The 54,674-nt window shown below is 60.6% G+C and carries 58 protein-coding genes and 1 tRNA gene (2 of these 59 only partly in view); 34 read left to right on the forward strand and 25 right to left on the reverse strand.

The genetic code is table 11. The features are described 5' to 3' along the window. A protein-coding gene (locus tag WDB88_RS00865; RefSeq protein WP_339108338.1) for an FAD-binding oxidoreductase crosses the window boundary here: on the reverse strand, nucleotides 1–417 show its beginning. 660 nt of this gene lie to the left of the window's left edge; only the first 417 of its 1,077 coding nucleotides appear in the window; its start codon is at nucleotides 415–417; its stop codon lies beyond the left edge, outside the window. Between the two features lie 79 nt (nucleotides 418–496). Here WDB88_RS00865 and mnmD point away from each other — a divergent pair, with 79 nt between their 5' ends. Together mnmD and WDB88_RS00875 are read left to right on the forward strand one after the other, a co-directional pair. Beyond that, nucleotides 497–1,201 carry a tRNA (5-methylaminomethyl-2-thiouridine)(34)-methyltransferase MnmD gene (mnmD, locus tag WDB88_RS00870; RefSeq protein ID WP_339108339.1) on the forward strand — a complete coding sequence of 235 codons (705 nt, stop codon included), beginning with the start codon at nucleotides 497–499 and terminating at the stop codon, nucleotides 1,199–1,201. Next, nucleotides 1,182–2,087, forward strand: coding sequence for a DMT family transporter (locus WDB88_RS00875; protein ID WP_339108340.1), 906 nt, complete (start codon nucleotides 1,182–1,184; stop codon nucleotides 2,085–2,087). Before mnmD ends, WDB88_RS00875 begins: the two co-directional genes overlap by 20 nt. Here WDB88_RS00875 and WDB88_RS00880 read toward each other — a convergent pair whose 3' ends face one another. Next, nucleotides 2,088–4,052: a lytic transglycosylase domain-containing protein gene (locus WDB88_RS00880; RefSeq protein WP_339108341.1), complete on the reverse strand. Its 1,965-nt coding sequence runs from the start codon at nucleotides 4,050–4,052 to the stop codon at nucleotides 2,088–2,090. A gap of 147 nt (nucleotides 4,053–4,199) precedes the next feature. On the opposite strand from WDB88_RS00880, the gene dapA reads away from it, so the two are divergent. Beyond that, on the forward strand, nucleotides 4,200–5,072 hold the full coding sequence (dapA, locus tag WDB88_RS00885) for a 4-hydroxy-tetrahydrodipicolinate synthase (protein WP_339108342.1): 873 nt from the start codon (nucleotides 4,200–4,202) through the stop codon (nucleotides 5,070–5,072). A gap of 205 nt (nucleotides 5,073–5,277) precedes the next feature. Here dapA and WDB88_RS00890 read toward each other — a convergent pair whose 3' ends face one another. The 7 genes from WDB88_RS00890 to WDB88_RS00920 form a co-directional block, all read right to left on the reverse strand. After that, a complete protein-coding gene (locus tag WDB88_RS00890) occupies nucleotides 5,278–6,708 on the reverse strand; it encodes a sulfotransferase (RefSeq protein WP_339108343.1) in 1,431 nt (476 codons plus the stop codon). A 76-nt stretch (nucleotides 6,709–6,784) separates the two neighbouring features. After that, a complete protein-coding gene (locus WDB88_RS00895) occupies nucleotides 6,785–7,288 on the reverse strand; it encodes a Na+/H+ antiporter subunit G (RefSeq protein ID WP_339108344.1) in 504 nt (167 codons plus the stop codon). Nucleotides 7,289–7,296: 8 nt separating this feature from the next. Beyond that, entirely contained in the window at nucleotides 7,297–7,566 is a 270-nt protein-coding gene (locus WDB88_RS00900; protein ID WP_339108345.1) for a K+/H+ antiporter subunit F, read from the reverse strand. Further along, entirely contained in the window at nucleotides 7,563–8,054 is a 492-nt protein-coding gene (locus WDB88_RS00905) for a Na+/H+ antiporter subunit E (protein WP_339108346.1), read from the reverse strand. The genes WDB88_RS00900 and WDB88_RS00905 overlap by 4 nt, the downstream gene beginning before the upstream one ends. Before the next feature lie 13 nt (nucleotides 8,055–8,067). Then, nucleotides 8,068–9,711, reverse strand: coding sequence for a monovalent cation/H+ antiporter subunit D (locus WDB88_RS00910; protein ID WP_339108347.1), 1,644 nt, complete (start codon nucleotides 9,709–9,711; stop codon nucleotides 8,068–8,070). Nucleotides 9,712–9,716: 5 nt separating this feature from the next. Next, nucleotides 9,717–10,052: a Na+/H+ antiporter subunit C gene (locus WDB88_RS00915; protein WP_339108348.1), complete on the reverse strand. Its 336-nt coding sequence runs from the start codon at nucleotides 10,050–10,052 to the stop codon at nucleotides 9,717–9,719. Continuing rightward, entirely contained in the window at nucleotides 10,052–13,066 is a 3,015-nt protein-coding gene (locus tag WDB88_RS00920) for a monovalent cation/H+ antiporter subunit A (RefSeq protein ID WP_339108349.1), read from the reverse strand. Before WDB88_RS00920 ends, WDB88_RS00915 begins: the two co-directional genes overlap by 1 nt. A gap of 415 nt (nucleotides 13,067–13,481) precedes the next feature. On the opposite strand from WDB88_RS00920, the gene WDB88_RS00925 reads away from it, so the two are divergent. Genes WDB88_RS00925 through WDB88_RS00940 form a run of 4 tightly spaced genes read left to right on the forward strand, consistent with a single transcriptional unit; the run spans nucleotide 13,482 to nucleotide 18,387 of the window. Next, nucleotides 13,482–15,125 (forward strand): glucan biosynthesis protein G, encoded by a 1,644-nt coding sequence (locus tag WDB88_RS00925; protein WP_339108350.1) that lies wholly within the window; start codon nucleotides 13,482–13,484, stop codon nucleotides 15,123–15,125. Further along, entirely contained in the window at nucleotides 15,122–15,316 is a 195-nt protein-coding gene (locus WDB88_RS00930) for a hypothetical protein (RefSeq protein WP_339108351.1), read from the forward strand. The genes WDB88_RS00925 and WDB88_RS00930 overlap by 4 nt, the downstream gene beginning before the upstream one ends. Nucleotides 15,317–15,341: 25 nt before the next feature. Beyond that, the gene (mdoH, locus tag WDB88_RS00935; protein ID WP_339108352.1) at nucleotides 15,342–17,123 is read left to right on the forward strand and encodes a glucans biosynthesis glucosyltransferase MdoH; all 1,782 of its coding nucleotides are present in this window, start codon (nucleotides 15,342–15,344) and stop codon (nucleotides 17,121–17,123) included. After that, nucleotides 17,116–18,387 (forward strand): OpgC domain-containing protein, encoded by a 1,272-nt coding sequence (locus WDB88_RS00940; RefSeq protein ID WP_339108353.1) that lies wholly within the window; start codon nucleotides 17,116–17,118, stop codon nucleotides 18,385–18,387. The genes mdoH and WDB88_RS00940 overlap by 8 nt, the downstream gene beginning before the upstream one ends. A 116-nt stretch (nucleotides 18,388–18,503) precedes the next feature. Here WDB88_RS00940 and WDB88_RS00945 read toward each other — a convergent pair whose 3' ends face one another. Beyond that, nucleotides 18,504–19,388: a LysR family transcriptional regulator gene (locus WDB88_RS00945; protein WP_339108354.1), complete on the reverse strand. Its 885-nt coding sequence runs from the start codon at nucleotides 19,386–19,388 to the stop codon at nucleotides 18,504–18,506. A 115-nt stretch (nucleotides 19,389–19,503) separates the two neighbouring features. Here WDB88_RS00945 and WDB88_RS00950 point away from each other — a divergent pair, with 115 nt between their 5' ends. The 10 genes from WDB88_RS00950 (at nucleotide 19,504) to trmD (ending at nucleotide 25,949) form a co-directional block, all read left to right on the forward strand. Next, nucleotides 19,504–20,073: an NAD(P)H-dependent oxidoreductase gene (locus tag WDB88_RS00950; RefSeq protein ID WP_339108355.1), complete on the forward strand. Its 570-nt coding sequence runs from the start codon at nucleotides 19,504–19,506 to the stop codon at nucleotides 20,071–20,073. Nucleotides 20,074–20,145: 72 nt separating this feature from the next. Then, nucleotides 20,146–20,481, forward strand: a complete 336-nt coding sequence (locus WDB88_RS00955; RefSeq protein ID WP_339108356.1) for an antibiotic biosynthesis monooxygenase — start codon at nucleotides 20,146–20,148, stop codon at nucleotides 20,479–20,481. A gap of 177 nt (nucleotides 20,482–20,658) precedes the next feature. Further along, the gene (ffh, locus tag WDB88_RS00960; protein ID WP_339108357.1) at nucleotides 20,659–22,164 is read left to right on the forward strand and encodes a signal recognition particle protein; all 1,506 of its coding nucleotides are present in this window, start codon (nucleotides 20,659–20,661) and stop codon (nucleotides 22,162–22,164) included. Beyond that, nucleotides 22,164–22,676 carry a GNAT family N-acetyltransferase gene (locus WDB88_RS00965; RefSeq protein WP_339108358.1) on the forward strand — a complete coding sequence of 171 codons (513 nt, stop codon included), beginning with the start codon at nucleotides 22,164–22,166 and terminating at the stop codon, nucleotides 22,674–22,676. The genes ffh and WDB88_RS00965 overlap by 1 nt, the downstream gene beginning before the upstream one ends. After that, entirely contained in the window at nucleotides 22,673–23,209 is a 537-nt protein-coding gene (locus WDB88_RS00970; RefSeq protein ID WP_339108359.1) for a GNAT family N-acetyltransferase, read from the forward strand. Before WDB88_RS00965 ends, WDB88_RS00970 begins: the two co-directional genes overlap by 4 nt. Next, nucleotides 23,206–23,502 (forward strand): chorismate mutase, encoded by a 297-nt coding sequence (locus tag WDB88_RS00975; RefSeq protein ID WP_339108360.1) that lies wholly within the window; start codon nucleotides 23,206–23,208, stop codon nucleotides 23,500–23,502. The genes WDB88_RS00970 and WDB88_RS00975 overlap by 4 nt, the downstream gene beginning before the upstream one ends. Before the next feature lie 48 nt (nucleotides 23,503–23,550). Next, on the forward strand, nucleotides 23,551–23,913 hold the full coding sequence (gene rpsP / locus WDB88_RS00980; protein ID WP_339108361.1) for a 30S ribosomal protein S16: 363 nt from the start codon (nucleotides 23,551–23,553) through the stop codon (nucleotides 23,911–23,913). Nucleotides 23,914–23,915: 2 nt separating this feature from the next. Then, nucleotides 23,916–24,557, forward strand: a complete 642-nt coding sequence (gene bluB / locus WDB88_RS00985) for a 5,6-dimethylbenzimidazole synthase (RefSeq protein ID WP_339108362.1) — start codon at nucleotides 23,916–23,918, stop codon at nucleotides 24,555–24,557. 3 nt (nucleotides 24,558–24,560) lie between these two features. Next, nucleotides 24,561–25,061: a ribosome maturation factor RimM gene (rimM, locus tag WDB88_RS00990; RefSeq protein WP_339108363.1), complete on the forward strand. Its 501-nt coding sequence runs from the start codon at nucleotides 24,561–24,563 to the stop codon at nucleotides 25,059–25,061. A 60-nt stretch (nucleotides 25,062–25,121) separates the two neighbouring features. Next, on the forward strand, nucleotides 25,122–25,949 hold the full coding sequence (trmD, locus tag WDB88_RS00995; protein WP_339109446.1) for a tRNA (guanosine(37)-N1)-methyltransferase TrmD: 828 nt from the start codon (nucleotides 25,122–25,124) through the stop codon (nucleotides 25,947–25,949). Here trmD and WDB88_RS01000 read toward each other — a convergent pair. Beyond that, entirely contained in the window at nucleotides 25,897–26,988 is a 1,092-nt protein-coding gene (locus WDB88_RS01000) for an acyltransferase (RefSeq protein WP_339108364.1), read from the reverse strand. The genes trmD and WDB88_RS01000 overlap by 53 nt on opposite strands. 353 nt (nucleotides 26,989–27,341) lie before the next feature. On the opposite strand from WDB88_RS01000, the gene rplS reads away from it, so the two are divergent. The 4 genes from rplS (at nucleotide 27,342) to WDB88_RS01020 (ending at nucleotide 29,974) form a co-directional block, all read left to right on the forward strand. After that, nucleotides 27,342–27,719: a 50S ribosomal protein L19 gene (gene rplS, locus WDB88_RS01005; protein ID WP_339108365.1), complete on the forward strand. Its 378-nt coding sequence runs from the start codon at nucleotides 27,342–27,344 to the stop codon at nucleotides 27,717–27,719. An 11-nt stretch (nucleotides 27,720–27,730) separates the two neighbouring features. Then, nucleotides 27,731–27,952 (forward strand): 50S ribosomal protein L31, encoded by a 222-nt coding sequence (gene rpmE / locus WDB88_RS01010; protein WP_339108366.1) that lies wholly within the window; start codon nucleotides 27,731–27,733, stop codon nucleotides 27,950–27,952. Between the two features lie 215 nt (nucleotides 27,953–28,167). Continuing rightward, a complete protein-coding gene (locus WDB88_RS01015; RefSeq protein WP_339108367.1) occupies nucleotides 28,168–29,034 on the forward strand; it encodes a Hint domain-containing protein in 867 nt (288 codons plus the stop codon). A gap of 130 nt (nucleotides 29,035–29,164) precedes the next feature. Continuing rightward, a complete protein-coding gene (locus WDB88_RS01020; protein WP_339108368.1) occupies nucleotides 29,165–29,974 on the forward strand; it encodes a division plane positioning ATPase MipZ in 810 nt (269 codons plus the stop codon). A gap of 29 nt (nucleotides 29,975–30,003) precedes the next feature. Here the strand turns inward: WDB88_RS01020 and WDB88_RS01025 are convergent, their stop codons facing one another. Next, entirely contained in the window at nucleotides 30,004–30,177 is a 174-nt protein-coding gene (locus WDB88_RS01025; protein WP_339108369.1) for a hypothetical protein, read from the reverse strand. A 397-nt stretch (nucleotides 30,178–30,574) separates the two neighbouring features. Here WDB88_RS01025 and WDB88_RS01030 point away from each other — a divergent pair, with 397 nt between their 5' ends. Next, complete coding sequence (locus WDB88_RS01030; RefSeq protein WP_339108370.1) at nucleotides 30,575–32,107, forward strand: acetyl-CoA hydrolase/transferase family protein; 1,533 nt, start codon at nucleotides 30,575–30,577, stop codon at nucleotides 32,105–32,107. A gap of 63 nt (nucleotides 32,108–32,170) precedes the next feature. Next, the gene (locus tag WDB88_RS01035; RefSeq protein ID WP_339108371.1) at nucleotides 32,171–32,779 is read left to right on the forward strand and encodes an exopolysaccharide biosynthesis protein; all 609 of its coding nucleotides are present in this window, start codon (nucleotides 32,171–32,173) and stop codon (nucleotides 32,777–32,779) included. A 34-nt stretch (nucleotides 32,780–32,813) separates the two neighbouring features. On the opposite strand, the gene WDB88_RS01040 is transcribed toward WDB88_RS01035, so the two are convergent. The 3 genes from WDB88_RS01040 to WDB88_RS01050 are packed head-to-tail and all read right to left on the reverse strand — an operon-like array spanning nucleotide 32,814 to nucleotide 35,653. Then, nucleotides 32,814–34,094 (reverse strand): TRAP transporter large permease, encoded by a 1,281-nt coding sequence (locus WDB88_RS01040; protein ID WP_339108372.1) that lies wholly within the window; start codon nucleotides 34,092–34,094, stop codon nucleotides 32,814–32,816. Then, nucleotides 34,094–34,636: a TRAP transporter small permease gene (locus tag WDB88_RS01045; protein WP_339108373.1), complete on the reverse strand. Its 543-nt coding sequence runs from the start codon at nucleotides 34,634–34,636 to the stop codon at nucleotides 34,094–34,096. The genes WDB88_RS01040 and WDB88_RS01045 overlap by 1 nt, the downstream gene beginning before the upstream one ends. 3 nt (nucleotides 34,637–34,639) lie before the next feature. Continuing rightward, nucleotides 34,640–35,653, reverse strand: a complete 1,014-nt coding sequence (locus tag WDB88_RS01050) for a TRAP transporter substrate-binding protein (protein ID WP_339108374.1) — start codon at nucleotides 35,651–35,653, stop codon at nucleotides 34,640–34,642. A 217-nt stretch (nucleotides 35,654–35,870) separates the two neighbouring features. On the opposite strand from WDB88_RS01050, the gene WDB88_RS01055 reads away from it, so the two are divergent. The 3 genes from WDB88_RS01055 (at nucleotide 35,871) to WDB88_RS01065 (ending at nucleotide 37,376) form a co-directional block, all read left to right on the forward strand. After that, a tRNA-Ser gene (locus tag WDB88_RS01055) sits at nucleotides 35,871–35,960 on the forward strand. Between the two features lie 203 nt (nucleotides 35,961–36,163). After that, nucleotides 36,164–36,379: a hypothetical protein gene (locus WDB88_RS01060; protein WP_339109447.1), complete on the forward strand. Its 216-nt coding sequence runs from the start codon at nucleotides 36,164–36,166 to the stop codon at nucleotides 36,377–36,379. Further along, the gene (locus tag WDB88_RS01065) at nucleotides 36,294–37,376 is read left to right on the forward strand and encodes a tyrosine-type recombinase/integrase (RefSeq protein WP_339108375.1); all 1,083 of its coding nucleotides are present in this window, start codon (nucleotides 36,294–36,296) and stop codon (nucleotides 37,374–37,376) included. Before WDB88_RS01060 ends, WDB88_RS01065 begins: the two co-directional genes overlap by 86 nt. 176 nt (nucleotides 37,377–37,552) lie before the next feature. Here the strand turns inward: WDB88_RS01065 and WDB88_RS01070 are convergent, their stop codons facing one another. The 3 genes from WDB88_RS01070 to WDB88_RS01080 all read right to left on the reverse strand — a co-directional run bounded on the left by WDB88_RS01070 (nucleotide 37,553) and on the right by WDB88_RS01080 (nucleotide 41,186). Beyond that, on the reverse strand, nucleotides 37,553–38,089 hold the full coding sequence (locus tag WDB88_RS01070; RefSeq protein ID WP_339108376.1) for an SMI1/KNR4 family protein: 537 nt from the start codon (nucleotides 38,087–38,089) through the stop codon (nucleotides 37,553–37,555). 543 nt (nucleotides 38,090–38,632) lie between these two features. Then, the gene (locus tag WDB88_RS01075) at nucleotides 38,633–39,316 is read right to left on the reverse strand and encodes a GAD-like domain-containing protein (protein ID WP_339108377.1); all 684 of its coding nucleotides are present in this window, start codon (nucleotides 39,314–39,316) and stop codon (nucleotides 38,633–38,635) included. Between the two features lies 1 nt (nucleotide 39,317). Then, nucleotides 39,318–41,186 carry a polymorphic toxin type 15 domain-containing protein gene (locus tag WDB88_RS01080; protein ID WP_339108378.1) on the reverse strand — a complete coding sequence of 623 codons (1,869 nt, stop codon included), beginning with the start codon at nucleotides 41,184–41,186 and terminating at the stop codon, nucleotides 39,318–39,320. 182 nt (nucleotides 41,187–41,368) lie between these two features. On the opposite strand from WDB88_RS01080, the gene WDB88_RS01085 reads away from it, so the two are divergent. Continuing rightward, entirely contained in the window at nucleotides 41,369–42,409 is a 1,041-nt protein-coding gene (locus WDB88_RS01085; protein ID WP_339108379.1) for a DUF4123 domain-containing protein, read from the forward strand. Nucleotides 42,410–43,156: 747 nt separating this feature from the next. Here the strand turns inward: WDB88_RS01085 and WDB88_RS01090 are convergent. From WDB88_RS01090 to murI, 6 genes are all read right to left on the reverse strand, one after another. Further along, the gene (locus WDB88_RS01090; protein ID WP_339108380.1) at nucleotides 43,157–43,324 is read right to left on the reverse strand and encodes a DUF2190 family protein; all 168 of its coding nucleotides are present in this window, start codon (nucleotides 43,322–43,324) and stop codon (nucleotides 43,157–43,159) included. 76 nt (nucleotides 43,325–43,400) lie between these two features. Then, on the reverse strand, nucleotides 43,401–43,904 hold the full coding sequence (locus WDB88_RS01095; RefSeq protein ID WP_339108381.1) for a holin family protein: 504 nt from the start codon (nucleotides 43,902–43,904) through the stop codon (nucleotides 43,401–43,403). Beyond that, nucleotides 43,895–44,506: a holin-associated N-acetylmuramidase gene (locus tag WDB88_RS01100; RefSeq protein ID WP_339108382.1), complete on the reverse strand. Its 612-nt coding sequence runs from the start codon at nucleotides 44,504–44,506 to the stop codon at nucleotides 43,895–43,897. Before WDB88_RS01100 ends, WDB88_RS01095 begins: the two co-directional genes overlap by 10 nt. Before the next feature lie 86 nt (nucleotides 44,507–44,592). After that, nucleotides 44,593–45,036: a cytochrome c maturation protein CcmE gene (gene ccmE, locus WDB88_RS01105; protein WP_339108383.1), complete on the reverse strand. Its 444-nt coding sequence runs from the start codon at nucleotides 45,034–45,036 to the stop codon at nucleotides 44,593–44,595. A gap of 56 nt (nucleotides 45,037–45,092) precedes the next feature. Continuing rightward, nucleotides 45,093–46,121 carry an N-acetyl-gamma-glutamyl-phosphate reductase gene (argC, locus tag WDB88_RS01110; protein WP_339108384.1) on the reverse strand — a complete coding sequence of 343 codons (1,029 nt, stop codon included), beginning with the start codon at nucleotides 46,119–46,121 and terminating at the stop codon, nucleotides 45,093–45,095. 170 nt (nucleotides 46,122–46,291) lie between these two features. Further along, nucleotides 46,292–47,104, reverse strand: a complete 813-nt coding sequence (murI, locus tag WDB88_RS01115; RefSeq protein WP_339108385.1) for a glutamate racemase — start codon at nucleotides 47,102–47,104, stop codon at nucleotides 46,292–46,294. 234 nt (nucleotides 47,105–47,338) lie between these two features. Between murI and WDB88_RS01120 the strand changes: the two genes are divergently transcribed. The 6 genes from WDB88_RS01120 to grxD all read left to right on the forward strand — a co-directional run bounded on the left by WDB88_RS01120 (nucleotide 47,339) and on the right by grxD (nucleotide 53,715). After that, the gene (locus WDB88_RS01120; protein ID WP_339109448.1) at nucleotides 47,339–48,241 is read left to right on the forward strand and encodes a LysR family transcriptional regulator; all 903 of its coding nucleotides are present in this window, start codon (nucleotides 47,339–47,341) and stop codon (nucleotides 48,239–48,241) included. A gap of 430 nt (nucleotides 48,242–48,671) precedes the next feature. After that, nucleotides 48,672–49,298: a hypothetical protein gene (locus tag WDB88_RS01125; protein ID WP_339108386.1), complete on the forward strand. Its 627-nt coding sequence runs from the start codon at nucleotides 48,672–48,674 to the stop codon at nucleotides 49,296–49,298. Nucleotides 49,299–49,461: 163 nt separating this feature from the next. Beyond that, nucleotides 49,462–51,627, forward strand: a complete 2,166-nt coding sequence (gene purL / locus WDB88_RS01130; protein WP_339108387.1) for a phosphoribosylformylglycinamidine synthase subunit PurL — start codon at nucleotides 49,462–49,464, stop codon at nucleotides 51,625–51,627. A gap of 191 nt (nucleotides 51,628–51,818) precedes the next feature. Further along, nucleotides 51,819–52,835: an FUSC family protein gene (locus tag WDB88_RS01135; RefSeq protein WP_339108388.1), complete on the forward strand. Its 1,017-nt coding sequence runs from the start codon at nucleotides 51,819–51,821 to the stop codon at nucleotides 52,833–52,835. 71 nt (nucleotides 52,836–52,906) lie between these two features. After that, nucleotides 52,907–53,149 (forward strand): BolA/IbaG family iron-sulfur metabolism protein, encoded by a 243-nt coding sequence (locus tag WDB88_RS01140; protein WP_339108389.1) that lies wholly within the window; start codon nucleotides 52,907–52,909, stop codon nucleotides 53,147–53,149. Between the two features lie 206 nt (nucleotides 53,150–53,355). Beyond that, nucleotides 53,356–53,715 carry a Grx4 family monothiol glutaredoxin gene (grxD, locus tag WDB88_RS01145; RefSeq protein ID WP_339108390.1) on the forward strand — a complete coding sequence of 120 codons (360 nt, stop codon included), beginning with the start codon at nucleotides 53,356–53,358 and terminating at the stop codon, nucleotides 53,713–53,715. Nucleotides 53,716–53,810: 95 nt separating this feature from the next. Here grxD and WDB88_RS01150 read toward each other — a convergent pair whose 3' ends face one another. Beyond that, the gene (locus WDB88_RS01150) at nucleotides 53,811–54,179 is read right to left on the reverse strand and encodes a hypothetical protein (protein ID WP_339108391.1); all 369 of its coding nucleotides are present in this window, start codon (nucleotides 54,177–54,179) and stop codon (nucleotides 53,811–53,813) included. A gap of 160 nt (nucleotides 54,180–54,339) precedes the next feature. Here WDB88_RS01150 and WDB88_RS01155 point away from each other — a divergent pair, with 160 nt between their 5' ends. Next, on the forward strand, nucleotides 54,340–54,674 hold the 5' portion of the coding sequence (locus WDB88_RS01155; protein ID WP_339108392.1) for a hypothetical protein. Its footprint extends 37 nt past the window's final position; the window shows 335 of its 372 coding nt (coding positions 1–335); its start codon is at nucleotides 54,340–54,342; the stop codon falls past the right edge of the window.

The raw sequence follows: 54,674 nt of genomic DNA on the forward strand, positions 1-54,674 counted from the left end.
CGCGGGGACCACCTCCCAAACGGCTTGGCCCTGCCAAAGGGTTTTCGCGTTCTCGCCGCGCGTTTGGGCGCGGGCGATCTGTGCCGCATCCTGCAGCGGCTGCACCCGACCGATCCGGCCATAGCCTGCATCCCCGCCGCCGATCCGCGCCACATCGGCCCAGAAATCTGCGGCCATCAGCAGGCTTTCCAGCTGGAACTGCTTTTTGGGGTTCCAGTTCTCGGGCACATGGGGGGCCAAAGCCCCGACCGTACCGCCCGAGGCCCCTGCCCCGATCCCCTTGATGTCGATGACCCGCACAGAGGCACCGCGTCGCGCCATCTCGAAGGCACAGGCGAGGCCGAAGACGCCCGCGCCGCGCACGGTGACCTGATCGCCCAGAGCCCCGACCCGATTGATCCTAAGCCCGCTTGTCATTGCCTTCGCCTTTCTGCATTGTCGCCCTCGGGCGCCACGCGCCCTGTTCCGCAAGGTGTTACCCAAGGCCCTACCCCGCATGACCCGCACTGACCAGAGTGAAGCTGCCCTAACCTGGCGCGATGAGGCAATTCCCGTGTCCTCGCGCTTCGACGACCCCTATTTCTCGCTCGGGAACGGGCTGGAGGAAACCCGCCATGTGTTTCTGCGCGGCAATGATCTGCCCGCGCGGGCGCGGGACGGCTTTGTGATTGCCGAGCTGGGCTTCGGCACGGGGCTGAACCTGCTGGCCACCGCACTGGCCTGTCCGGATGTTGCCCTGCACTATACCAGCTTCGAAGCCTTTCCGATGTCGGCTCAGGAAATGGCCCGCGCGCTGGAGGGCTTTCCCGAAGCGCGTGCCATTGCCGACCCGCTGATCGCGGCATGGGGGCAGGGTCTGGACCGTTTCACGCTCGGGCGTATCGAGGTGCAGGTGATCATGGAAGATGCGCGTCTGGCCCTGCCACAATGGAAAGGTCGGGCCGATGCGTGGTATCTTGACGGCTTCTCCCCCGCCAAGAACCCCGAGCTTTGGGGGCCGGAGCTGATGGCCGAGGTGGGCCGCCACACGGCGCCGCAGGGCAGCTTTGCCACCTATACCGCCGCAGGCTTCGTGCGCCGCGCGCTACAGGATGCGGGCTTCGAGGTCGAGCGTGTTTCGGGCTTCGGACATAAACGTCATATGAGTCGCGGGCGGTTTGCCCCCAGCAGGACCCACCATAATGGCCCTTCAGACGAATAATAAACTCGGGGCGATCCTGATCATCATCGTCACCATCGTGTTTGCCGCACAGGACGCGATTTCGCGCCATCTGGCAGAAACCTATAACACCTATATGGTCGTCATGATCCGGTTCTGGTTCTTTGCGGCCTTTTCCTTCTGGCTGGTCGGGCGGCAGAAAGGCGGGCTGGCACGGGCCGTGCGCGCCCATCACCCGTGGATGCAGGCGACCCGCGCCATTCTCCTGGTGCTCGAGATCTATGTGATGATCGCCGCTTTCGTACTGCTGGGTCTGATCGAGACACATGCCGTCTTCATCTGCTATCCGCTGCTTGTGGCCGCGCTGTCCGGCCCTGTTCTGGGCGAGAAGGTCGGCTGGCGACGCTGGGTCGCGATCGGGATCGGCTTCATCGGGGTGCTGATCATCCTCAAGCCCTCGGGCGGGGTGTTCTCGCCTCTTGCGGCCATTCCCTTCCTCTGCGCCGTCATGTTTGCCGTCTACGGGCTGCTGACACGCAAGGTCGCGGATAAGGACAGCTCCAACACCTCGATTTTCTGGACGGGAATTGGCGGCGCGATCGTGTCGACCGTGGTCGGCGTCTGGTTCTGGGAACCGATGAGCGGGACAGACTGGATCTGGATGTCGATCCTCTGCGTCACCGCCGTGGTCGGCCACGGGCTGATGATCCGCGCCTATGAAATCGCGGAGGCCTCTGCCATCCAGCCCTTCAGCTATCTGCAGCTTGTCTGGGGGGCGATGATCGGCATGACGGTCTTTGGCGATGTGCTGCGTACCAATGTCGCCATCGGAGCCTGTTTCGTGGTGCTGGCGGGGCTGTTCACCCTTTGGCGTCAGGCGCAGAACAACATCGACCCCGTGCCGCCCGGACCGGCGGTCAAGCCCTGATCAGGGCCCGTTCCCGCGCAGTTCCTCGCTGAAGGGCACAGCCGGCTCGCCAAGCCTTGCGCGATAGATCGGCAGGCTTTCGGCGACGCGCATGACATAATTTCGCGTCTCGTCAAAGGGGATCATCTCGACCCAGTCCACCACATCGGCCCCGGGGGCACGCGGGTCGCCCATATCCTTGATCCACTGGCGCGACCGCCCCGGCCCCGCATTATACCCCGCCGCCACCAGAAGCGGCGAATTGCCGAATTCGTCGCGCAACTGCTTGAGATATTCCGAACCGAGCCGGATGTTATAGGTGGGATCGGTGGTCAGTGCCGCAGGCGTATACTCGACGCCCAGTCTGGCGGCCATCATCTTGGCCGTGCCCGGCATCAACTGCATCAGCCCGCGCGCCCCGACATAGGAGATGACCGTATGGTCGAACTCGCTTTCGCGTCGGGCAATCGAGAGCGCCAGTTCCTCCGGCACCGCCAGATCATGGGTTTTAAGCTCGGGGAAGGGGAAATAGCCCGCCACGAGAATCTCGCCATTCAGCGCCGCCCGCTTGGAAAGCTGCAAGGCCAGATGCGGATCGCGCCATTCCAGCGCCAGATCGACCAGCCCCGCGATGCGGCTGTCGGGCAGGCTTTCCTCGTAATGCAGCACGAAACGTTCGGCGAGCGCCGCATCGCCTGCCGCATGCAACAACAGCGCCGCCTGAAACACCGAACTGTCCGTATAGCCGCCTGCCCGCCAGTCGGGCAGCGCCTCGGGCTGGATCAGCGAGGCGTCAAGCGCCTTGCCCACCTTTTCCGCCGAAAGCAGCCCGTAATAGGCGGTCTGGTAGCGCGCGCCCGCCTGATAGGCCTGATCTGCCGCCTCCTTGCGGCCCATCGCCTCAAGCGCCCGCCCACGCCAGTAATCGGCCCGCGATTGCGAGATCGGGCTGCCGACATTGACCGAAAGCGCCTCGAAATGACGCAGCGCGGTAGGCGCATCCCCAAGCTTGAGCGCCGCATAGCCCGCCAGCCATTCCAGCTCGGCATAATCGGACCCGCCGGGCGGCAGGTGATGGTTGGCCGCCTCGCGATAGGCGCGCCGGTAATCGCCGCGCCGCATGTCCCAACGCGCCATGCGGCGGCGCACATCCGCCCAAAGCGCGGGATCGCCCAGCTTCTTGGCCGAGCCCGACCAGTCGAGGATCAGATCCGCCGCGCCGTCCTCGTAGCTTTCGCGCCAGCGCCAGACCGCACGGTCACGGGCCAGACCGTAGGAACCGCGCATATATTCCGGCACCGCCTCGACCAGCGCATCGACACCGGCCTTGCGCCCCTGCAAGGCGATCCGCGCCGCCGCCACCGCGCGGGTGCCCGGCGTGACCAGATCCAGCATCCTTCTGGCCTGCGCCAGATCGCCACGATCCAGCATGGACTGCATACGCCCGCCATTGGCGGGGCTGATCAGAACACCGTAGCGGTCCTGAAAGGCCTGCTGCTCCTCGGGGCTGAGATCCAGATGCCGCCATGCCCGATCCGCCTCGGTCGCGGCGGCATGGGATTGCCCCTTGGCCTGATAGGCGGCGATCAGGGCCAGGGCCCCTTCGCCGGTCAGGGGTTTATCCTTGGCGAAATAGGCGATCACCTGTTCGGGGCTGGCCGCGTCCAGCTTGTCCTCCCCCTTGCGGCGCAGCAGGGGCAGTCCCGGCCAGTTATGCCGCCGTGCCGAGAAATCGGCGTAATCGCGAAAGCTGCCCTCGCCAGCGCGCAGACGCTCCCATTCGATGATATCGAATGCAACAGCGCCAGCGGAACGGGCGGCCTCTTCGGCCCCCGGCCAGTCCTGCTGATCGGCCAGTGCCAAGGCCTGCGCCAGAGCCTGCTCGGGGCTTGGCCTGACCACTTGCGTGGCCTCTTCGGCCCGCAAACCGGCGCCACAGCCCAGAACCACGACAGTCAGCCCGGCGAAAAGGGTCTTTCGATGCATGAGATCCTCTTTGATTGGCCCCTGTGTGCCATAGTGACGCCGGAGTGCAATTCACAAGTTGGCAAGAGCGCCAAGCTCGCATAATGTCCGCCCGATTTTAACCCGACGAATCCATGTCGGATACCCAACACTGCAAAGGAGCGTGTCATGTTCAAAGGGTCCTACCCCGCCCTCATCACGCCGTTCAAGGACGGCGAGCTGGATCTGGACGCGCTCAAGAAGATCGTCGACTGGCATGCCGATCAGGGCAGCCACGGTCTGGTCCCTGTGGGCACCACCGGCGAATCCCCCACGCTGAGCCATAGCGAGCATAACACCGTTGTGGCCGAAGTGGTCAAAGCCGCCGCCGGACGGATGAAAATCATCGCCGGTGCAGGCTCGAACTACACCCGCGAGGGGATCGAGCTGATCCAGCACGCGCAGGCCGCCGGTGCCGATGGCGCGCTTGTGGTGACGCCCTATTACAACAAGCCCACGCAGGCCGGTATGATCGCGCATTTCACCGCGATGCATGATGCCTCGGATCTGCCGATCATCATCTATAACATTCCGGGCCGTTCGGTTGTGGATATGACGCCCGAAACGATGGGCGAACTGGCCAAACTGCCGCGCATCGTCGGTGTGAAAGACGCCACCGGCGATCTGGCCCGCGTGGCCAAACAGCGTATGAGCTGCGGCAAGGACTTCATCCAGCTTTCGGGCGAGGATGCCACCGCATTGGGCTTCAACGCGATGGGCGGCGTCGGCTGTATCTCGGTCACGGCCAATGTTGCGCCGAAGCTCTGCGCCGAATTCCAGAACGCCACACTGGCAGGCGACTGGGCCCGCGCGCTGGACATCTCGGACAAGCTGATGCCGCTGCATGTGGCCATCTTCCTCGAACCCGGCGTCTGCGGTGCGAAATATGCGATGTCGCGCCTTGGCCTGTGCTCGGACGAGGTGCGCCTGCCGCTGGTCGGGCTAAGCGATAGCGTGAAGGCGCGCATTGATGCCGCGCTGGAATTTGCAGGGCTGATCTAGGCCCAGAGCCCCTGCGGGCCTCCCCTGAGCGGCCCGACCTTTCACGGGGCAAGCCGCCCAAGGACGGCCCCCTCAAAGATAGCCAGATCGGGGGGCCTGTCAGGGGATGACGCAATGCCCGCGCGCCTGTGCCGCGGCCACGCCGGAAATGCAAAAGACGAAAGGCGCCCGCTCGGGCGCCTTTTTGGTTGCCTATGACGCAGGATCAGGACGCTTTCTCCCACTGCCGAGGACGATCGGCATCGCGTTCTTCCCATGCGGCGATCCAGTCACGCCCCAAAGCCTCGATCAAAGGCTGAAGCTGTGCCTCGTAGCGCCGCCAATAGCCGACCCCCTCACGGTTGATCTTGCGCCGGACCCGCACATCCGAGGCCGTGCGGACCGCCCCCTGCGCCGCTTTCGGCTCCAGACAGGCCGGCTGCATGGCCAAGCCCAGATGATCCAGCAAGCGCGGAATTTCCTGCGCAGGCTGCTCGACCAGCGCCCGCAGGGACTGCATCCGGAACGCCGGCCCCAGCTTTTGCGCATAATCACGCATCGACCGGTCGGTGGCCCTGACCATATGCGCGATCCATTCCAGCTTTTCGCTAAACCCGTGCCCGTCCGCAAAATCCGTCATGAACAGCGACAGCCCCACATCCAGCGGGTGCCGGTTCACACAAATGAAGCGCGCCTCCGGCAGCATCGCGCGCAGCACGGCAGCATGGCTGAGATCCAGCGGCATTTTCGAGAGAATATAGGGCGTCGTCTGGCCCCGCGCGGCAATCCGGCGGCGATAGATCTGGCCCAGCTTGTGGATCAGTGGCCGACCGGGCTGGCTGAACCAGCGCCAATAATCCAGCGGTGCCGTGCCCGCGCCGATTTCGGCATGCATCAGCTCGATCATCGACAGGCGGAAATCACAGGCCTCGCCAAGGGTCGACACCTTGTCATGACGGATCAGGATCTGTTCGGTCAGGGTGGTGCCCGACCGCGGCAAACCACCGATAAACACCATCCGCGGCTCCCCCGCCATACCGACCCGTTCCGGCAGGCTGCGCAAATCGGGACACTGCGCGAGCTGATCGTGCAGGCGTCGCTCGATCAGGTGCGGATCATAGCCGCGCGCCTTCAGGTCATTGCCACGCTGGAAATGGGCGAAGGCCGCCGCGTACTCTCCGGCGGCATCCTCGATCGCGCCCAAGGCGAATTCGGACATCACCTTCTGGCCAAGGCTTGTGGCCTCATCCCGACTGGCCTGCGCCAGCCTACGCCATTCCGGCCCCGTCGCGGAAAACCGCCGCAAGCGGTTGCGCCCCGAAAGAAGTTGCACGTCATCCGGACGGAACGACAGCGCACGATCATAGGCGGCGACCGCCCCCTCGACATCGCCAAAGGCGGTCAGGATCGCGGCATGCATCCCCCATAGCACCGAAACCTCGGGCCACAGAGTCACCGCTTCTTCCGAAAGTTTACGGGCTTCGCCGTCCTGACCAAGCGCCCAAGAACTGCGGATCGCCTGCATCATCAGGTGTGAACTCGGTCCATTCTGTGACCAGAGTGTCTCTATTCGCTTCAATGCGGCACGATGATCGCCATCAAGAACCGCAAGTGCAAGGGAGACATCCTCATCATGATCGAGATCGGTTATGTCCATTTCAGTATCCAACGAGTGGCACACCCCCTCAGGGTTGTACCTCCCATAGACCATACCGATCTTTATTTAATATGAATCACGACCGCTGATCGGCATCGGCGGCTTCCACCGTGCCATGACCGTCAACCTCGCCTTCGTAATCATCCTCGTCTGCCGCTTTGCGGCGGGCTTTTTCCTCGCGGGCTTTCTGGATCTCCACCGCCTCTTCCAACTGATGTGCCGCCGTATCGGAAAGGGGCGTGTAAACGGCCCAGTCACCATCGGCGGGCGGCGGCAGGGTCTCGCGCGGGATATTGCGCAGAAGGATCGTCTTGGACAGGAAATGCGCGGTGATCGGCGCCGTCATGAACAGGAACAGCGTGATCATCAGCTCGTGCAGCGACAGATCCCCCTTCTTGACCGCGAACCAGATCATCGAGGCGATCAGACAGGCCCCAACCCCCAGCGTCGTGGTCTTGGTCGGCGCATGCAGGCGGGTCATGGAATCGGGCAGCTTGACCAACCCGAACGACCCCACCAGCCCGAAGAAGCCACCGATCACCAGAAGCGCCGAAATGAGAATTTCCCAGAACAGTTCCATCTCTTACCTCACTCGATCAGATCGCCACGCAGAAGGAATTTGGCATAGGCCACCGTCGAGACGAAGCCCACCATCGCATAAAGGATCGAGGCCTCGAAAAAGATCGCCGTGCCTTCCCAGATACCGAAACACACGAACAGCCCGATGGCATTCACCGCCATCGTGTCCAGCGCCAGAATCCGGTCGGTGACGCCCGGCGATTTCACCACCCTGTAGAGGTTGAACAGAAGCGCCAGCGCATAGCAGCCGATGGCAAACATCAAAGCATAGGTGATCATTCGAAGATCTCCTTCAGACGGGCCTCATAGCGGGATTTCATGCCGTCGCGCGCGCCCTCGGGGTCGGTCTCGTGCAGGCAGTGGACCAGAAGCGAATGCCCGTCCGCCGAGAGTTCTGCCGCCACCGTTCCGGGCGTCATGGTGATCGTGCCGGCAAAGACGGTGATCGCCTCGGGGGTATGCAGATCGAGCGGAATGGAAATCCATACGGGCTGCAATTTCGCATTCGGCGTGAACAGCACGATCTTCGCCACCACGACATTCGACACCAGAATATCCCACAGCACGATCAGCGCATATTCGACCATCTTGGGAATATTGCGCACCATCGGCCGGTCCGGCCAGTAGGGGGCGGTGATCCACGGGATCACGATCCCGAGGATCAGCCCGAAGACCAGCGAGTTGAGCGTATAGGCATTGGCCAGCAGCAGCCACACCACCGTCAGAAGCACGGTCAGATGCGGATGCGGAAGGATGCGTCTAATCATATCCTGCCCTCCCTCAATGCCCGTCGATCACGGTGTGATCTTCTTCATGGGCGCTGTCTTGCACGTCATGGTCCTCTCCGTGCGGATGGGCTCCGGCTTCGGCGGCGGCCTGCGCGCGGGCGGCAGAGCCCTCCATCACCGCCGAGATATAGCCCTGACTGTCATAAAGCTGTGCCGAGATCCCCTGCACATAGGTGCTGGCAGGCCCTGCGAAGACGGTCCATGCCACAAGCCCCGCCAGCAGGCCGCCTGCGGCAGTAATGGCCAACGCGGGCGAGCTGCTATCTGTCACACCAAGCGGCGGCGGGGTCTCGTCTTGTTCGTCCTCTGTCACGGCATAGGCCTTCCAGAAGACCGTTGTCCCCGCCCGCGCAAAGCCCACGATGGCAATCAGTGACGTGCCAAGGATAACGGCCCAGATCCACCACTGGCCATAGGTTGCGTGCAAGATCATCAGCTTGCCAAGAAAGCCCGAAAGCGGCGGCATACCGGCCATGCCGATGGCCGCCATGAAGAACATCCCCGCCAGAAGCCCGTTCTGCGCAATCAGTGGCTGGGCTGTCAGAGCCAAGCCGATGCGACGGCGCTCTTTGACAAGATCGGCCACAAGGAACAGCGCGGCGGCCACCATCGTCGAATGCACCATATAGTAAAGGCCTGCCGCCGTCGCATCCTGATGGAATTGCGAGAAGGCCATCAACATGGTCCCGACCGAGCCGATCACCGAAAAGGCCACGACCCGTCCCAGATCACGCGCGCCCAGAATACCGACCATCCCGACAATCAGTGTCAGCGCCGCTGCGGGCAGAAGCACATCATGCGCCAGTGACCCCACCGCGCTTTGCGGCGTGAACACCAGCGTATAGATACGGATGATGGAATAGACCCCCACCTTGGTCATGATGGCAAACAGTGCCGCCACCGGCCCCGGCGCGTTGCTATAGGTGCCCGGCAGCCAGAACTGGAATGGCACGATCGCGCCTTTCACAGCGAAGACAAGGATCATCAGCGCCGCACCGACCCGCAGAAGGGCCGCGTCGCTTTCGGGCATCTCGGCCACTTTCTGTGCCAGATCGGCCATGTTCAGCGTGCCGGTCGTGGCATAGATCGTGCCAAGCGCAAACAGGAACAGGGTCGAACCGGCAAGGTTATAGACCACATATTGCACGCCCGCCTTCAGACGGTTGCGCCCGCCCGCATGGATCATCAGGCCATAGGAGGCAATCAGCAGCACCTCGAAGAAGACGAAGAGGTTGAACGCATCGCCCGTCAGGAAGGCCCCGTTAAGCCCCATCATCTGGAATTGCAGCAGCGAATGGAAGTGCCAGCCACGCTTGTCCCAGCCCGAGCCGATCGCATAAAGCGCGATCGCCAGACCCAGCACCGAGGTCAGCACCAGCATCAGCGCCGAAAGCTGGTCCAGCACCAGGACGATGCCGAAAGGCGCTTCCCAGTCGCCCAGCCGGTAGACTTCCGGCACCCCGCTGGAGGCCCGCACCGCCAGTGTCACCGAAATGGCCACCAGCAGCAGCATTCCCACCACCGAGAAGACGCGCTGCGCCGTGCGGTCGAAGCGCATCCACAGAACGATCAGCGGCGCCAGAAAGGCCGGCAACACCACGGGCGCGATAACGAGATGATCAAAGAAGCCCAACATCTGTCTTATTTTTCCTTCTCGTCATCGAGGTCGATATAGTCATCGCCCGCCTCGATGAAGGCGCCAAGCGCCAGCATCACAGTCACCGAGGTCATCCCGAAGCTGATCACGATGGCGGTCAGCACCAGAGCCTGCGGGATGGGGTCGGTGTAGTTTGTCACACCGTCCTGCAGGATCGGCGGCATATTCACCGCCAGACGCCCCGTCGCAAAGAGGAACAGGTTCACCGCATAGGACAGCATCGTCATGCCCAGAACCACCGGAAAGACCCTCAGCCGCAGGATCAGATAGATCCCCGCCGCTGTCATCACGCCGATTGCGCTTGCAACCAAGGCTTCCATCAGTGGGCTCCCCCGTTCTTGTCGCCGTCTTTGCTATCGTCTTTTCTGGCTTGGTCCTCGTAGCGTTCCATCAGATAACGCTCCTCGAAACCGCCATCCTCGCGCTGCGCCAGCCAGCGCCGCGGCACCACGGTGCCTTCGGGGAAGTTCTGGATACCGACCTCGGCCACGGTGCGGGCCTCGGGGCGCTCTGCCAGAATATGGGCCGCGCGCTCTTCGGTGGGCATGGCGGCCCGCCGTGCCAGACGCGACAGCCCCCCCAGCGCCAGCAGGACCGAGCCCACCACCCCGAGGAACACGCCCAGATCGAACCCCATCGCGGTGGCCAGCTCGAATTTATCGAGGAAGGGCAGCTTGAAATAGCCGAAATCCGAGGTCAGGAAGGGCTTGCCGTTGAACCACGCACCAACGCCCGTGATCCCCGCGGCCAGCACCCCCAGCCCGATCAGCTGGTGGTAATAGATCTTCTGCCGCGCCTGCGTCCACGCAAAGCCCGACGAGATATACTGCATGACCAGCGCGATCGCGACGATCAGACCGGCGATAAAGCCCCCGCCCGGCAGGTTGTGGCCGCGCAGGAAGATGAACACCCCGAAGACCAGCGCGATGGGCATCATGACACGGGTCACGATCAGCATCATCAGCGGGTGCTTGTCGCCCGCACGGATCATATCGGGACGCCATGCGATCAGCTTGCGCGAGCCGGTGCCGTTCAGCAGCGCCTCGGTCAGCGCAAAGATCACCAGCGCCGCGATCCCCAGAACGGTGACCTCGCCATAGGTATCATAGCCACGGAAATCGACGAGGATCACGTTCACCACGTTATCGCCGCCCGCAAGGTTATAGCTATTGGCCAGATGGTATTCCGACATCGACGGGAAGGCGAAATCGCGCATCATCAGCGCGTAGATCAACGAGCCGGTGCCCAGCCCCACCACAGCCGAGAAGATCTTGTCGAAATGGCGTTTGAGGTTGCTGGTCTCGGGGGCGGTGACCTTGGGCAGGAAGTTCAGCGCCAGAAGCATCAGCACCGCCGTCACCACCTCGACCGAGATTTGCGTCAGCGCAAGGTCGGGGGCCGAGAGATAGATGAAGCAGATCGACACGATCAGCCCGACAATCCCCACCAGCACCAGCGCAAGGAAACGGTTGCGGTGATAGGCGGCCACACAGAAGGTCGCGGTGACCAGCATGATCCAGCCCACCAGTGCCACGGGGCTGATCGGCAGCATCTGGCGGGTTTGCGGCCCCTGATCGCCCGTGGTCCATGCCCAGAACCCGATGGCCAGCGCGGTAAAGGCGAAAATCATCAGATAGCGCGCCATCGACCCGTTATGCAGCCCCGAGGTAAACAACCGCGCCGCGCAGGCGCAGCGCTCCACCACCCAGTCGAAGATCGACTTGGCCTCGGGACGCGGCATGGCATCCCAGATCGCGCGCAGCGGGTTGAAGGCCGCCAGCACCAGAAGACCGCCCGCAACCGCGAGGCCCGACATCATCAGGGCAGGCGTGATGCCGTGCCAGATGGCCAGGTGCAGATGCGCGCCCAGCGGCGCACCGATCACGGCCTGCGCCACGGTGGTGACGAAAGGATCCATCAGGAAGGGGAAACAGCCGATCAGCAGCACAAGGGCGGCAAGAAAGGCAGGGCTGGCCCACATGCCAAAGCCCGGATCATGCGGTTTATGCGGATAGTCGTCGCGCACCGGCCCCATGAAACCGTGCCAGATAAAGCGGAAGGAATAGGCCGCCGACAGAAGCGCCGCAATGGTCGCCAAAACCGGAATGAGCCACGGCGTACCGGCCCAAACGGTATGCGAGGCCTCCTCCAGCATCAGCTCTTTCGACAGGAACCCGTTGAAGAAGGGAATCCCCGCCATCGACAGGGTCGCGATCGTGGCGATCGTGAAGGTCACCGGCATCAGTTTGCGCAATCCGCCCAGACGTTTCAGATCGCGGGTATGGGCTTCGTGGTCCACGATACCCGCGGTCATGAAAAGCGCGGCCTTGAAGGTTGCGTGGTTAATGATGTGGAAGACCCCGGCCACAACGCCCGCTTGCGTGCCAAGCCCGAAACAGAAGGTGATCAGCCCCAGATGCGAAACGGTCGAGAAGGCCAGCAGCCCCTTCATGTCATCCTTGAAGATCGCGATCTTGGCCGCGATCAGCATGGTGAACAACCCGACACTGACCACGATATAGAACCATTCCGGCGTGCCCGACAGCGCAGGCCAGAGCCGCGCCATCAGGAACAGACCCGCCTTCACCATCGTGGCCGAATGCAGGTAGCTCGAGACCGGCGTGGGGGCTGCCATTGCATGCGGCAGCCAGAAGTGGAACGGAAACTGCGCCGATTTCGTGAAGGCCCCCAGCAGGATCAGGATCAGCGCCGGAAGATAGAGGTCCGACGACTGGATCGCCTCCCTCGCCGCAAGAATATCGGAGATCGTATAGCTGCCCGCGATATGGCCAAGGATCATCATCCCCGCAATCATCGCCAAGCCCCCTGCCCCCGTCACGGTCAGCGCCATGCGCGCGCCCTGACGTCCTTCGGGGAGGTGTTTCCAATAGCCGATCAGCAGGAAGGACGACAGCGAGGTCAACTCCCAGAAGATCAACAAAAGCAGGATGTTATTGGAAAGGACAATCCCCACCATCGCGCCTTGGAACAGCATTAGATAGGTGTAGAACTGCCCCACCGGATCTTTCGATGACAGGTAATAGCGCGCATAAAGGATCACCAGAAGGCCGATCCCGAGAATCAGCGTCGCAAACAGCATGCCGAGCCCGTCGATCATGAATTCGACATTCAGCCCCAGCCAGGGCATCCAGTCGATTCTGGTGCGGATCACTTCGCCCGCCATGACGTCGGGCAGATGCAGAAGAAGCCCCAGAAGCGCTAGGCCGGAACAGATCGCCACCGAAATCGCTGTTGTATTCCGGCCGGTGCGGATCAGAACACCAGGGAGCAGCGCCCCCAGAAATGGCAAGACGGCAATTATAGCAGGTGACATTGCTCTCCGGTCCGTTCAAGGGCATAGCTGTTTCACGCCCACCCGCGCTGGACCGCGCGAGATGTCGCAAGGTGGCTGATCAATCCACCTTTAACTGCGAATTCCCCTCCCCCGTGTCAAGGGAAACTGGGGCGAATCGAACACGGCATATTCACGGAACCGTCAAATCGAAAACCGACAGAAATGCCCCCAAAGCGCGTGGTTAACAACAAAAGACCCAAATTGCGCCCGAGATTTGGGCGGGTTTTTGCCTGCTCTCTCCCCAAACAAGCGCAATTATGCGGAACAAACCACAGTAGGTTGCTGTTCTGCACATTGAATATCAACCTCTATTGCACATCGTGACGCTTCAAGAGTATGCCTCAGCGGCAGAGGTTCACGTGATAGGGAACTTCCTGAGATTACTGGATAATACATGATTAAAACTGCCAAGAATGCCCGCACCGTCCCGACCCGCCGTCAAGTGATGGCCCATCTTGCCGCAGGCACGATGCTGGGTGGCGTCTTGGCAGGGGCTCCGCTTTGGGCGCAGGACGCGGCAGAGGACACACCCGCCGCAGATGCCGCGCAACCGGCCCTGCCCCCCGCAGCCGAAACCCAGCCCTTCAGTTTTGACAGCCTGACCATCGAGATGCGCGAGGCGGCAAAGCAGCCCGCAACCGCACCGCAAAAGGTCGACGGCTTCCTGTCGAAGCTCGATTATGACGCCTACCGCATGATCCGTTTCAACCCCGAGCATGCGCGCTTTGCCGATGGCGACCACCCGCAATTCACCCTGCAGGCCTTCCATATGGGCTGGCTGTTCCGCGAACCGGTGCTGATTTACGAGGTCAAGGACGGTCAGGCGCAGGCGATGAGCTTCTCGACCGATGACTTCGTCTACGAGCGTAAAGCCCGCGAGATCGTCCCCGAACATGCCCCCCTGCCCGGCGTGGCGGGCTTCCGTCTGCATCATCCGCTCAACCGCCCCGATGTGCTGGACGAGCTTGTGGCCTTTCAGGGCGCATCCTATTTCCGCGCGCTTGGCCGCAATTCGCAATACGGGCTTTCGGCCCGCGGTCTGGCCGTGAATACCGGCCTGTCGGTTGCCGAGGAATTCCCGCGCTTCCGCCGTTTCTGGGTCGAGCGTCCGGCAGAAAATGCCAAGACGGTGACCGTCTATGCCGCGATGGACAGCGCCTCGCTGACAGGAGCCTACCGGTTTGTGATTACACCCGGTGAAGCGACGGTGATGGACGTGACCGCCCGCCTGTTCCTGCGCGCCGATGTGCAGCAACTTGGCGTGGCACCGCTTACCTCGATGTTCCTCTATGCCGACCGCTCGCGCGACCGTTTCGACGATTTCCGCCCGCAGGTGCATGACAGCGACGGCCTCATGATCGAGAAAGCCAGTGGCGAGCGCGTCTGGCGCCCGCTGGCCAATCCCGAGCGTCTGGCCTCCAGCTATTTCAGCGAATCGACTCCGAAAAGCTTCGGCCTTTACCAGCGTGATCGCGAGTTCGAGCAATATCAGGATGCATGGGCCCGCTACGAGCGCCGCCCGTCGCTGAAAGTCGAGCCGACCAGTGATTGGGGCGATGGCATGGTGCGCCTTGTCGAGATCCCCTCCGAGGCCGAGGCCAATGATAATATCGTCGCGTTCTGGGTCCCCAAAGACGGGGCCAAGGCGGGACAAGAGCGAGAATTCTCCTATCGGCTCAGTTGGGGGGATCTTCCCCTTGATCCGAACGAGGGTATCGCCCATGTAAAAGAGACCTTCGCCGGCGCCGGCGGAGTTGCGGGCAGCAATGATAAGACCCGGAAGTTCGTTGTGGACTTCGCAGGCGGGCGTATCGCAAACCTTCCCTCTGACGCGGTTGCCGATCTGAAAGTCGTCAACACGATCAGCGGGGGCACTATCACCAACCAGAGCTTCTCAAAAATCCCAGATCACGACATATGGCGACTTGTGATGGATGTAGACGCCGAAGACGGTTCGACTGTGGAACTCACAGCCTACCTTCAGGGTTATGGTGCTAAGCAATCTGAAACTTGGGCTTACCAATGGATCAAAGCATGACCGTAATTACCTCCCCCGCGGCGGTGGACACCGTCAAACTTGAACCGCAGGACCTGATCTCGGGTCCCTGCGCCCTGCCGGACGCGCCGATGGCGATGCCTGTGCAGGTTCTCGAACGTGAAGGCGCCGGATTCTGGCATGCGCTGCTTGCGGTTCTTCCGCAGCCGATGCGTGCACATGGGCGCAGCTGATCGCACCGAATAGGAGCGAAATATTATGACCGTCGGACGCCTGTTCCTCTGGGCTTTGCGTAGTTTTGCGATTGCACTGAGCCTGGTGGCAGGCGGCGGTGCATTCGTATTGTTTCTGCAATTCGGCTCTGCAGATGGGCTGGATGTGTTCGACGTCGTGCGCGCCGTTCTTATCCTTATCTCAACACTCTGGCTGGCATGGGGGGCCGTTCAGGCCCTCATCGGGCTGACAACCCGCGCCAAGCCCCCTAAATATGACGCGAACGCCCCGATCGAGGGGCGGACCGTCATCCTGATGCCGGTCTATAATGAAGACCCGCTTTACACCTTCACCCGTCTGGCGGCGATGGACGCTTCGCTTCAAGACGCGCAGGCCAAGGCCGGCACCTCTGCCGAGGTGCATTTCGCCATTCTCTCCGACACGCGCAACGATCTGACCGCGCGCCGCGAAGAACAGCTTTTTGCCAAGCTGGTGGCGGAGCGCAACGGGATGGGCCGATACTACTACCGCCGCCGCGAGAACAATACCGGCAAAAAGGCCGGTAATATCGAGGATTTCATCACCCGCTCCGGTGGTGCCTATGATTTTGCGCTGATCCTTGATGCCGATAGCCTGATGGAAGGCGAGACCATCTTGCAGATGGCCCGCCGCATGGAGGCCGAGCCGCGTCTGGGCCTGTTGCAGACGCTGCCGAAAGTCATTCGGGCGCGGTCGCATTTCGGACGGGCCATGCAGTTTTCGGCCGCGTTCTTCTCCCCCGTTTTCGCGCGGGGTCTGGCCATGATGCAGGGCCGCACCGGCCCGTTCTGGGGCCATAACGCGATGGTGCGCACCCGCGCCTTTGCCGAGTGCTGCGGCCTGCCCACGCTGCGGGGCAAACCGCCCTTTGGCGGCCATGTGATGAGCCATGACTATGTCGAAGCCGCACTTCTGGCGCGTGGTGGCTGGATCGTGCGGCTGGATGACGATCTGGAAGGCTCCTTCGAGGAAGGCCCCGAGAATATCGTCGATCACGCCAAACGCGACCGCCGCTGGTGTCAGGGGAACCTGCAACATAGCCGCGTCATCAACGCCCCCGGCCTGCGCATGTGGTCGCGCTTTGTTTTCGCGCAGGGCATCATGGCCTATATCGCCCCCCTGTTCTGGCTGGCATTCATTCTAGCCTCGATCGGCGCGATGGCCTTTGTCGCGCCGCCCAACTACTTCCCCGAGCCCAACTGGCCCTTCCCCTATTTCCCGCCCTCCGAAGCCTCCAAGGCCATCGGCCTGTTCATCGGGATCATCGGCCTGCTGCTTCTGCCGAAGATGCTGATTGCCGCGCGGGCATGGCTGGATGGCACCGCCCGCGGCTTCGGCGGTGGGGCGAATGCCCTTGCAGGCACGGTCTGCGAACTGCTGATCAGCTCGGTCAACGCACCGATCCTGCTGATGTTCTCGACCCGCTCCGTGCTTCAGGTCCTGTTCGGGGCCGATGGTGGCTGGCCCACCAATAACCGCGGGGACGGCACTCTTGGTTTTCGTGATGGGTTCAAGGCCTCGTGGTGGATTGTGCTTATCGGCGCGCTTGGCTTATGGGCCACTTGGGTGTATGCACCGGGTCTGTTCTGGTGGCTTTCACCCGTCGGCATTCCGATGATTCTGGCGCCTTTCATCATTTCGATGACCTCGCGCACGGCCAAAGGAAACCTGTTCGGAACCCCCACGGAATATCACGCAGCCCCGATCATGGTGCTGCATGACCGGATTCTCAACAATTGGTCGGCTGAACCGGAGGCTTCGACCATAGAGGAAAAACACCATGCCTGAAGCTCGGTCCGCGCGCGATCCGCGGCTGGATTTCTTCCGCGGCATCGCCTTGGCGATGATATTCGTCAATCATATCCCGCATCAGATCTATGAAAATTTCACCTCGCGCAATTTCGGGCATTCCGATGCCGCCGAGGGATTTGTGTTCATGTCCGGTCTGGCCGCCGCTCTAGCCTATGGTCCGAAACTGGCAGAGGGTTTCAACCGGCAGAGCTTCGGCAAGATCTGGGGCCGGTCCTGGACGCTCTATATGACGCATCTTGTGATCACCTTCTGGGTCATCGCGATCTTCGCCGGTGGTGCGCTCTTTTTCGGCGGCGACAAGCTGTTGACGATGAACGCTTTCGGCCCGCTGGCAAAGCAGCCGCTGGAATGGTTGATCGGCCTTGCCACGCTGAGCCATCAACTGGGATATGTGAATATCCTGCCGATGTATGCCGCGCTGATGATCGCCGCGCCCTTCATGATCCGCTTCTCGCAGGTGGCTCCGATGAAGCTGCTGGCGGTCTCGCTGAGCCTATGGGCGCTGGCGGGCACCTTCCGGCTGAACTTCCCGAATTTCCCCTATGAGGGCGGCTGGTTCTTCAACCCGCTCTCGTGGCAGCTGATCTTCTGCATCGGTATCCTGACCGGCACGGCAATGCGTGGCGGCAAGCGGTTTCTGGGGGTGCACAAGCCCTTGGTGATCCTTGCGGGGCTATGGCTGGTCATGGCGGCGATCTGGGTCAATAACGCATGGATGCTGCGCACTTGGGGTCCGGCGCTTGGCAGCCTCAAAGATCATGGCGTGCCCTTCTTCCTTGTGACCTTCGACAAAACCTTCCTGTCGCTGCCGCGCTTCCTGCATGTGCTGGCGCTGGTCTATATTCTGTCGATGCCCTATCTCGTGCCGCAGATTGCCGCCTCCAAAGCGGCAGCGCCCCTGCGTATGCTGGGCCGCCACGGCCTGAAAGTCTTTGCCTTCGGCACCGTTCTGGCCATCTTCGCCCAAGCGGTGAAAGTGGTGCATCCGGGCGGGCTGCTGCAAGATACGGTTCTTGTCTGGGGCGGGCTGGCCATCCTTTACGCGATTGCCCGTATCTCGGAATGGATGCGTGCCAAACCCGTCGCGCGGGACGTGCCTGCGGCCCGTACTATGCCGCGCGAGGACATGCCCGGCGACCTCCTGCGGCCCGGTGCGCCCGCCCTTGCGCTGCCGCGGCTGTCGCTGCCCTCGTCGATTCCGGTCGTCCAGCCCGAAGTGCCACGCCGCGCCGAACATTGAAAAAAGGCCACGGAACGCTCCGTGGCCTTTATCCATTTCGAGGGGCTATCTGGAGCCCGCGGCCCAAAGCGCATAATCTTCGGGTTCGGGCCCCAGTTCAGACCTCAGTTCAGACCCTAGTTCGGGCGCGGGCTGCCGATCAGATCCTTCAGCACTTTCAGCACCGCCTGCACCTTTGCCGTGCGATGCAGATCGACATGGGTCACCAGCCAGAGCGAGGATTCCCATTCCGGTCGCGGCGGCAGAACCTCGACCATCCGGCTATCGGAGCGGCCTTCGTTATAAGGCACGAAGCCCAGACCAAGCCCCTGCCGCACAGCCGCCAGCTGGCTCTCATGGTCATTGGCACGGAAAACAACGCATTCATCGGGCACGGCATTGCTCATCCAGCGCCAGAAAGGCGCGCGGCTGTCCCGTTGCTCCGGCCCGATGAAACGGTGCTGGTCCAGCGTCTCTTCGGTCGGCATGCCATAACGCTCGACATAGCTCTTGCCCGCATAAAGGCCGGTGCGGTTGGCGCAAAGCTGCTGCACCACGTTATCGGGTTCGGTCGGGCGGTTACCGGCACGAATGGCCACATGCGCCTCGCCATATTCCAGCCGGAACACGCGCTGATCGGTCAGATAGCGCAGTTGCAGCTTGGGATGGTCTACCAGCATCTGTTCCAGCGCCGGCAGGATCAGGGTCGAGATTGTCGGCAGGGACGTCACGATCAGCTCGCCCGACACTTCCTCTCCTGCCCCGGCAATCCGGGCCGCCAGCTGGCTGAACTGGTCTTCGGTCGCCTGCCCTACGGCCAGAAGCTGATGCCCCGCTTCGGTCGGCGTATAGCCGCGCGGATGCCGCTGGAACAGCTTCGTCCCCAACCGCGCCTCCAGCGCGTCGACATGGCGGATCACGGTCGCATGGTGGACACCAAGCACCTCGGCTGCCCCCGAAACCGTGCCGACCCGCGCCACTTGATAGGCCGTTCTGATTTCATCCCAATTATCGAAACTCATGCTGTGCACCCGCGAACAAATTCCGTGCGATCATGCCAGTTGAGTTCAAGGTAGCAAGAGGCAATCTTGCGCCAGACTAAAAAATCCTCCCCATTCTTCGCTATTGGAGATTCCAATGACCATTCTGCGCATCGATAGCTCGATCAAGGGCGATGCTTCCGTGACCCGCAAACTGACGGGCATGATCTGCGAGAAACTCGGCGGCGACGTCGTCACCCGCGACACCACCGGCCTGCCGCTGATTGATGGCGTATGGCTGGGCGCGGCCTACACCCCCGCCGAGAACCGCACCGCCGAGCAGAAAGAGCTGCTGAAACAATCCGACGCGCTGATTGCCGAGCTCAAAGCCGCCGACGAGATCGTCATCGGCATGCCGCTTTACAATTTTGGCGTGACCGGCCCGCTGAAAGCATGGATCGACATGATCTGCCGCGTCGGCGAGACCTTCCGTTACACCGAATCCGGCCCCGAAGGTCTGGTATCGCCCAAGCGCGTCTTCGTGGCCTATGCCTCGGGCGGCGTGCCGCAAGGGTCGGGCTATGACATCGCGTCGAGCTACATCAAGCAGGTTCTGGCCTTTATCGGCCTGACCGATGTGACCTTCGTCTCTGCCGAGGGCGTGGCTATGGGCGAGGCGGAAGCCATTGCCAAAGCACAAGAGCAGATCAAGGGCCTTGCCGCCTGAGGTCTGCCGGTTGTAGTGTACGAGTATGGCCCGCGACATGGCGTTGCGGGCCTTTTTCATGGAGCGCCACCAATGTCCCGTTTCGCGCCCCTGCCGGACCCGCCCTATCACGCGGTCATCTTTTCGTCGCAGCTTGGGCCGGAACAGGCGGGCTATGGCGAAATGGCGGATCTTCTGGCCGATCTGGCCGCCAAGCAGCCGGGCTATATCGGGGCCGAGTCGCTGCGCGACAGCCACGGCTATGGCATTACGATCAGCTATTGGCGCGATGCCGAAGCGGTGCGCGGCTGGAAGCAGGTCTCGACCCACCTGATGGCGCAGAAACTGGGCAAGACCCGCTGGTATGATCATTATACCCTGCGCGTGGCCTGCATCGAACGCCAGTATGAGGGCCCCGACGGACGGTAACGCCCCGCAATCGCCTTGCGCGGTTGACTCCGCAGCCCTTTTTGACTAAGTGTCCCGAGATTCCCCGGAGGACGAGCCCTCCGGTCCCCGCATGAGGCGGGGATCGCCACCAGTCAGCGCGTTGCGCCCACTGGTGCGCTTGTCGTTTGTCTGATGCCCTTATGCAAGGAGGGAGCCATGTTCGAGAGCCTTTCAGATCGCCTTGGCGGTGTGTTCGACCGGCTGACCAAGCAGGGGGCATTGTCCGCTGATGACGTAAAGACCGCGCTGCGCGAAGTACGCACCGCGCTCCTTGAGGCCGATGTCTCGCTGCCGGTGGTGCGGTCCTTCGTGAAGGCCGTCGAGGCCAAGGCGACCGGTGCCGCCGTGACCAAATCCATCACCCCCGGCCAGCAGGTCGTGAAGATCGTCCATGACGAGCTGATCGCCATGCTTGCGGGCGATGATGACGCCGGGGCGCTGAAAATCGACAACCCGCCTGCGCCGATCCTGATGGTCGGTCTGCAGGGCTCGGGTAAGACCACCACCACTGCCAAACTGGCCCGCCGCCTGAAAGAACGCGAGAAGAAGCGCGTGCTGATGGCGTCTTTGGATATCTACCGTCCGGCGGCAATGGAGCAGCTGGCCATTCTGGGCAACCAGATCGGCGTCGACACGCTGCCTATCGTGCAGGGCGAGAGCGCCGTGCAGATTGCCAAACGTGCGAAGCAGCAGGCCACTCTGGGCGGCTATGATGTCTATATCCTCGATACCGCGGGCCGCCTGCATATCGATCAGGTGCTGATGTCCGAGGTCCAGCAGGTCCGCGATGTTGCCAACCCGCGCGAGACGCTTCTGGTGGTTGACGGGCTGACCGGTCAGGTCGCCGTTGAGGTCGCGCAGGAATTCGAGGAAAAAGTCGGCATCTCCGGCGTTGTCCTGACCCGTATGGACGGCGATGGCCGTGGCGGTGCGGCGCTGTCGATGCGCGCGACCACCGGCAAGCCGATCCGCTTTGTGGGTCTGGGCGAGAAGATGGAGGCGCTTGAAACCTTCGAGGCCGAGCGTATCGCGGGCCGTATCCTTGGCATGGGCGATATCGTCGCTCTTGTGGAAAAGGCGCAGGAGGTCTTCGAGAAAGAGGCCGCCGAGCGTATGATGAAGCGGTTCCAGAAGGGCCTCTTCAACATGAACGACCTGAAGTCCCAGCTTGAGCAGATGCAGAAGATGGGCGGCATGCAGGGCGTGATGTCGATGATGCCGGGCATGGGCAAAATGGCCAAACAGGCCGAGTCCGCCGGTTTCGACGACAAGATGATCCGCCGCCAGATCGCGCTGATCCAGTCGATGACCAAGGAAGAGCGCGCCAAACCCGAGATGCTGAAAGCCTCGCGCAAGGAGCGTATCGCCAAAGGTGCGGGCATGGATGTGGCCGAGCTGAACAAGCTTCTGAAGATGCAGCGCCAGATGGGCGACACCATGAAGAAGCTGGGCAAGATGAAGGGCGGCGCCCTGAAACGCGCGATGGCCGCGATGACCGGCAAATTCGGCGGTCTGCCCAATGCGGGCGAGATGGACCCCGCCAAAATGGAAGAAGCCACCAAGATGCTGGGCCAGACCCTGCCGAAGAACATGCCCGGACTGGGTGGCATGGGCGGTCTTGGGGGCTTGGGTGGCCTTGGGGGCTTTGGCAAGAAGAAGTAATGGTCGCGCCCGTCCTTCATACCGAGCGCCTGACGCTGCGTCCGCATGACATGTCGGATTTCCCCGCTTTTGCGGAGGTGATGAAGTCTGCGCGGGCGCGCTATCTGGGCGGGCCGCATGATGTGAAGGCGGCGTGGTTCCATTTTGCGTCCGACGTGGCGCAATGGGCGCTGAAGGGCTGTGGTGCGCTGGCCGTGGTGCGCAAATCCGACCGCCAGCTGGTGGGTCAGGTGACGCTGAACGATCTGCCGCATTTTCCTGAACGCGAGTTGGGCTGGATTGCCTTCACCGGCTTCGAGGGTCAGGGCTATATGACCGAAGCGGCACGCAAGATGCGCGATTTCGCGGCCACCGACCTGAACTGGAAGCGCCCGCTGGTCAGCTATATCATGCCGGGCAATGCGCGTTCGGTCGCGCTGGCCGAACGCATCGGGGCCAAGCTGGACCGCGATGCGCTGCCTGCGGTGAAGGGCCAGCTGGTCTATCGCCACCCGATGGGAGGTCAGCCATGATCGCGCTGTCCCCTACCCCTGTTCTGCATAGCGCCGCGCTGGTGCTGCGGGCGCCTGCAGCCCATGACTATCCGCATTGGCGCGACTTTCAGGCCTCCCCGCGGTCGGTCTTTATCCGCCCTGCCCCCGAGTTTGACGAAGGGCTGGTCTGGCGGGCTTGGGCTGCGGTGATCGGCCATTGGGTCATGCATGGCTGGGGGCCTTTCGTAGTGACCCCCCAAGACAGCGACCGTGGTCTGGGCCTTGTCGGCCCGTGGCAACCGCATGGCTGGCCCGAGGCGGAAATCCTGTGGAATCTGTGGGATGGCGCCAATGAGGGCCGTGGCCTCATGGCCGAAGCTGCCGCAATGGCGCGCGCCCATCTTTACACCGATCTGGGCTGGGACAGCGTTGTCAGCTATGTCGATGCAGCCAATAGCCGCTCTGCCGCACTGGCCGAGCGTCTGGGCTGCCGCCTTGATCCGCAGGCCGCCACGCCGCTTGGCAAGCCCTGCCTTGTTTACCGCCATCCCAAGCCGGAGGACCTTGCATGAGTGATGCAACCAGCCGCGCCGCAGAGCTTCTCAAGGAGCACCGCGACAGTATCGACCGTCTGGATGCGGTGATGATCTATACGCTCGCCGAGCGCTTTGCCCAGACCCAAGCGGTGGGCAAGCTGAAAGCAGAGCACGACCTTCCTCCCTCGGATCCCGACCGGGAGAAGACCCAGATCGCACGTCTGGAAAAACTGGCCGACGACAGCGGTCTCGACCCGGAATTTGCAAAGAAATTCCTGAATTTCGTGATCTCGGAAGTCATCCGGCATCACGAACAGTTCCAAAAGTAACGGACCCCGAAACAGGTCCGACACCAGCCATTCAAAGGAGATCAACCCATGGCTATGAAAATCCGTCTCGCACGCGGTGGTTCCAAAAAGCGCCCCTTCTACGCAATCGTTGCTTCCGACTCGCGCATGCCGCGTGACGGCCGCTTCCTCGAGAAGCTGGGCACCTACAACCCGCTGCTGGCAAAAGACAGCGAAGAGCGCGTGAAAATGAACATGGAGCGCGTTCAGTACTGGCTGAGCAAAGGCGCGCAGCCGACCGACCGTGTGGCACGCTTCCTTGAAAACGCCGGTGCTCTGCCGAAAACCGAGCGTAAGAACATGAAGAAAGCAGAGCCGGGCAAGAAAGCCCAAGAGCGCGCAAAAGAAAAAGCCGAGAAAGCCGCTGCGGCTGCTGAGGCCTCCGAGGCCTGATCTTGGACGCGTTCTCCCCCGAGTTCCGCGAGGATCTGCACCGGTTGATGCTGTGGCGGCGTGATGTGCGCCGCTTCCGCACCGATCCTGTGCCCGAAGAGATCCTTGCACGGGGGCTGGACGCATTTTCCCGCGCACCATCGGTCGGCCTGTCCGAACCGTGGCGCGTGATCAATGTCGAAAGCGCCGCGGCCCGTGCTGCGGCGCTTTCCAATTTCCAGACCGCCAATGCCGAAGCGCTGGCCGCCTATCAGGCCGGTGGCGACATTGATCGCGCGACGCTCTATGCGGGGCTGAAACTTTCGGGCATGCAGAAAGCCCCTGTCCAGCTGGCGGTGTTTTGCGATACCGGCACGGTCAAAGGGGCCGGTCTGGGGGCCAGATCCATGCCCGAAATGCGTGCCTATTCGGTCGTGGCAGCCATGACGATGATGTGGCTTGCCCTTCGCGCCGAGGGGGTGGGGATGGGCTGGGTGTCTATTCTGGACCCCGAGGCACTGGCAAAATCGCTGGATGTGCCTGAGAGCTGGAAATTGATCGGCTATTTGTGTATCGGCTGGCCGGAACGGTCGCAGCCGACCCCCGAGCTGGAGCAGCTTGGCTGGGAAACCCGCGACGGGCTGCCCAAACTAGAGCGGAGATAAGCCATGACAGAACGGACCTGTGTCGGAGCCATTGCGGGCGCTTTCGGGGTCAAGGGCGAGGTGCGGCTGAAGAGCTTCTGCGCCGACCCGCTGGCCATTGCCGATTACGCGCCGCTTTACACCGAAGACGGCAAGCGCGCCTTTGATCTGACCGATCTGCGCGCGATCAAGGGCGGCATCGGCGCCTATCTGAGCGGCGTCGAGACGAAAGAAGAGGCCGATGCGCTGAAGGGCGTCTCGCTCTGGGTGGATCGCGATATGCTGCCCCATCTCCCCGACGACGAATTCTATCACGCCGATCTGATCGGACTGACGGTTGTGGATACCGGCGGCGCGGTGCTCGGGTCGGTGCGCGCCGTGCAGAATTATGGCGCGGGCGATTTTCTGGAAATCACCACAGCAGGCGAGAGCCAGCCCCTGCTCTTGCCCTTCACTATGGCCGTTGTGCCGACCGTCGATCTGACCGCAGGCCGGATCGTGGCGGATCCGCCCGAAGACGTATAAGACATGACCGACACTCCCGAAGACACCCCGAAAAAGGGCGCGATGCGCCTTGGCAATCTAATGGGCAATGCGGCGCAGGCCGAAGCGGTCCCGCCGAAGGCAAGCCGTTCGCATGGGCGGGTGTCGATCAGCGCCAGCCTTCAGGTCCGGTCCTTGATGGACGAGCCCGTGCAGCTTTCCCGCGCGTGGAAGGCCAAGATTGTCACGCTGTTTCCCGAGGCTTTTCCGGGGGTTCTGGGGCTGTCGCTGACCGGCAAGGCCCGCGATCAGGGGCTTTGGGCACTGGAGACCATCAACCTGCGCAGCTTTGGCGTGGGCAAGCATCGCAATGTGGATGATACCCCCGCAGGCGGTGGTGCGGGCATGGTGCTGCGCCCCGATGTGGTGGGCGCGGCGCTAAAAGAGGCCGCGCGCGGCGTGGACCCGCAGGCCGACTGGCCGGTGGTCTATATGTCCCCGCGCGGCAAGCGGTTTGATCAGGCGATGGCGCGGCGCTTTGCGGCGGCCGACGGGATGACCATCCTGTGTGGGCGCTTTGAAGGCGTGGACGAGCGCGTGCTGGAGCATTTCGGCATCGAAGAAGTCTCGATGGGGGATTTCGTCCTGACGGGGGGCGAGCTGCCCGCGCAGGCGATGATCGACGCCACCGTGCGCCTTTTGCCCGGTGTGCTGGGCAATGCCGACTCGGCGGTGGAAGAAAGCCATTCCAACGGGCTTCTGGAACATCCGCAATATACCCGCCCCGCCGAATGGGAGGGCCGCGCCATCCCCGAGGTGCTGATGTCCGGCCATCACGGCAAGATCGAGAAATGGCGCCGCGAGATGAGCGAAAAGATCACCGCCGAGCGTCGCCCTGATATGTGGGACGCCCATCAATCCAAGCGCTAGGCCGCAGGCACGCCCGCACGGGAGCGCGGGCATTGAGCCAAGACAGGACCGGCGTCTCGATCCAGCGATAGCCAAGCAGACCGACCCCGACCAGCAGCACGGCTTCGGCCACAAAAATCAGCCCCGCATCCGTGGTCCAGCGCGTCAGCCCGACATAGACCAGCGGCAGAGCCAGGTGATGGGCGAGATAGATCGAAAAACTGGCATCGCCGCAATATTCCAGCCAGCGCAGGCGGAACGTGCTGCGGGCGGCCACCAGCGTAAGCACGGCGCAGGCCGTGCCGAACCCCGCCACCGTTCCAAGGTCATATTTCCCCTGCCCCGCCCAAAGCGCCATCACCGCGACGCCCGTAAAGGCAAGCACCGTGCCGCGCCCCCCGATCCGGAATGCGGGCAGCTTCTGATGGGCGATCGCGGCAAGGATTCCCAGCAGGAAGAGAAGATTGGCGCTGGAGAACGCGGTCACCCACAGAATATCGGGCGCGTGCCGCATCGGGGATGGCACCCCCGCAGGCACAAGCGCCGATGCCAGCATCCACCCGCCGAACAGCCATGCAAAACCGCGCGGCGAGAGGAAAAGGACAAGGAAGACCAGATAGAACAGCGCCTCGTGGCGCAAGGACCAGAGCACGCCGGGATAGGGTTTTTCCAGCGGCAGAAGGAAGGCGGAGGACAGCCATGAGGTAAAACCGCCGCCACTGGCGTCCGCACCGAAACGGCCCGCCACTGCCACGATGCCCACCCACGCCGTCGCCGCGATCAGCGTGAAGGGCAGGATGCGGCTGACACGTTTATAGGCAAAGCGCCCCAAGGCTGCGCGCTGGCCTGCCTCGTGGTGATGGACCTGCCAGAGGATAAAACCGCTCAGCACAAAAAACAGCCCCACGCCGCGCGCGCCCAGATCCAGCGATTGTGCCAGACTGGCCACTCCGAGATTTCCCCAAAGCTGGTCAAGAATATGGTGCCCCACCACGGCCAATGCCGCGATTGCCCGCAAAATCTGCAAAGCGGGCAAGCGTTTGGTTTCCGGCTTGGACATTCATGGCACCCCGACTGACACTCGTACCGGCGCAGGGTGGCAGATCGGGGTTAAAAGACTGATAGTCCGATCCAGGCGACCGGGCCGAAATTCGGACGGCGCGGTGCTTCTATGCTTGATCGAAACCGCATTTGGCCGTATAGCGCGCAGGTCCGTACCGGAATCGGTGACCGGACCTTTTTTCTGTAACCACGCGGCGGCGCCTTCACCGCCACATTGCGGCCTGAAAAAAGCAGCTAAAGGATGACCTGAATCCTCCGGTGGGCGCAGCATGGCGGACCCGCGAAGACCCGGAGCTCTGAGGCGTGAAACCACCTTCACGGCAATACCGTGAGTAGATGAAAGGACATGCGATGAACCTGATCGCACAACTCGAGGCGGAACAAATCGCCAGCCTCGGCAAAACCATTCCGGATTTCAAAGCCGGCGACACCGTTCGCGTTGGCTATAAAGTGACCGAAGGCACCCGCTCGCGCGTTCAGATGTATGAAGGCGTCTGCATCTCGCGCAAAGGCGGTTCGACCCTTGCTGCCTCGTTCACCGTTCGCAAGATCTCCTTCGGCGAAGGCGTGGAGCGTGTGTTCCCGCTGTACTCGACCAACATCGACTCGATCGAAGTCGTGCGTCGTGGCCGTGTGCGCCGTGCGAAACTCTACTACCTGCGTTCGCGTCGCGGTAAATCGGCACGTATCGCCGAAGACACCACCTACAAACCCAAAACCGAAGCTTGAGGAGCGGATCGATGAAAGCGGAAATTCATCCCGATTACCACACCATCACCATCAAGATGACCGATGGTTCCTCCTACGAAACGCGCTCGACCTGGGGCAAAGATGGCGACACCATGACCCTCGACATCGACCCGACCTCGCACCCGGCATGGACCGGTGCAAGCTCGCGCCTGATGGACACCGGTGGCCGCGTGTCGAAGTTCAAAAACAAATATGCCGGTCTGGGCTTCTGATCCGACCTGCCGTTATGATGAAGGGCGTGCCACTGGCGCGCCCTTTTTCGTTGCGCCCCATTTTTCATTGCGCCCGTTCGATCGCGCAGGAAGGGTTTCCTTGGCTAACCGCCAATCTCCATAAGAACAAATATACGCCGGATCACCGTCCCTGACACGTTGAACAGATGGGTTCTCGCCTCGCGCAGGTGGCTGCCCCCAGACAGGAGACCGGCATGACCCAGAGCAATAACAACGCTTCAAACGGCACCACGCAGGGAAATGCGCAGGGCGCTTCGGGGCAGCAGGATAATTGCAACAGCCAGTCCAGCGACCATCAGGACGCGTGCAATAGCCAGCCATCCTCCCCCCAAGGGCATGACGACACCTGCAACACCGGTGGTCAGGGCAATTCCGGCTCTGGCACGTTTCCTCCCGATGGAAATGGGGGCAACCACCACGAGGATGACTGCAACGGGTCCGATGACAACCATAACGGGGTGCCCTGCTTCACCCCCGGTGCGCAGATCATGACGGCGCAGGGGCCGCGCAGGATCGAGGAACTCCGGTTGGGCGATCAGGTCGTGACCCGCGACAACGGGCTACAGGCGATCCGCTGGCTGGGGGCCAGGAGCCTGGGGGCAGAGGCGCTGGACGCTCCCGCCTTGCGCCCCATCCGCATTCCGGCAGGCAGTCTGGGCGATGGTCTGCCCGCCATTGATCTGCTGGTCAGCCCGCAGCACCGGATGCTTCTGCGCGGGCCGGAACTGCAACTGGCTTTTTCGGAAGACGAAATGCTGATTGCGGCGACCCATCTTTGTGGGGCGCGCGGCATCCATGCGATCCGGCCCGACAGCGTGACCTATATCCACATGATGTTCGACCACCACGAGGTGGTTCTGGCCAATGGCGTCTGGAGCGAGAGCTTCCAGCCCGGCTGCCAGGTGATGGGCGCGATGGAGACGGCGCAGCGCACCGAAATCCTGACGCTGTTTCCGGCCTTGGAAGGGGCTCTGGAAGACGGCACCCCCGAGCAGGCCTATCCCGCCGCGCGCGCCAGCCTGAAAGGCCCCGAAGCCGTTCTGGCCCGTCAGATGATGTAACACGACATCAATATCTTACCCACATGTGACAAAGCGGAAACTCTTGTGCAACTCCGCTTTCCCCGCTGTGCCTTCCCCCCTATAGTCACGTCATAAAGATCACCCGCAAGATGACGTGAGGACGGCAGAGTTGGCGCATATCATCGTGACTGGCAATGAAAAGGGCGGGTCGGGCAAATCGACCACCTCCATGCATGTAGCAACGGCGCTGGTGCGCATGGGGTGGCGCGTGGGCGCGCTGGATCTTGACCTGCGCCAACGCTCTATGGGGCGCTATGTCGAAAACCGTCGCGCCTTTATGGAGCGCGAGGGCGTTACCCTGCCCTGCCCCGATTATCGCACATTGCCCGAGATCGACGCCGCCAGCCTGCCTCCGGGCGAGAACCCCTATGACTACCGCCTGTCCGCAGCGGTGACCGAGCTGGAGACAAGCTGCGACTTCATCATGATCGACTGTCCCGGTTCGCATACGCGGCTCAGTCAGGTCGCGCATTCTCTGGCCGACACGCTGATCACGCCGCTCAATGACAGCTTTATCGATTTCGACCTTCTGGCACGGATTGACCCGAATACATCGAAGGTCACAGGGCCATCGATCTATTCGGAGATGGTCTGGTCGGCACGTCAGTTGCGCGCCCGTGCGGGGATGAAGCCCATTGACTGGATCGTGCTGCGCAACCGTCTGGGTGCCCAACAGATGCATAACAAACGCAAGGTCGGAGCCGCGCTTGAACAGCTATCGAAGCGAATCGGGTTCCGTGTTGCGCCGGGCTTCTCCGAGCGGGTCATCTTCCGCGAACTCTTTCCGCGCGGCATCACATTGCTGGATCTGAAGGATCTGGGCGTCGAGAACCTGAACATGTCAAATATCGCCGCCCGGCAGGAATTGCGCGATCTGATGAAAGAGTTGAACCTGCCGGGGGTCGAGGTCGATTTCTGAACGCCGCATCAGGCCGCCTCTGCCCCGCGTCACAGGGCATGGTGGACCACTCTGAACGGCGAAACCGGCCTGAACGGCGAGATGGGGCAGCTATGTCTGCGCGCCTTGCGCAGCCCCAGATCGGTCAGCCGCGCATCGATTTTCGGATCACGGCGCACTGACAGAAACGACAGGACGCCGGACAGGGTGAAGACTGGGTGCATAATATCCTCCCGACACTATAAGCAAGCTCAATGTAATCCGATTCGCCTTAAACGCGAAAAATAGATTAGATAAATTTCGAACCTTCAGCTCGGGCAAAGGAGGCCATGATCTGGGCAAATTGGCGGTCACCGGATGGCAAGGACCGGCAACACTCCGGCAATTTTGATTTTCTAAAAATATAACGATCCTGCGGAAACATGGAAAACACAGAAGTTTTCAAGCCTTACCCTGCTTATCGTATACATATGCATACAGTGCATAGCTGCCAGACTATGGACAATCACGATGCGTAAAGGAAGTCTGGCGACAATACGCTACCACTGAGCATTGGTCATAGCGGGTGCTTGAGGAGCCCCGCTGCTATTTGGCCCCGAGGTAGCACCTGAGGAGGACCCCATGAGCTTTGATGTCAAAGTGAGTAGTTCACGCATTCGTAGTGATGTTTTTAAACGTAAAATCATGTCGGCAGAGGATGCTGCCGCCCTGATCAACCCCGGCGCCATTATCGGCATGTCGGGGTTTACCGGCTCGGGCTATCCCAAAGCCGTTCCGCAGGCGCTGGCCAAGCGAATCGAAGAGGCCCATGCCCGCGGTGAGAAATTCAAGGTCTCGATCTGGACCGGCGCCTCTACTGGCCCCGAACTGGATGGCGCATTGGCCAAAGCCAATGGCATCGATTTCCGCCTGCCCTTCAACTCGGACCCGATCGCGCGCCAGCAGATCAACAATGGCGAAATGTCCTATTTCGACATCCATCTCAGCCAGGTTGCACCGATGGCGTGGGAAGGCTTTCTGGGCAAGCTTGACACCGCCGTGGTCGAGATCTCGGGCATTACCGAAGACGGTCAACTGATCCCGTCCTCCTCGGTTGGCAATAACAAGACATGGCTGGATCTGGCGGATAAGATCATCCTTGAGGTGAATAGCTGGCAGACCGAGTTGCTGGACGGGATGCATGACATCTATTACGGCACTGCGCTGCCGCCGCATCGCAAACCGATCCCGATCCTGAAATCGGATGACCGCATCGGTCAGCCCTATTTCAACGTGGACCCGTCGAAGGTCGTGGCCGTGGTCGTCACCGACAGCCCCGACCGGAACGCCCCCTTCTCGCCGCCCGATGATACGGCCAATGCGATTGCAGGCCATATTCTGGAATTCCTGAAATGGGAAGCCAAGCGCGCCGGCCTGCCCAATTCGCTTCTGCCGCTGCAATCGGGTGTCGGCAACGTGCCCAATGCCGTGATGGCGGGGCTGATCGATACGCCGTTCGAGGACATGACCGCCTTCACCGAGGTGATTCAGGACGGCATGCTGGATATGCTGGAAGCGGGCACCCTGCGCATGGCTTCGGCCACGGCCTTCTCGCTGTCGCCGGAAAAAGCCGAGTATTTCAACCAGAATGCGGCCTTCTTCCGCGACAAGCTGCTGCTGCGTCCGCAAGATATCTCGAACAATCCCGAACTGGTGCGCCGCTTGGGCTGTATCGCCATGAACGGCCTGATCGAGGCGGATATCTACGGCAACGTCAACTCGACCCAGATCATGGGCTCGAAAATGCAAAACGGCATTGGCGGCTCGGGTGATTTCGCGCGCAACTCCTATGTCTCGATCTTCATGACCCCTTCGACCGCCAAAGGCGGTGCCATTTCGGCCATCGTGCCGATGGCAAGCCATGTCGATCACATCAATCAGGACGTGCAAGTGATCGTGACCGAACAGGGTCTGGCCGATCTGCGCGGGCTCTCGCCCAAACAGCGCGCCGAGAAGATCATCGAAAACTGCGCCCATCCCTATTATCGTCCGATGCTGCGCGATTATTTCGAACGTGCGAAAAAGGGCAGCTATGCCCAGCAGAGCCCGCATCTGCTGAATGAATCGCTAAGCTGGCACCAGCGCTTCATCGAAACCGGCTCGATGAAGGTCTGACCTGAAGCCGTTTCGCACCGGAACCAGATGACCTCTGCGGGGTTTCCCCGCAGAGGTATTTTTATGCAAAACCAGACCCAGACCAGACGCGCCGTCCGCGATATTGTCGCCGCCATTGACGCGCGCGCGAGAGACGAAGACGAGATCCGCATCGAGGATGTGCTTGGCTCTTTGGGCGGCGCCTCTTTCGTGCCCGTGCTACTGGTGCCTGCCCTTTTCGTGGTCAGCCCGCTCTCGGGCATCCCACTCTTCTCGAGTGCCTGCGGCATCCTGATCGCGCTGATCTCGGCACAGATGCTGCTGGGGCGAGACCACCTCTGGCTGCCGCGCCTGCTGACGCGCCGCCATATCGCGGGAGACAAACTGCGCAAAGCGACGGGCAAGTTGCAGGGCATTGCGCGGTGGATGGACCTGCACACCAAGGAACGGCTGCGCCTTTTCACGCATCGCCCCTTTCGCTGGGTCACACAGGGCGCCTGCCTTTTATGCGGAGCCGCCATGCCCTTTCTGGAGCTGGTGCCGTTCAGCTCGTCCATCCTTGGCGCGGCGGTCACCCTTCTGGCCCTGTCGCTTCTGGTGCGCGACGGGTTGATCGCATTGTTCGGGCTATGCTTTATCGGACTGGCGGGCGGCGTCGGCTACTGGGCCGTCAGCGGCACCCTCGCCGCCTGAGCGCCCCACCAAGCCAACGGCTCCGGCGCATGGGTCAGGTCAGCAAGAGCACAAGCGACGGGAAGGCGATAATCAGGCCGATGCGGACGATGTCCATCGCCACAAAAGGCAGCAGCCCGCGGAAGATGGTGCCCAGCCGTACATCCGGCACGACCGACCGCAACACAAAGGCATTCATCCCGACCGGCGGGGTGATATAGCTGATTTCGGTGATCACAACGACGAAAATGCCGAACCAGATCAGATCGAAGCCCTGAGCCGCCACGATGGGATAGAAGACCGGCACGGTCAGCATGATCATCGACAGACCTTCCAGCATGCATCCCAGCACCAGATAGATCACCAGAATGGCCAGTATCATCGCCACGGGACTGCCTCCGAACACCGACAGCCAGTTCTGGATATCGCCCGTCATGCCGGACATATTGACGTAATTGGTGAAACTCAGCGCGCCGAAAAGGATGAAAAACATCATCGCGGTGGTCTTCATCGTATCATAGAGCACGTTCAGCAAGCCGCCCCATGTGAACTTGCCCGACACGACCACCAGCAACAGCGCGCCCGCTGCCCCCATGCCTGCGCTCTCGGTGGGGGTGAAAACCCCCAGATAGATCCCGCCCATCACGAAAACAAACAGCACCAAAGCGCCCGCCGTGCCCTTGAGCGCCCGAAACCGTTCGATCAGCGGCAGCTTCGTTTCGACAGGCAGGTCAATCCCGCGCATCCCGATGGAAATCTTCACCGCCAGCGCATAACCGACAATCCCGATCAGACCGGGAATGATCCCCGCCAGAAACAGCTTGCCGATATCCTGCTGCGTCATGATGCCGTAAAACACCAGAATGACCGAGGGCGGGATCAGGATGCCCAGCGTTCCCCCCGCCGCAATCGAGGCCGTCGACAGCCTGTCGGGATAGCCGAAGCGCCGCATGGAGGGCAGCGAGATCCGCGTCATCGTGGCCGCAGTTGCCATTGACGAACCACAGACCGAGGAAAACGCCCCGCAGGCCACCACAGTGGCCATCGCCAGCCCGCCCTTGCGATGGCGCAGCCATGCATAGGCCGAGTTATACAGCTCGGAGGCGATCCCCGACTGCACCACAAAATTGCCCATCATCAGAAAAAGCGGCAGCACCGACAGCGAATATTCCCGTCCGTTGTCAAAAAATGCCGACCCGATCAGGGAAAGGGCTGGCGTCCAGCCGATGATCATCGCCACGCCCACAAGGCCGACACCGGCCAAAGCAAAAGCGATCGGCACCCCTGCCAGCAACAGGACGATCAGGATCGCCAGACCTACAGGCCAATGCTCCATCACTGCCTCCGAAGCTGAAAGGTCAACTGCCGCAGCGCCGCCACCACGGTCAGCACGACGCCAAGCGCACAACAGAGCGCGCAGAGATAGCCCAGCGGCGCGATGGGAAGACGCAGGGAATTGGTGGCCTCACCATAGCTGGCCTTCTGCCCCGCATAGACCCAGATCCGCCATGACACGATCCCCAGAACCACAGCAGACAGCAACGAGGTGGCCAGCTCCCGCCACGGCTGCACGCAGGCCGGCAAGCGGTCGATCACCAGATCGACCGTCACATGGTCACGGTCGAAGCAGACGGCAGGCAGCCCCAGAAAGATCACCGCGCATAGCAGCATTTCGGTCAGCTCGGTGGCCCCTTGCAGCGGCGCGACAAACACATAGCGCCCGATGACATCCACCACCGTCAGCGCCATCATCGCCAGAAGCATTGCGCCACAGACGACCCCCAGCGCAAGCCGCGGCCAGTTTCGGGGCACCGGTGCCCTATCGCGGCCCGAAGACGGATCCGTCTCGGGCACGCGCGGAAAGTTCTCGTGTGTCACAGGTTACTCGGCAGAGGCTTTGGCGATTTCGGATTTGAGGAAATCATAGGCTTCCTGCCCGTCGATCCCCGCGCTTGAGGCTTCTTCGATCTTGGCATCGACAAGCAGCTGCAGCGCGGTCTTCCACGCCGCCATTTGCGCATCGGTCGCAGGCGTAATCTCGATTTTGCCCTTCATCGCCTCGCGGCCTGCTGCATCGGCCCGATCCCACATCTGCCCCGCCTTGCGCGCAAGAACCTCCCCCGTGACCGAGTTGATCTCCTCCTGCACCTCGGGCGAGAGGCTATCCCATTTCGCCTTGTTCATCACAATGAAGAAGGACGTGTTATACAGCCCGCCATCCACGGCAATCGCCTTGTTCAACTGGGGGATCAGCTTGAAGAAATTCACCGATTCATAGGGGAAGGTAATGCCATCGGCCACACCTTGGCTCAGCAGTTCGTAGGATTTCGACGACGGCCCCTCCACAGGCACCGCCCCGAGCTTCGAGACGATTTCATGCACGATCCCGCCCCCGACACGGATCTTGCGCCCCTTGAGCACGTCGATATCCGACACATCGCCATCCTTCAGGAAAACTTCCCCCGGACCGTGGCTGAAAACGGCCAGAACATGCACGTCTTTATATTCACCCGCGTCCTGCAGCATCGTCTGGAAGGTGCGCCAATAGGCCACCGAGACCGCCTCCGCCGAATTGCCCAGAAACGGCAGTTCGACAATATTGGTGGTTTTGAACCGGCCCGGATTATAGCCCTGCACCCCGAAGGTAATATCGGCCACCCCATTGACGGCAAAATCGAAATGTGCGGCGGGCGGGCCAAGCGGAGCCGGAAGCAGGGTTGCCTTGACCTCGCCGTGGGTGGCCTCCTCAATGGCCTTGGTCATCGGCACGATCAGGTCCGCGACCAGCGGATGCGAGGGCGGAAGCCAGTTGGCCACAGTCAGATTGGTCTGGGCCGAAACCGGCAAAGCCAGCGCCATAAGCGCGGCAGAAGACAACAAAGCGAAACGGGCCATGGGCGGAACCTTCCTGTAACTATGCTCCGGATTTTCGCGATATTAGGCCCGCCACATCGGCAGATGGAAGGTATCGGCGCGCGAGTTATTCCAATTTGCGCCTTCCCGGCAACAAACTGCTGTAAATTGCGCCCTTCCGAGAAGGCCGGTCTCTTGCCAGCGGCCCCACAAGCGATTAGACCCGTCAAACGCCAAGGCGGATGACGCCGAGGCGCATGGATGGGTGGCCGAGTGGTTTAAGGCTCTAGTCTTGAAAACTAGCGTGCGGGGAACCGTACCGTGGGTTCGAATCCCACCCCATCCGCCACAACGCCTTCGCAACCCCCTTGTTTTACTGACTTAATGCTCAGAGCCTCTTGTGGGCACGTAGTTTTGCTATACATTTTGCTATACAAACTGCATGACACGTTTCGTCTTAGATAGGCATACAGCATAAAGATCGCGCCCCGCGCAGGTTCGAAAAAAGGCATCTTGGGCATCCAGAAACGCGTGCCAAAGAGATACGCAGCAGTGGAGCCAAGGAAAAGCTTGTGGATCAGTCTCCACACAGATTCTCTGTCGGAAGCCGAGCTAAAGGCAAGTGTCATCTGGGCCGAACAGACTGCCGCATGGGAAGCCAAGCTGGCGGGAGATACAACTGATGCCGAGAAGCGTTTTGAAGCTGCCCGAGAACTCGCTACGGCCAAGGGTGCCCGCCAAAGAGGTAGTGGATCTGCCAATCGATGAACTGCGGGATCGCTTCAAGAGCATCGGTGGCTTCTCGAAGAATCCCAAAGAGCCAAATCTGCAGGATGCACAGGCCTTGCTCGGCTCGGTGCCGGAGCCTTCTATCAAGGTCTCAAAGGCGCTTGAGACATATTGGAAGCTCTGCAGTGAGAAGTTCATTGGCAAGTCGGACGATCAGATCCGACGCGCGAAGAACCCCGTCAAGAAAGCCATCAACAACTTCATTGACGTGATCGGCGATAAGCCCATCGCTGAAATCACAGCCGACGACATGCTAGATTTCCGTGCGTGGTGGGCCGACAGACTTCAGAACGAACAGCTCACGCCCAATAGCGCCAACAAAGACCTGAACTACGTCAAAACCGTATTTTCGACGATCAATCGGATGAAACGACTGGGCTTGGATTTGCCTCTTGCCAACCTCGCCTTCAAAGAGAATCTTCCTGAAGCGCGCGATCCGGTGTCCCCGGCATGGATACACGAGAAGATTCTCGCGCCCAAAGCTCTGGACGGTCTCAACACAGAAGCGCGGGCCATCTTGCTTATTATGATCAACACTGGATGTCGGCCTTCGGAAATTACTGCCCTCACATCCAACACGCTCCACCTTGATGCGAAAGTCCCGTATCTCTCGATCGAAGCAGAAGGCCGCCAGTTAAAGAGTGCGAATGCGAAGCGGACCATGCCGCTGCTCGGGGTCGCACTTGACGCCGCCCGGCAGTTTCCGAATGGCTTTCCACGTTACCGAAAAAGCAGCGCAGGGCTCTCCGCTACAGTCAATAAATTTATGCGAGAAAACGGTCTCTTTGAGACTCCCAAACAGACCATGTATTCGTTCCGGCATGCATTTGAAGACAGGGCGTTGGCTGCCGGGATAGACGAACGCGTGCGCCGCGATTTTATGGGGCACGCTCTTGGTCGGGAGCGATATGGGGCGGGGGCTAGGCAATGCAATAGCCAGAGGCGAAGCAGGGACCATCAAAGAAAAGATGTATGAGGCACTGCAGATGTGGATAGCGAGAAATTCTGATCAGCCTTAGCGTCTGGAGGCGCGGTGCTTGCAACGAACAGGCTTTCCGGCTGGCCTGCAAAATACCTGCTTTGCCTGACTGCCAAGTCAATCCAAAACTTCACTCTAAGCAGACCGACCCCTTCAGAAGCGCGAGTGTATAATTAGTTCAGAAAATCCAACCGGACAGAACGAACGCCACGCTTCAATTCCTCAGAGTTGATCGAAGGCGCTGGAACGAAACGACTTAGAAAATCATCAGCGGACGATGCTATCAAGGTGAAAGCAGCCTGCGATGCCTCCTCGTCGAGACATTTATGATCCCAGAAATAAACTTGTCCATTCTGCTTCGAGACAACAAACAGGTTTCCCAAACCGTCATCGGCTATTGGCACCACTTGCTTTGGCAGCCTGCCTAACATCCTGTTATACTCTAAAAAAACAGAACTCTCACGATTGCCCAACCCGAAGATCGATGCGATTTGCGGCCCATTCGGTCCCGCAACTCTCGGAGGCAGCGAGATAGCCTTTACACATACCTCTTTTGTAAAACCCAATGACTGAGCGGCTAGCGGGACCACCGCGCGCAGAGCATCCAGCGCATCTGCGGGCAGCCCGGTCTGATCAGCGAAGAGCACAGCATTGGTCTCGTCGCTATCTCGAACGAAGACCAAAGAAGCAACTGCAGAGGGAAAAGTCATATCAGACGTTCCTTCTCAAATCCGAGGCTGAGCCAATGTGCGGGATGTTTGCATGAAGATCAGTGGGGATCAACTGTATCACCGTGTCACTGAAATGGTGAGGTGTCAGCCCCCTCTGTCGCAATAACTCCTTCGCTGCGTTATTCGAGGGCAGACCCGCTGCCTCTTTGATTTGCTCATAGACGCGAAGAAAATCGGTATTACTGCCATCCAAGACACCCGGATCAAATTCGACCTCACCCTTGGACCATTGACTGAAGTCAGGACGTCCATTTTTGAATGGCATACCTTCGGCACCCAGAACATTTTTAGCCTCAGGATTATCAGGATACCACGTTCATTCGCCGGGCTCGCCTAAGCAACGCACTTTCCAAAGATGAAGCCGGGACCATCGACCGAGCGATGTATGGGTCGCGGATGGCCTAGCTAGCGGCGAACCATCAGTCCAGCAGGCTGAGCCCAAAGACCGTCCTTCAACAACAGACAGCACCCCACCTTTTACAGCCGCCTATGTCGCGGCCTCGCCCTCTCCACTATAGCGGTTCAACAAACATTCTTCACTGCCGCTTTCAACGCCTCCGGCCCATCAGCGCCAAATGCAATCCGCGCTAGATCGTCTGTTGTCATCACGCGAGGCGGCTCGAGTTCAGTGACCATTTCAAGATACTCCGGGGCTGAAGTCACTTGCAGGCTCTCCAGCTCGAAATTTCCGCCAAGCGGAATAGCCAGCTTGGGCGCATAAATCTGGTCGATCGATAGCACGCCAAGCGCCGCTCTAGCGCTCTCGAAATCTTTCTCTTCTTGACTATCTTCATCGGGCATCCAGGAAAACAGTTCCCCTTCGATTTCGAAACACTGGCTATCCATAGAGTGTGTCTCTGACTCAAAACGCTCATCCAAAACAAGCGCATGGAATATCGGCAGATATTTGAAAGCACACCCTACGCCTTGCCTCCACACCCAAAGGTCACCAAATCCCGAGAGACAATAAGGGACCAACCCATTTCGATATTGGACCGGAAGCTCTTGGGCCCATTTGTCTACCACGTTCTGGTAAGGCTTGGGATCGATGATCTTAAAGCGCCCGCCTTGCCAAGAAGCTGCACCAAATTTCTCATGGATCTGTAGCAAAGAGATCGGCAGCGCTTCGTCTATCGTGGCCCTCGGCCCTGACTCAAAATCAGGCGCTCCAAACTCATCTAGAAAATCATCTATGAACTCTGACATTTCATTTCCTGCAAGGCTCAAGTTTCACATTCATAGTGGCGTTAGGCGAATTCTGCATTTGAGCTGCCGCTTGATCGATCTGAGATATTCTGCTCGTGGGATTCTGGTAGTCCCCCCAACCGCCCCCAATAGAAGAATTAACGCCAGCATGTCCCACGCGACTGATCTCATCATACCCGCCAGCGATCAAGTCAGGATTATGCAACGCAGCAAGGTGAGACATAATAGCCTTCGAACGCTCGGTAGCTTCCTTGGCCAACTGCTGCCTCGATAATTTGCTACCCGCCAAGGAACGCCTAATACTCTGATTAATTTTCGACCGAAGGTTTTTTCGTGCTGCCTCTTGCGCCTTACCGTCACTGATACCTTTACGCGTAAGATTGATGTAATCAGCGCGTGCTTCAGAATATTGCGCGACGGTGAGAGCATTGAGACCATCTTGCTGGTCGGAAAGCTGCCTCGTATATTCCCTAACGATCTCTCGCTGCGCCGCTGCATCTCCCGGCATCTTGTCCCGCGCATATTTCCAAGCATCAAAACAATCAACATCCACGCGCGCCATGCGTTTGCGCGTGATCCGGATATTGCCGCCATTCATACCCAGCGTGCTCGGGTCGATTTCGAGCTTATATTGCTTGAGCTCGTGGGAGATGCGGGCCACCTGATCGCTGGCATATTCCCCGCCCGCCCTGATCGCCTTGTGCAGCCCCTTGCCGATCTTGCCTACGAATTGCACGACCTTCTGGAAGCCCTGCACGAACGAGGTCACAACACCCAGTGCGCGCACGGATCTGGACAGTTTGACAAGCTTTGCCATCAATGTCGCCATCCGGCCCGCCAGAAGTGCCGCCGCCGTGCCACCCGATAATGCCGCGATCAGCGCAAGGACCAGCTCGATCAGCACCTCCGGCAGCACGAAGCCCGCCCCCGTCCCCGCCATCTCGGCCAGAAAGTTCGGTGTCATATTCGTGGCGACCGCCATCAGGATATGGAACAGATACTCAAATGCGTTGGTCTCGCTGGCCACGAGGATCATCCGCTCGATCCAGTCCTGCCCCTTGGCCTTGAGCTCGGCAAATAAAAGCCCGATCTCGCCCGGCAGACGGGTCAGGCTATCAATCGCGCGCTCGATCACATCCACGGTGCCCGAGGCGAAGCCCCGCAGCGCATCGAAAATGATGCTGAGATGGTCGGACAGATCATCGGCGCCCTCGAAGATCTTCTCGTAAATAAAGGCCGCGCCCCATGTTCCGGGGATATATCTGACAAAGGCGGGCTGACGGCTCCACCATGATTTCGCCGCCTGGAACTGGCTGATCGCGATCTTGCTGGCACTGCCCCAGAAATCGGCCTCGCTATCCCACCAGTTTTCCAGACCGGACATGACGCCATCGCGCAAGCCCTCTGCGATGGACATCACCCCATCGGCATTCCACTTCACGACCCAAGGCTGGAGCGCGCCCAGCATGGCATCACGCCACGCGGTCAGCGCTGCCCCGAGCCCCTCCATCGCCTGATCGGCCTCGGCATCCCCGCCACTATCGCCGGGCAGATCGACGCTGACCCGCCCGCGCTCGACCTCGGGATATTCGAATGTGCCAAGCTTGGTGATGGGCGCGGTCTCGGCATCGCCATCGGTCAGCCCGTGATGTGGCAGGGCATCCGTCTTGACCGTCTGATCCACCAGCACACCGCTGGCATCCGCAAGCCTCAGCGGCGCATTGGTCAGGGGCGTGGCCCAGGCATCGGTATATCGGGCAGACACCCCGATCCAGCCTTTGCATGGCATCGTGGTCTTATCGAGCGATCCGACAAAGCGATAGGCGCTGGATTGCGAACGTGCTGAAATATCTTCAGGCGAAATCGACATGAAACCGTCACATGTAAAATGGATCTATAAGCCTGTCTTTTATGGCCGGTTCATAGGGTCATGAGAAGCCCATCCGGATCACGGGAGGCATGGATGCCGCATTATAAGCAGAATTTCGCCAGACCTGATTGGACAATCAGCCTGAAAGCCGCAAGATTACTTTTAGGTGGTGGCGGAGCGACATGATGGATGATGATTTCTGGCTGACCCTTGCCAATGGTCCCGAAGACACCGGCACAGCCATCGCAGTCCAGCACGAGGCGCAACAAGGGATTACCCCGCTCGACCGCCAGTTCGGGCATCATCCGCGCCGGATCGTGCCGGAGGGGCTGGAGATGCAGTTCGACCCCGTCACCGATCAGGACCAGCTCTTCGCCATTCTGGATGGTGCCAAGATCCCAGATCTGCCCGAACTTCTGGAGGCCAGCGGCCTGAACCACCTATGCCTTTTCAAAGGCGATGCGCTAGAAGACTATGGCGCGATCGCGCCTTGGGTCGTGAAGATGGATCACGACAGTGACCTCCTCCGGCATCTCTTCACGAAAGACCAAGGGCCCCATCATCTTTGGGATCATGAGGCCGCCATCTACCTGCGGGCGCCCTGCAATCTGGACGCGCTACAGCGCCATTTCCGCCGGCTCGTAAAACTGCGGCGTGAGGATCAAAGCTGGACCTTCTTCCGGTTCTGGGAACCCAAGATCCTGCGCCGCTTCCTGCTACTGGCCGATAGCGGCTCTCCCCTGCTGCGTACCCTTCTGTATCTCACCGACGACCAAGGGCTCCGCGAAGTTATCACGGTTCTGAAAACCGGCGATCTGGACCGCTTCGCCTTCACCCTCCCCGCGCTGGAGGCCCGCCCCCCTGTGCCCCGGCTCGAAGGGCAGGATTTCGCGATCCTGACCCAAGCGGTGTCCTTGGAGCGCCTCGACGAGATGGTGCGCGCTTTACAGGGCGACTTCCCCGACGAACTGCAGGGACAGGATTACCCGACCCTTCACCGCAAGGTCAGCGAGGCACTGATCCGGATGCAGAGCTACGGGTTCCGTTCGGGCCCGCTGCTTTACACCTTAACCGCATGGGAGCTGATCTATGGCGCAGGGTTCGAACACCGCGATCCGACCGGCCGCCTGCTGCAGACCTTCCGCTCCCATCTCAGCGAACAACGCAAATTCCGCCGGATCGAGCAGAGGCTGACCAGCCTGTTCAAAGAGGGCGTTCTGTGACCGCTGACCCGGCTTCGGGTTCAGCACCTTCAACGTCCCAAGACAACGCATCACTCCCCACCCGACATGCGTAGAGGCAGCCGGTAACCTCATCCGCAGAATATTATTTGCCGCTGCGGGTGTGTCCGACTTCGCGCTAATGATGGCTTGGACATGGCGCTTTTCCATATGGGCAACCCGCTTGTCGCCATGCTCCGCCCGGAAGCGTTCGATGATGCCGCGATAGGTTGCTTTCGTGGAGTCCTTAAGCCTCGTGAAGTTACTTGTCTGATAATAGCTTGCGATCAGAGCGGAAACACTGCCCGGCACCGTCGTTTTCTTGCCGATGTCCAGTTTTTCTCCAGACGCAGCCCTTTCATAGCAGGCCATGAACTCTGGGCTCCAAGGCAAGCCAGAAAGAGCCACGCGAGGAAAGCTGGGGCGAGATAATACTAACGCACCTTTCCGTGCCGATCTATGAAGCCTTGGCAATATTTAGGAGGTTTTCGTAACTGCTTCACTTTAGTCCCAGTCATTAGTTTCGGGGGGTGAATCGTCACTCGGAAGAGCTAAGAATGCCAAGTCCAAAGCTTGCCGATCCCATACTTTACGGGTGCCGAAACGCTTAGGGGCTGGCATTAGTCCGTCGGAAACCATTCTATCAAAGGTCGTTGTGCCTATTCCGCCGCCTCAACACGGCTCAGGCCGCGCTTTTCAGGCAGCATGAAACCATGTTGAGGATGACGGACTTGGGCGGGCATATATACCTCAGAAGCCCGACAGCCGAACTTTAAGAGACCCTGTGTCAACCGGTGCAGCTTCGACCGCCACGCCTAGCTTCGTGTTATCGGTTGCGATGCTGGTCGCCAGCTCGTCGTCAGCATCCCAATAGACAGGCGCGCCGAGCGTGAACGCGTCTGCGGCTATTCGCTGCATTCGGTGCGCCATAGGCAAGCCAGAAAGAGCTACACGAAGAAACCCGCCATCTCATCCGGTATGAAGCGATTACTCTTCAACCGCCCTTTTGTTTCCATTCCTCCAGCGCGGGGTTTGTCGCGAGCGGCGTGGTGGTGCTGGACGGGGTGGTGCTGGGCGCGGTGGACGCGGGGGTCGTTGGTTTCGGGGTACGAAAGTAATGCGCCTCTCTCGCGCCGAAATAGAACCCGACAATCGCCGCCAGCAGCCACCAAAGCGGCTCGGGCACATAGGAAAGACCGACCATGCGCTGTGCAAAAGAGGCCGGATTGACCATCGCATAGATGAACAAAGCCAGCGTCCCCAACGCAAGAAGCGGTCGTGGCAAGCGGTTCAGGCCGTTGACGAAACCGTCAAACCAGCATGCGCGCGGCTGGGAGAATTCCTGGCCATAGGCACGCTGGGTGGCCATGAACGCATCATGCGACGTTTCCATCTTCTTCGTCGCATTCACCGTGAATATCTCTGCAACCTGACTGGCGGCACTGCCGATTGCCGCCGCCCCGCCCGCGCTCCCGAAGAGCCTGCCGATCAACCCCATGCTGCCACCCGTGCCTGATGCTCGGCATCGCTCAGATGAAAGCGCGGCGAGATGAATTCTTCCGAGCGGGTAATCCAGCCCCCCTTGCGCCCCTTGCGGGTGGTGGCGTATTTGCGGCTGGCAGGACGGCTATCGGCCAGCGCGTAGTAATAGTTCCGGCGCGCAATCCCATAGGCATCGGCAATATGCGCGGGGGCGGCCCGTGCCGCCGCCTGCGCCGCAGAAACCGTCTGTGGCCCCAGAAGACCGTCGACCCCAACCGATTGCCCCATGTCGTTCAGAAGATGCTGCAGGATTTTCACGGCATTCCGGCCGGCATTGACATACATGTCGAAAACCGAGGCCTGCAACATCTCGGGCAGTTGCCCCAAGCCAGGCTCATCGAAATAATGCCGGACAAAGATATCGACCGCCTGTGCACGGGTCAGCCGACGCACATCGGCTTCCGTGATCTTTCCGTCATGATCAAGGTCCAATCCGAGCTTCCGCATCGTATGGATGGTCACACCATAATTGGTGGCGCCTCCCGGATCGGAGGGGTCATTTACAAACCCTCCCTCACGGGCCACGATCCCTTCGGCAATCTCTCTCACGCTTGGCATGCCTGTTCTCCCGATTGATCTCACGGGAAAAATCCTCACAGGCAAAGGTTAAACAGCGGAAGCCGCAACGTCCGCGCGTTGCCGCCTCAGCTTTTAGGCGGCTCGTAAACACCCTGTTCCTTGAGCGCGTCCACAACTTCTTTGGGCATATAATTTTCGTCATGCTTGGCAAGAATTTCGCTGGCGACAAAGACGCCATCTTCCATCTTCCCCGTGCCCACCATGCCCTGCCCTTCCTTGAACAAATCGGGCAGCACACCATTAAAACGGGCAGGCACAGTGGCACCGCCATCGGTCACAGCAAAATGGATCGTGCCATCGGGGTCACGTTTGATCGATCCTTGGGCGACCAGCCCACCCAGACGGAACACTTCATTGGGCCGGACCGGCTCTGTGGCCAGTTGTGAGGGAGCGCGGAAATAGTTGATCCCGTCGCGGAACGCATAGCCGATCATCGCAACCGCCACGACAAGCGCAACAGCCGCGGCCACCAGAACCTGAATACGGCGTTTCTTCTTGAGACTTTTCATCGCTTCCCCATGATGCCAGACCACCGGATGGGCGGTCTGGCCTTGATGATCAGATCTTACGGGAACACGGGGGCCAGCATCAGCCCTGCGGTTTCCTCATTGCCCAGCATCAGGTTGGCGTTTTGCAGCGCCTGACCCGAAGAGCCCTTGCATAGGTTATCAAGCGCCACAACAACCAGCGCACGGCCCGGAATACGATCCGCACTTACGCCCACATGCACGAAATTGGACCCTGCCACAGACCGCGTTGAAGGCAAGCCGCCAAAAGGTAGCACCTCGATAAAAGTCTCGGCCGCGTAACGGTCCGCCAAGGCCTTATAGACCGCCTCCGGATCGCCCTTCACATAGGCCGAAGCCAGAATGCCACGGTTCATCGGGGCCAGATGCGGCGTGAACTGCACCAGCACCGGACGCCCCGCAATCTTCGAGAATTCCTGATCGAACTCGCCCAGATGGCGGTGTTTGCCGCCCGCCGAATAGGGATAGGTGCCGCCCGAAAGCTCGGCATGCAGAAGGTTTTCCTTCAGCGAGCGCCCTGCCCCCGAGACACCGTTCTTGAGATCCAGCAGGATGTCATCCAGATCGATCACCCCCGCCTCGATCAGCGGGCGGATCGCATATTGCCCCGCCGCCGCGTTACAGCCGGTGCCCGCGCAAAGCCGCGCATTACGGATGTCGTCACGGTAGAATTCGGTCAGCCCGTAGACCGCCTCTTTCTGCATCTCGACGGCGCAATGCGGCTTGCCATACCATTTCTCGTATTCCGCCGGATCGCGCAGACGGAAATCAGCCGACAGATCAACGACCTTCAGATCTTTCGGAAGTTCGCGAATAACCTCCTGCGAGGTCGCATGCGGCAGGGCACAGAAGGCCAGATCCACGCCGGAAAAATCGATTTCCTCAATTTTCACAAGGTTCGGAAGATTGAGATGTCGCAAATGCGGGAACACATCCCCCATCGCCATACCGGCCTTACGCTCGCCGGACAAAGCGACGATGTCCATCGTGGGATGGGTTGCAATCAAGCGGACAAGCTCGGCACCGGTATAGCCGGATGCCCCGAGAATGGCGATTTTCTGGGTCATATGCGATCCTTTCGCAGGCGATCCGGCGCGGACCAAACCTGTTTGTAAGCCACGATAAAACCGGACTGGCCCGCCCCTTTTGGCCAGACCACCCAGTTTGACGCTGTTTTCCGCGTTGTGCCCGCGCCCGTCAAGTTATCACGCAGGATTTTTACCGACCTTGCGACAGATCAAGCCTGCTCGAAGACAACCTTGCGACGCAGGAAACGGGTTGCATGATTGGCAACATGGCCGGGATCCCCCGTCGTCAGGAACTTCGTCTGCGTTCCGGCGCCGATAAATTCGGGACGACGCTCCAGATAGTCCGCCAGACTTTCCGCAACCAGATTGGCCTGACTGTAAACCTTCACATCAGGGCCAAGACCTTCTTGGAAGGCCTGCTGCATGATCGGGTAATGGGTACAGCCAAGGATCGCCGCATCGGGGCGGGGCATACGACGGCGCAGCGCCTCGACATGTGATTTCACCAGCGCCTCCGCCAGAATGTCATCGCCCTCCTCGATCGCATCAACCACGCCACCACAGGGTTGCGCCTCGACATCCACACCGATCGCACGAAACGCCAGTTCACGCTGGAACGCACGGCTCGCGACAGTGGCAGGGGTCGCAAAAAGCGCCACATGCTTGACCTCGACCTCACGGGGCGGCGAGTTATCGCCCCATTGGCGCTCGGTCAGCGCCTCGATCAGCGGCACAAAAACCCCCAAGACGCGCTTGTCTTTGGGCAGCCACGTTTCCTGCATCCGCTTGAGCGCCGCAGCCGAGGCCGTATTGCAGGCCAGAATGACCAGATCGCAGCCCTCCTCCCACAAGCGCTCGACGGCCCGCGTGGTCAGGTTGTAGATATCCTCGGCATCGCGCACCCCGTAAGGCGCATTCGCGTTATCGCCCAGATAGACAAAAGGTACCTCCGGCAACCGCCGGGACACCGCATCCAAAACCGTCAGTCCGCCAAGACCGCTATCGAAAATGCCGACCGCCATTGGATACTCCTTCCGGATTGTCGCCCATCGTTTTGCAAGTGTTTTACGCCTGCATGATCCCGGATGGAAAGACGTAATAATGTGAGCAAGCGCCTCAAATCAGGACGGAAAGGACACGTTCCGCGATTGTTTGCACCTGCGGCACGGTTTCTCTTTGTGATCTAGGGCCTTCGTCTATAAAAGCATAGCTGTTATGCAGATATCGTAAGACTGGCTAAGGAAATAGAGGGCGTGATGGACTGGGACAAGCTGCGAATCTTTCACGCGGTGGCCGATGCGGGGTCTTTGACCCATGCAGGCGACGCGCTGCACTTGTCACAATCGGCGGTCAGCCGTCAGATCCGCTCGCTCGAAGAAATGCTGGGCACGACCCTGTTCCACCGTCATGCGCGCGGCCTGATCCTGACCGAGCAGGGCGAACTGCTGTTTGACGCCACCTCGACGATGGCCAAAAAGCTCGATGCCGCCTCGGCCCGCATCCGCGATTCGGAGGAAGAGGTCTATGGCGACCTGCGGGTAACTGCGACCACCGGCTTTGGGACCATGTGGCTGGCTCCGCGTCTCAACAAGCTTTACGAGAAATATCCCGAGCTGAAGATCGACCTAATGCTGGAAGAACGCGTGCTGGACCTGCCGATGCGCGAAGCCGATGTGGCGATCCGCATGAAAGAGCCCGCACAGGCCGATCTGGTGCGCAAACGGCTTCTGAATATCCGGATGCGCTTCTACGCGACCCCGCAATATCTCGAACAGCACGGGCGTCCAGAAACGCTTGAAGATCTCAAGAAACACCGCCTGATCTGCCAAAGCCCCTCGGTGCCGCAAGTGGCGGCGGGCGCCGCGCTTGCACAGCGCGCGCTGGCCTATGACATGCCCAGCACACTGACCGTGAACAATTATTTCGGCATCCTTCAGGCTGTCCTGAACCATGTGGGCATCGGCATCCTCCCCGATTATCTCACCGTCGACAACAAGATCGAACGGGTCCTGCACGACATCGATTCAAATGAAGTCCCGGTGTTTCTGGCCTATCCGGAAGAGCTGCGTCAATCGCGGCGCGTCACCGCGTTCCGCGACTTCATTCAGGAAGAGATCCAGGCCTATCGCCGTGTTCAGGCAAGCGAAAACCAAAGCTGACAGGCTCCGGCATCCGGCCCGCAACAAACGCGCAAGGAGGCGTGGCGGGCCATACATGCCGCCAACGCATAGCGGCTCTGCAAAAACCTTTCCAGAAAACCCTTGAACGATTCATAAACTGCACATATTTCAGGCGCAGAAGCAGATGGTATGCGGAAACGCTCATCAGCTTCTACCTCCCTGTTGGACTATGGCCGAGCTTTGCTCGGCCTTTTTTTTTGGCTCCTCCTCACGAAAGCTTCCCGCAGGCACGCCTTGCCAAGCACCGGACACCGCCGGTAAAAATCGCATATTTCGCAGAGAATTAGCCTCGATAAGCGGCATAAGTTGCAAAAAAGGGCAAAGTTTTTCGGAACTGGCACGCGGATTTCAGGGTTGAGGGAGCATGAACCGCAACGGTTAAAACATGACATCCGAGAGGAGCCAAGATATGAAAACCGCACATAAACTTCTGACCGGCACGCTGCTTACCGCAACCTTTGCCATGCCGATGACGGCATTCGCGCAACCGAGCACTGACGCCGCGGATTCTCTGTATCAGGACGATCCTGCGGGCCTTGTCGACTATAAGATGGGCATCGTTCAGATGCAAGATGAAAGCTCCAAGGACGCCGCCGCTGCCGCGACCGCCAGCGCCAATGTGACCGGCGGTCCCGATGGCCGGAAAGGTCTGGTGCAGATGAAAACCGAAGCCAATGCTGGCGTGACCGAAGCTGATGCGGGCACGATGGGCAAGATGGACGGCAACAACACCCAAGCCGCAGTCCCTGCCGAATACAACTACAAGGGCGGCCTCGGGATTGCCGAAAGCAAGACCGCAGCACAGGATCTCGGCTCGGCCAAGTCGAAGGATGGTCAGGATATCGGCAATATCGAACGCGTCGAGAAGAATGGCGACACCGATACCGTGTATATCCGCGTCTCCGAAAAACTCGATACGCCGGTGTCGATGTTCAAGGTAACCGTCCCGGCCTCGGACCTTGATGATGGCGTCGTGTCGCTGCCGTGGACCCTTTCGGGCCTTCTGGACACGCTCAAGAAGCAGCAGGACGCATAATCCTTATGTGATTCCCCCCAAGAAAGGGCCAGCCACGCGCTGGTCCTTTCCTATTTTTGCACCTATCCGCCATTCCATCCCGCCCTGCGGCACAAGGGGCCTTCCCCCAACGCGCTCAATGTTCTAAGGCATGCGCAACCGATGCGCCCGCCGGAGGACATTTATGACCGAACCCGCACTCACCCCCGACCTGATCGCCGCTCACGGGCTCAAGCCCGACGAATACGAGCGTATTCTGGAAATTATTGGGCGTGAACCGAGCTTCACCGAACTTGGCATTTTCTCGGCCATGTGGAACGAGCACTGCTCGTATAAATCATCCAAGAAATGGCTGCGTACGCTGCACACCAAAGGCCCGCAGGTCATCTGTGGTCCGGGGGAGAACGCAGGCGTTGTGGATATTGGTGACGGTCAGGCGATCGTCTTCAAGATGGAAAGCCACAACCACCCCTCCTATATCGAGCCGCACCAAGGGGCTGCGACCGGTGTGGGCGGCATTCTGCGCGATGTCTTCACCATGGGCGCCCGCCCGATTGCCGCAATGGACAGCCTGTCCTTCGGCATGCCCTCGCATCCCAAAACCAACCATGTCGTCAAAGGCGTGGTCGAAGGCGTGGGGTCTTACGGCAACTGCTTCGGCGTGCCGAATGTGGGCGGCGAAGTCCGTTTCCACCCTTCCTATAACGGCAACTGCCTTGTGAACGCCTTCGCGGCGGGCCTCGCGGATGCCGACAAGATCTTCTACTCGGCCGCATCCGGCATCGGCATGCCGGTCGTCTATCTTGGCGCGAAAACCGGCCGTGACGGTGTGGGCGGCGCGACGATGGCGTCGGCCGAATTCGATGACACCATCGAGGACAAGCGCCCGACCGTCCAAGTCGGCGACCCCTTCACCGAGAAATGCCTAATGGAAGCCTGCCTTGAACTGATGGCCTCGGGCTCGGTGATCTCGATTCAGGATATGGGCGCTGCTGGCCTGACCTGCTCGGCTGTGGAAATGGGCGATAAGGGCGGCCTTGGTATCCACCTCAAGCTGGAGAATGTTCCCCAGCGCGAGACCAATATGACCGCCTATGAGATGATGCTCTCGGAAAGCCAGGAGCGTATGCTCATGGTTCTCAAGCCCGAGAAAGAGGCCGAGGCCCGTGCCATCTTCGAGAAATGGGATCTGGACTTTGCCATCGTGGGCGAGACCATCGCGGAAGACCGCTTCCTGATCGAGCATAATGGCGCGATCAAAGCCGATCTGCCGCTGTCGAAACTGTCTTCGACCGCGCCCGAATATGACCGCCCGTGGGTCGAGACGCCGAAGCCCGCTCCGGCTGATGCCCTGCCCGCGATTGGCGCGATGGAGGCGCTGAAGGCGCTGATCGGCTCGCCGAACTATGCGGCCAAGGATTGGGTCTTCGAGCAATATGACACCCAAGTCATGGGCGATACCGTCCGCCGCCCCGGCATGGGTGCAGGCGTGGTGCGCATCCATGGCACCTCGAAAGCCGTGGCCTTCACCGCCGATGTGACGCCGCGCTATGTCAAGGCCGACCCCTTCGAGGGTGGCAAACAGGCGGTTGCCGAGAACTTCCGCAACCTCTGTGCCGTTGGCGCAAAGCCGCTGGCCACCACCGACAACCTGAACTTCGGCAACCCCGAAAAGCCCGAAATCATGGGCCAATTCGTGGGCGCGATCAAAGGGATCGATGCCGCTGTGAAGGCGCTGGATATGCCGATCGTTTCGGGCAACGTCTCGCTTTATAACGAGACCGACGGTCAGGGCATCCTGCCGACGCCGACGATCTGTGCCGTGGGTCTTCTGGAAAACCTTGAGGACGAGCTGATCGCAGGTCTGCCGTCGGAAGGCGACATCGCGCTGGTGATCGGGGCGACCAAGGGCCATCTGGATCAATCCGCGCTGGCGTTTGAAGCCTTCGGTATCGAGGCAGGTCAGGCCCCCGAGGTCGATCTGGACGCAGAGCTGAAAAACGGCACCTTCCTGCGCGCGAACCGCAAATCTCTGACCTCGGCCACCGACCTTTCGGATGGTGGTGTGGCTCTGGCAGCCTTCGAGCTGGCGGAAAGCGCAGCCGTCGGCGTCACGCTCGATACCGCCGATATCGGTCAGCTCTTCGGTGAGGATCAGGCCCGCTATCTGGTCACCGCAACCGAGGCGGGCGCAAGCGCGCTGGAAGCCGCCGCCGCAAGCGCAGGCGTCACCATCGCCCGCGTCGGCACCTTCGGCGGCGCTTCGATCAGCTTCGGCGGCGACAGCGCCCCTCTGGCGGATCTGGCCAAGCTCTACCGTGGAGCCTTTGCGGCAGCCATCAACGGCTAACCCGCCTCCCCTGCTTCCCGAAAGGCCGCTGCAAAGCGGCCTTTTTTCATGCGCGGCACGTCACGCCCTGCGCATCTGCCAAGGCCTTCCCCACGATATCCGCACAGAGAAAGCGACTGCCGCGCCTTTCCGAAGGTTGCCACAGCGCCTATGTTCGGCATCACCCTTTTACCACCGCTTTCAGGTATCCAATGACCCGCTTCGCTGCCGATAGCGTCCCTGCAAAAGCCCTGCGATTGTTTCTCGCCGCGATCATTGCCCTGAGCATCGCCGAGCTGTTGGGCTTTCATAATACCTATTGGGCGGCCATGCCGGTTTTCGTCATCGCCCAACCCCTGCGTGAGGATATGGTGGTCCGTGGTATCCTACGCGTCATCGGCACGCTGGCGGGGGCCGGTATCGGCCTGCTGGCGCTGATCTATCTCGGCAATCCCGTCGCGATCGGTCTGGCCGTCGGGGTGACCGCGGCCATCGGCACCGGCCTCGCCTACAGGATCGGCACGACCTATAGCTATGGCTTTACCCTGATGGCTTTCAGTTGCGGTGTGGTGGTCATGCCCTCGCTGGGACTTGGCGCAAACGACATTGCGCTGGCGCTTGAACGGATCTGGTGCACCCTGATCGGTGTCGCCTGCATCACGCTGGTGTCGTGGTCCTTCACCCCCAGCCGGCACGGCCCCATCCCGCCGCGCCCCATGCCCCCTTCAACCCAGCAGTTGATCCTGCGGATGGCCTTTGCCGCCACCGCCTGCACCATCGGCACGGCGGCCACCGGACTGACAATGAATTTCGCCATCATGTCGGGCGCTCTTGCGATGACCGTTTTCAGCGCCGTGATCGGCTCCATGACCGATCCGCGCCCGATCATCCGCTGGCTGGTGCCCGGCGTAATCATGGGCGTCTGCGCGGCGGTGGTCTACCGCTCCATCATCGACAGCCTCGGCCTCAACCAGCCGCAGATCTATATTCTTGCGATTCTTTTTGTGGCTGCGGGGGCCCTGCTGCGCGCCCATCCGAAAACCGCCGCCCCCGCCCTTGATTGCAACATGTGCTTCCTGCTGGCGGGCGAGGCAGGCGCGGTCGGTCATTCCTTCGAGCTGACGGCCTTGGGGGCGTGCGGCATGGTATGCGGCACGCTTCTGGTGGCCGGACCGCTGCATTTCATCGCCTCCTTACGAGACCGCGAAAGGACGCAAGCCGCCAGCTGACAGGGGACAGCCCTTGCAGCGCCTGCGTCCAGGCCCTAATTTAGACAAGAAGCTGCAGGAGTGCCTATTTCATGCCAATGGAAGCCCAGGATATCGAAAACCTGATCCGAGACTCGTTCCCCGAGGCAAAAATCACCATCACCGACCTCGCCGGAGATGGCAATCACTGGGCCGCCGAGGTCATCGACGAATCCTTCCGCGGACAGAACCGCGTCCAGCAGCAGCGCGCAGTCTATGCTGCCCTCAAAGGCGCGATGGACGGCCCGAGCGGCGCCCTCCACGCGCTGGCGCTCACGACAAAGGCGCCCGAGTAACAAGAACAGACCGGCAGGAGGCGCGGCATCGTGCCCTCCTGTCATGCCCGACCGAAAATCCTACCGCCGCGCCGAGTCGTCCATCGCGGGCGACCAGCGTCCGGACAAAGACCGCTGGCCATACCGACACCCCCGTCGGGCGGATCGGCCCTCACTCACATACGGCCTGTATGCATTGCGCATGCGCCAAACAAAGGAACTTCGCCATGAGCGCGCAAGACCAGATCCAGAAAGACGTCTCTGAAAACGATGTCGTGCTTTTCATGAAAGGCACCAAAGAAATGCCCCAATGCGGCTTCTCCAGCCGTGTGGCGGGTGTGCTCAATTTCATGGGGGTCGCCTATAAGGATATCAACGTCCTTGCCGATGCCGAGATCCGTCAGGGCATCAAGGATTTCTCCGACTGGCCGACCATCCCGCAGCTTTATGTCAAAGGCGAATTTGTCGGCGGCTGCGATATCGTGACCGAAATGACCCTGTCGGGCGAGCTTGACCAGCTGTTCAGCGACAAAGGGATCGAGTTCAACAAGGAAGCGGCAGAGCAGATCCGCGCGGCCAACGCCTGAGATCCCGTCCTGCCCGACAAAAGCCCCGCCTCAGGCGGGGTTTTTTCACGCCCGCACGCCTGCCCGATTGCCCCGGCCCGATTGCCCCGTATCGGTCATCCCAGATCGAGAAACGGCCTTTCGTGCCACATTTCCAGCAGATCGCCCGCCATACGCACCGGCCTGCCCTGCAACCGCTGGGCATGCATCTCCAGCATCAGGACGGCGGCAAGCTTGTAGCCGTGCCGCGCCGCATCCATCGACGGACTGCTGGGCACAAAACTATGTTCGATTTCCGCCGCAGCAGAGGTCAGTGCAATCGCGATATCCACCGCCTCGGCATGGGGAAAACGCCGCGCCAGCGCCGGAACAAGATTGACCCACCCTGTCTCGCGGGTCAGCAGAGCCTCCAGAGCAAAGGCCAAAAGCTGCTCTGGCACATGGTCATCGACGCTCTGAGTTCTCAATGCCGAATCGTCTTTCATTTACCCGCCGCACCACTTACCCCGCTATCATACCAGATTATGGGACCATCTTCGCGGAAAGAAATATCTGGACTTTGTGAAGAGCCGCCCCATTTGATGTTGTTTATTTGGAAAGCACTTTCTGCTAGGAAAGGGGCTCCACAGCCCAATGAGCAGCAAAATGCAGTATATCCCTCAAGCCCGCGAACTCGCGCTTGGCCTGTTCACGGCCATATTCGCGATGATCATTTTTCAGGCCGCACGCGGTGCGGGCACCCTGGCCCCGCCCGAGCTTCTGCTCCTGTCAGCCGCCGGTGCCTGCGCGCTGCGCGGCTTCATCGCCAATCTGCGCGAAGGCTGCCAGCCGCCATTACGCGCGGACTGCCTGCGCACCACCGTGATCTGCGCGGCGCTGACCCTCAAGCTTCTATGGGCGGAATTCGCGCTTACACAGAGCGACGGCACCATGATGGCCGCCAGCCTTGCCGCAATCATCATGGCCCTTGCCCATAATCT

This window comes from Thioclava sp. GXIMD4216, from assembly GCF_037949285.1.
In the GTDB taxonomy this organism is placed as follows: Bacteria; Pseudomonadota; Alphaproteobacteria; order Rhodobacterales; family Rhodobacteraceae; genus Thioclava; species Thioclava litoralis.

What these genes read in the sequence shown, in the direction of transcription:
- WDB88_RS01120 (WP_339109448.1), top strand. Translation starts at nt 47,339, where the DNA reads ATGGACTGGGACAAGCTGCGAATCTTTCACGCGGTGGCCGATGCGGGG.
- WDB88_RS01040 (WP_339108372.1), bottom strand. Translation starts at nt 34,094, where the DNA reads ATGGAGCATTGGCCTGTAGGTCTGGCGATCCTGATCGTCCTGTTGCTG.
- WDB88_RS00875 (WP_339108340.1), top strand. Translation starts at nt 1,182, where the DNA reads ATGGCCCTTCAGACGAATAATAAACTCGGGGCGATCCTGATCATCATC.
- WDB88_RS00965 (WP_339108358.1), top strand. Translation starts at nt 22,164, where the DNA reads ATGGTCGCGCCCGTCCTTCATACCGAGCGCCTGACGCTGCGTCCGCAT.
- WDB88_RS01025 (WP_339108369.1), bottom strand. Translation starts at nt 30,177, where the DNA reads ATGCACCCAGTCTTCACCCTGTCCGGCGTCCTGTCGTTTCTGTCAGTG.
- argC (WP_339108384.1), bottom strand. Translation starts at nt 46,121, where the DNA reads ATGACCCAGAAAATCGCCATTCTCGGGGCATCCGGCTATACCGGTGCC.
- mdoH (WP_339108352.1), top strand. Translation starts at nt 15,342, where the DNA reads ATGACCGTCGGACGCCTGTTCCTCTGGGCTTTGCGTAGTTTTGCGATT.
- WDB88_RS00930 (WP_339108351.1), top strand. Translation starts at nt 15,122, where the DNA reads ATGACCGTAATTACCTCCCCCGCGGCGGTGGACACCGTCAAACTTGAA.
- WDB88_RS01070 (WP_339108376.1), bottom strand. Translation starts at nt 38,089, where the DNA reads ATGACTTTTCCCTCTGCAGTTGCTTCTTTGGTCTTCGTTCGAGATAGC.
- murI (WP_339108385.1), bottom strand. Translation starts at nt 47,104, where the DNA reads ATGGCGGTCGGCATTTTCGATAGCGGTCTTGGCGGACTGACGGTTTTG.
- ffh (WP_339108357.1), top strand. Translation starts at nt 20,659, where the DNA reads ATGTTCGAGAGCCTTTCAGATCGCCTTGGCGGTGTGTTCGACCGGCTG.
- WDB88_RS01100 (WP_339108382.1), bottom strand. Translation starts at nt 44,506, where the DNA reads ATGCCAAGCGTGAGAGAGATTGCCGAAGGGATCGTGGCCCGTGAGGGA.
- mnmD (WP_339108339.1), top strand. Translation starts at nt 497, where the DNA reads ATGACCCGCACTGACCAGAGTGAAGCTGCCCTAACCTGGCGCGATGAG.
- WDB88_RS00925 (WP_339108350.1), top strand. Translation starts at nt 13,482, where the DNA reads ATGATTAAAACTGCCAAGAATGCCCGCACCGTCCCGACCCGCCGTCAA.
- WDB88_RS00890 (WP_339108343.1), bottom strand. Translation starts at nt 6,708, where the DNA reads ATGGACATAACCGATCTCGATCATGATGAGGATGTCTCCCTTGCACTT.
- purL (WP_339108387.1), top strand. Translation starts at nt 49,462, where the DNA reads ATGACCGAACCCGCACTCACCCCCGACCTGATCGCCGCTCACGGGCTC.
- rplS (WP_339108365.1), top strand. Translation starts at nt 27,342, where the DNA reads ATGAACCTGATCGCACAACTCGAGGCGGAACAAATCGCCAGCCTCGGC.
- WDB88_RS00880 (WP_339108341.1), bottom strand. Translation starts at nt 4,052, where the DNA reads ATGCATCGAAAGACCCTTTTCGCCGGGCTGACTGTCGTGGTTCTGGGC.
- WDB88_RS01135 (WP_339108388.1), top strand. Translation starts at nt 51,819, where the DNA reads ATGACCCGCTTCGCTGCCGATAGCGTCCCTGCAAAAGCCCTGCGATTG.
- WDB88_RS01030 (WP_339108370.1), top strand. Translation starts at nt 30,575, where the DNA reads ATGAGCTTTGATGTCAAAGTGAGTAGTTCACGCATTCGTAGTGATGTT.
- WDB88_RS00970 (WP_339108359.1), top strand. Translation starts at nt 22,673, where the DNA reads ATGATCGCGCTGTCCCCTACCCCTGTTCTGCATAGCGCCGCGCTGGTG.
- WDB88_RS00900 (WP_339108345.1), bottom strand. Translation starts at nt 7,566, where the DNA reads ATGATCACCTATGCTTTGATGTTTGCCATCGGCTGCTATGCGCTGGCG.
- WDB88_RS01035 (WP_339108371.1), top strand. Translation starts at nt 32,171, where the DNA reads ATGCAAAACCAGACCCAGACCAGACGCGCCGTCCGCGATATTGTCGCC.
- trmD (WP_339109446.1), top strand. Translation starts at nt 25,122, where the DNA reads ATGGGCAATGCGGCGCAGGCCGAAGCGGTCCCGCCGAAGGCAAGCCGT.
- rpsP (WP_339108361.1), top strand. Translation starts at nt 23,551, where the DNA reads ATGGCTATGAAAATCCGTCTCGCACGCGGTGGTTCCAAAAAGCGCCCC.
- WDB88_RS01065 (WP_339108375.1), top strand. Translation starts at nt 36,294, where the DNA reads ATGCCGAGAAGCGTTTTGAAGCTGCCCGAGAACTCGCTACGGCCAAGG.
- WDB88_RS01050 (WP_339108374.1), bottom strand. Translation starts at nt 35,653, where the DNA reads ATGGCCCGTTTCGCTTTGTTGTCTTCTGCCGCGCTTATGGCGCTGGCT.
- WDB88_RS01090 (WP_339108380.1), bottom strand. Translation starts at nt 43,324, where the DNA reads ATGCAGCGAATAGCCGCAGACGCGTTCACGCTCGGCGCGCCTGTCTAT.
- WDB88_RS00915 (WP_339108348.1), bottom strand. Translation starts at nt 10,052, where the DNA reads ATGGAAGCCTTGGTTGCAAGCGCAATCGGCGTGATGACAGCGGCGGGG.
- WDB88_RS00895 (WP_339108344.1), bottom strand. Translation starts at nt 7,288, where the DNA reads ATGGAACTGTTCTGGGAAATTCTCATTTCGGCGCTTCTGGTGATCGGT.
- ccmE (WP_339108383.1), bottom strand. Translation starts at nt 45,036, where the DNA reads ATGAAAAGTCTCAAGAAGAAACGCCGTATTCAGGTTCTGGTGGCCGCG.
- dapA (WP_339108342.1), top strand. Translation starts at nt 4,200, where the DNA reads ATGTTCAAAGGGTCCTACCCCGCCCTCATCACGCCGTTCAAGGACGGC.
- WDB88_RS00975 (WP_339108360.1), top strand. Translation starts at nt 23,206, where the DNA reads ATGAGTGATGCAACCAGCCGCGCCGCAGAGCTTCTCAAGGAGCACCGC.
- rpmE (WP_339108366.1), top strand. Translation starts at nt 27,731, where the DNA reads ATGAAAGCGGAAATTCATCCCGATTACCACACCATCACCATCAAGATG.
- WDB88_RS00910 (WP_339108347.1), bottom strand. Translation starts at nt 9,711, where the DNA reads ATGTTGGGCTTCTTTGATCATCTCGTTATCGCGCCCGTGGTGTTGCCG.
- WDB88_RS00905 (WP_339108346.1), bottom strand. Translation starts at nt 8,054, where the DNA reads ATGATTAGACGCATCCTTCCGCATCCGCATCTGACCGTGCTTCTGACG.
- WDB88_RS01015 (WP_339108367.1), top strand. Translation starts at nt 28,168, where the DNA reads ATGACCCAGAGCAATAACAACGCTTCAAACGGCACCACGCAGGGAAAT.
- grxD (WP_339108390.1), top strand. Translation starts at nt 53,356, where the DNA reads ATGAGCGCGCAAGACCAGATCCAGAAAGACGTCTCTGAAAACGATGTC.
- WDB88_RS01150 (WP_339108391.1), bottom strand. Translation starts at nt 54,179, where the DNA reads ATGAAAGACGATTCGGCATTGAGAACTCAGAGCGTCGATGACCATGTG.
- WDB88_RS00945 (WP_339108354.1), bottom strand. Translation starts at nt 19,388, where the DNA reads ATGAGTTTCGATAATTGGGATGAAATCAGAACGGCCTATCAAGTGGCG.
- WDB88_RS00940 (WP_339108353.1), top strand. Translation starts at nt 17,116, where the DNA reads ATGCCTGAAGCTCGGTCCGCGCGCGATCCGCGGCTGGATTTCTTCCGC.
- WDB88_RS00920 (WP_339108349.1), bottom strand. Translation starts at nt 13,066, where the DNA reads ATGTCACCTGCTATAATTGCCGTCTTGCCATTTCTGGGGGCGCTGCTC.
- WDB88_RS01095 (WP_339108381.1), bottom strand. Translation starts at nt 43,904, where the DNA reads ATGGGGTTGATCGGCAGGCTCTTCGGGAGCGCGGGCGGGGCGGCGGCA.
- rimM (WP_339108363.1), top strand. Translation starts at nt 24,561, where the DNA reads ATGACAGAACGGACCTGTGTCGGAGCCATTGCGGGCGCTTTCGGGGTC.
- WDB88_RS01000 (WP_339108364.1), bottom strand. Translation starts at nt 26,988, where the DNA reads ATGTCCAAGCCGGAAACCAAACGCTTGCCCGCTTTGCAGATTTTGCGG.
- WDB88_RS00955 (WP_339108356.1), top strand. Translation starts at nt 20,146, where the DNA reads ATGTCCCGTTTCGCGCCCCTGCCGGACCCGCCCTATCACGCGGTCATC.
- WDB88_RS01125 (WP_339108386.1), top strand. Translation starts at nt 48,672, where the DNA reads ATGAAAACCGCACATAAACTTCTGACCGGCACGCTGCTTACCGCAACC.
- WDB88_RS00950 (WP_339108355.1), top strand. Translation starts at nt 19,504, where the DNA reads ATGACCATTCTGCGCATCGATAGCTCGATCAAGGGCGATGCTTCCGTG.
- WDB88_RS01075 (WP_339108377.1), bottom strand. Translation starts at nt 39,316, where the DNA reads ATGTCAGAGTTCATAGATGATTTTCTAGATGAGTTTGGAGCGCCTGAT.
- WDB88_RS01080 (WP_339108378.1), bottom strand. Translation starts at nt 41,186, where the DNA reads ATGTCGATTTCGCCTGAAGATATTTCAGCACGTTCGCAATCCAGCGCC.
- WDB88_RS01085 (WP_339108379.1), top strand. Translation starts at nt 41,369, where the DNA reads ATGATGGATGATGATTTCTGGCTGACCCTTGCCAATGGTCCCGAAGAC.
- WDB88_RS01140 (WP_339108389.1), top strand. Translation starts at nt 52,907, where the DNA reads ATGCCAATGGAAGCCCAGGATATCGAAAACCTGATCCGAGACTCGTTC.